Genomic DNA, 55360 nt, shown 5'->3' on the forward strand with positions numbered 1-55360 from the left:
TATTTTAGCCAAGAGCAATATGACTTAGCAATTCGTCAGTACAAAGAAGCTCTCAAATCTAAACCAGACTACGTGACAGGGTTAAATAATCTCGGTCATGCTTACGAGAAAAAAAAATTAACTACTCAGGCGTTAGAAAGTTACGAAGAAGCACTAAAACTTGCTCCAAATAACGCTATTGCTAAACGCCGTGCTGAATCTTTACGCCGTTTGGTTTCTGCGTAAGTGAGGGCATGGAGCATTGCAAATAAACCTCCCTTGTGGCTAGTACACCAATTTAGTAATTCTGGAAGAACCTCTCCCTCTTCCCTTGTAGCGAAGGCGGCTGGGGGGCTAGGTTTTTGATTAGTGAATCGATGCTCTAATCTCGAACTATTAACAAATTAATTTGGCTTTAACCTCTTAATTTATCGGTTTTCAATCTTAGGCTTGGAAATAGATAACTATAAGTCTTTTGTAAAAATGTAAAAGATGACTAAGCGGTTAAAGCGTTTTTTGCGGCTAGCTATTCCCATCATTGTTGTCATTTCTATCTCACTGGGACTAATGGAAATATTGACGGCTCAACAGCTTTCGATTTCCCATCCTCTCACTTCGCTAACTGAGGCAGAAATTAGTACAGCTGTTTCGGTGATCAAAAGAGAAAAAACTTTGAGCGAAATGGCTGTTTTTCCACTGATCACTTTACAAGAACCAGATAAAGAAGAAGTTCTAAAGTTTACACTTGCTAAAGTCTTGCAGCGAAAAGCTTTTTTAGTAATCTCTGAGCGATCGCTAAATAAAACCTTTGAGGGAATTGTTGATCTGACAAGCAAAACCTTAAGTTCTTGGAAAGAAATACCGTCTGTCCAACCTGCGATCGTTAATTCCGAATATGAACTAGCAACTCAGATAGTCAAAGTCGATTCCCGATGGCAAAAAGCGATGCAAAGGCGGGGAATTACTGATTTCGATCAAGTCAAAATCAGTTCGTGGGCACCAGGAATCCTGAGTCAACAGGAAGAAGCAACAGGTAATCGTCTTTGTCGGAGCTTATCTTACTACAAGGGTAAAGGCTGGAACTATTACGGTAGTCCGATTGAAGGAGTCGTAGCAACAGTCAATTTGAACACAGGTAAAATCGCCAGTTTTGTTGACAGAGGAAACGTACCTTTCTCTAAGGAAAACTGGAACTACGATATCAAATCTTTGGGCAAATTACTTTCACCACTTAAAGTATTAAAGATTCTCCAACCAAATGGTGCAAGTTTCCAGATCAAAGACAATGAAATTAGCTGGCAAGGTTGGAAGTTTCGTTATTTAATGCATCCTCGTAATGGATTAATGCTGTACCAAGTGACGCACCAGGACGGGGAAAATATTCGACCAGTTTTATATCGCGCTAGCCTATCAGAAATGGTAGTACCTTATGGCGATCCTGAGCCTACTTGGTCTTTCAGAAATGCCTTTGATGTTGGAGAATATAACCTTGGTTTGTTAGCAAATACGATGGAGTTAGGTAAGGAAATTCCCGAAAACGGCCTGTTGCTAAATGCTGTATTTGCTAATGAGCAGGGAGAACCTTATGTAATGCCAGGGGTTATGGGTATCTACGAGCGCGATAACGGAATCCTGTGGAAGCACTATGAGTATAATACTCAGCGTAATGATGTCCGTCGCAGTCGAGAATTAGTCATGACGATGACGGTGGCAGTTGACAACTATGATTACAGCATCAATTGGATCTTTCACCAGGATGGGACTTTGGAAGTCCAAAATGAATTAACGGGTATCGTACTGGCGCAGGGAACGGCTGATGAAAAGCAATCTGACGATGATTCTTATGGTCGGTTAATTGCTAAGAATATCTTCGGAGTAAATCACCAGCATTTTTTCAATTATCGCCTAGATTTCGATATTGATGGTCAAGCTAATTCCGTGATGGAAATGGATGTCAAAGCTTTGCCGATAGATGAGAAAAATCCATTAGGAAATGCGATCACACTTGCAGAAACCCCACTAACAAAAGAAACGGATGCTGTCCGCGATTTGGATATGAAACACAGTCGGGAATGGATGATTGTTAGTGCAGACAAAAAGAATGCTCTAGGCGCTGCACCTGGATATATGCTGATGCCGGGAGGAAACTCCATATTTTTCCCTGTGGAAGGCTCAAAAATCCGTCAACGGGCAGAATTTGCGACTCATCACGTCTGGGTAACAAAATATAAACCTGCTGAACTTTATGCTGGCGGCGATTATCCCAACCAAACTCAACCTGGACAAGGTTTACCAAAATATATTGCAGACGATGAGTCCTTGATGGGTGAAGATATCGTGCTGTGGTACACAATGGGCATAACTCATATTCCGCGATCGGAAGATTGGCCTGTGATGCCTGTTCACCGAGTTGGCTTTAAGCTAGTCCCTAGAGGATTCTTTAGCCGTAATCCAGCGATAAATTTGCCAGAGTGAAATATTCCTTTGCTCAAGTTTCCTTCGTTCAGTTTTTTGTAATTACTAAAGCAAGCAACTTGAATGCTGATAAACTTATCATAGGTCAAATACTGGCACTTGTTAAAATAGGATATCTGATGAACTTTCCAGAAATTAATATTCCCGGTAATGGCACGCTGCACGCTCGTTTAACTACTTCCTTGGGTGAAATTGTAGTTCGTTTGGAGGAAGAGCGAACCCCTAACACGGTCAAAAATTTTGTAGGTTTAGCAACTGGAACAATCGACTGGAAAGACCCTAAAACTGGTGAATCTAGTAAGGGGACTCCAGCCTACGATGGGATTCGCTTTCACCGGGTCATCCCTGATTTTATGATTCAGTGTGGCGATCCCCTGAGTCGTTATCTGGATACGGCCAGCCGATGGGGTACTGGTGGACCAGGATATCAATTTGAGGATGAGTTTCATCCTAAATTGAGACACACTGGTGCAGGTATCCTGTCGATGGCTAATGCCGGACGCGGTACAAATGGTTCACAATGGTTCATTACAGAAGCAGCAACGCCTCACCTTGACAACAAACACAGTGTTTTTGGTGAAGTTGTCCAAGGTCTAGATATAGTCAACCAGATCGCCAATGTGCCTACGACTAGAGATCGTCCGAATCAAGAGGTGGTGTTACAAAAAGTAGAAATTTTTCGGCAGTAATTAACATCCCTGTAGATTAATTTATACTCTCTCGATTGAGCAAATTGCGCTAAGATATTCCCCTCTTATTTAAGGGGGGTTAGCACCCCGCCCCAAATTAAAAAAAAATTTGCCGAAAAATTAAGATTTATTTAAATAAAATAACAGCCGTGTTGTTCAAGTCAGAAGCTAGATCCCAATCATTAATTAGGTTTGGGTGATGCTACGCTTACACACCGCAGAGAAAACCCTTACAACTCTTCACTCTTTAGGGCTACAAGTTTTGAGACAATCAGAAACGATTTAATAATAATCAAGCACTTATAGTCCACTCTTATCGGACTCCGTGTTATTTCTGTTGAAAAGGGAGAACACAAACATGAAATTAGCTTACTGGATGTATGCAGGTCCAGCCCACATTGGCACTCTGCGAATCGCTAGTTCTTTTAAAAATGTTCATGCAATCATGCACGCCCCCATTGGCGATGACTACTTTAACGTCATGCGCTCCATGCTATCGCGGGAGAGGGATTTTACTCCGGTGACAACCAGTGTCGTCGATCGCAACGTTTTGGCACGCGGTTCTCAAGAGAAGGTGGTAGATAACATCATCCGCAAGGATGCCGAGGAACACCCAGATTTGATTGTGTTAACTCCCACCTGCACCTCCAGCATTTTACAAGAAGACCTGCACAACTTTGTCGAGCGATCGCAGTTGGAAGCGAAAGGAGACGTAATGCTGGCGGATGTGAACCACTACCGCTACAACGAACTACAAGCCGCCGATCGCACTCTGGATCAAATCGTTCAATACTACATTGAAAAAGCCCGGAAGCGGGGCGAATTAGCAGAGGGCAAAACAGCAAAGCCCTCAGTTAACATTATCGGTACTACTACCCTTGGTTTCCACAATAATCACGACTGCACCGAACTCAAACGGCTAATGGCTGACTTGGGAATTGAGGTAAATACCTTAATTCCCGAAGGTGCTTCGGTGAACGACTTAAAGAAGATGCCCCAAGCCTGGTTTAACCTGGTTCCTTACCGTGAACTCGGTTTAACCACAGCTCGTTACCTGGAAGAACAATTTGGCACACCTTATGTAGACATTACTCCAATGGGTGTAGTGGAAACAGCCCGTTGTATTCGCAAAATTCAGCAGGTAATTAACGCTCATAGTTCGACTTCGCTCACAGAAGTTGACTACGAAAACTTCATTAATGAGCAAACCCTGTATGTATCTCAGGCTGCTTGGTTCTCCCGTTCAATTGACTGTCAAAACTTGACTGGCAAAAAAGCTGTGGTCTTTGGTGACAACACCCACGCCGCCGCCATTACCAAGATTCTGGCGCGAGAAATGGGGATTCATGTTGTTTGGGCTGGAACCTACTGTAAATATGATGCAGACTGGTTCCGCCAAGAGGTTAGCGAGTATTGCGATGAAGTGCTAATTTCTGAAGATCATGGTGAAATTGGGGATGCGATCGCTCGTGTCGAACCTTCTGCCATTTTCGGCACCCAAATGGAACGCCACGTTGGTAAACGTTTGGATATTCCCTGCGGCGTAATTGCTGCACCAATCCACGTCCAAAACTTCCCCATTGGTTACAAACCATTTATGGGTTACGAAGGCACGAATCAGATTACAGATTTGATCTACAATTCCTTCACTTTGGGAATGGAAGATCACCTGTTAGAAATCTTCGGTGGTCACGATACCAAAGAAGTTATTACTAGGGGAATTTCTGCTGATTCTGATTTGAATTGGACAAAGGATGGTCAAGCAGAATTGAATAAGATTCCGGGATTTGTGCGCGGGAAAGTGAAGCGTAATACTGAAAAATTTGCCCGCGATCGCGGTTTCAAGGAAATCAACGCTGAGGTGTTGTACGCTGCGAAGGAGGCTGTTGGGGCGTAGATTTGAAGGTTGATTGAGAAGATTAAGGGGTAAGGATTTGTTGAGGATCTTTACCCCTCAATTTTATTAACTAAAAGGCTTGACAAGCAGCTTGAATCTGAGATATTATTAAATTTATTATATAAATTATTATTTAAAATAACTAAATTAAATATGAATCAAGACACAGCGGCATTACTTGCGGCGCTTCTTGATGCTGGCATTAAACACAGTCCTGAGAAAATTGTGCGGATTGCCAAGCAAACTGATGGCAAAATCATATTTTTAGAAGAGGGAAATGCTGAAGCAGGACTGCAACATATATTGGAAGAACATTCTTTAGAGTTTGCTGATCAGGGAATCGAGCCAAAGCAGATACCAGATGCAATTATCACCGCAGTAACCCAAGGTAAAATAATTGGTTATCAAGGAAGAAAAAAACTCGCCCTATTTATGAAATTAATTTTAATGGCAAAACCCAATACATCTGTGTGACTGTAAGCGATAATGGATATATAGTGGGCGCTAATCCCAGAACTTCCTCATAATTCGCTGAAGTGACTATGGCAGAAAAAATCAAACTCATGGCTGATTATGGATGCTACCCCCTATGGTGGGCTAGTTCCGATAAAGTTGGAGATATTGATCCTCTTATAATGCCATTAAGTCAAGAAACTATTAGCCGTTTGGAAAATTGGGCTGAAGTTTATGATGCAAAGTTGAACTGGGAAGATCCTAATTCATCAGGTTTTCCCAGTTTAGAGGCTAAAACAGTTTTTGAAGCAGAAGGAATTAGCTTGTGGAAGCGACTGCAAAAAGAACTTGCACCCAACTATGAAGTTTTCTATTTCAGTGAAACATTACGTAAAGTTGTAACTGATACTAATGAATTAGACTCTTTGCGTACTATCTATGCTTAACTGATAGTCCACGAAAAAATTAAGCAATGACAACAGCTAGCTTATTTCAGTGGGTAGAACTGAAGCAGGATGTTCCTAGCAGTCCTGTAAAAGCTGGTAATAGGGGGGTTGTAGCTGCTTGTGCTACTATCCGTTAGTCTACAAACAAATTTACATTCGTTGTTTGATAATCATCTTGCAAAAGAGTATGCCACTTTACTGCAAGACCAGTTAGAAAACCATTGGAAATATGTTTTCTCCCAACACTTTGGTAAGAGCGATCGCAACTTCCTGAAAAGTATATTCTCTTCATGCCGAAAACCTGAAAGTTTAATTGCAGGAGGTAGTTATTTTGATTTTTGTATTCATGGTTTAAACTACCACCAATTTAAAAACAAAGTAGTAATTTTAGAAGAATTTGTCAAAAATTGCGGCTGGACTTTCTTTTTTCAAAATATCGCAATTATATCCAAGCATTCGACCACAATCAGTATTGATAGCAACAACCACCTCCACGCCGAAGATACACCTGCTATAGCGTTTGTAGATGGATATAGCCTGTATGCACAGCATGGTAAAACAAAGCTGGAACCCACGCGGCAGCCAATCGATGATATCGGCTGGGCACGCTTATTGGAAGAAATTAACGCGATCGAAATTGACTCCTGGGAAGAATACAGATTATTACGTATCGTCAGGGAGCGAATTAATGTCCAGACTATGCAGTTTCTCAAGGCAACAAATCCCAATACAGGGGAAGTGCGCGTTTCTAGAGTGCCTCTACGGATCGCGTCTGCGATTGAGGCGGTACGCTGGGTAAACCAACCGACAAAGCCAAAATAAACCTAGACTTTGAAGCATATCTGTTGTAGGTAAAGGCACAGTAATGCTGCGCCATAGCCTAAAGTTACCAGGGCGTGAGCTTCTCCCAAGCGATCGCATTCCTTAACCAATAAATTTACTGATAAATAAAAATTAATAGCGAACAAATATCACAATACAAAATTATTACTTCGGGGATCTAATAGGCAGAATAACCCACTAGAGTCTTAACCGATGTGTCTCTTTTAGCGAAGTAAAAAAGCATCATTAAAGCCTCGCAATATCTCTTATAGAAAAAAAGCAGATGCGTGTTAATGTTTTAATCTCATTGACTTTCCCTTAGCGTCTTTCCCTATGCATCTGCACTATTTACACCCCCAACACCTTGAAGAATTAGTCAAGAGCAGTGGTATAGACTTACACTTAGTGCAACTCAATTTTAGGTCACTCCAAGGCGTAACAGCTTATGAATACCTATTGATTTCTGAGCTACTCCCCCGCACCAATGCCGGAATGGTGAAAAGTAGTTGGTTGCAGCGTTATGCTCATATCACTGAAGGTGGTTGGTGGTGTTCGGGGTTAGACCCTTTGAATAATTGGCAAATGATGGAATGGGGATGCTTTAAGCCAAACCAACCCCGACAGAATCACAATGGTAAGTCCATCAAATACGAGCATCCCCCCAGCACGCCAACGCGAGTATTTTGTTTGCGGGTAACGCTGCAAGTGTGGCAGCAAGTCGCTGGACGTTACAATCTGGTCATGCCTGAGAATATCACCATTACTTCTGATGGTGAAGCTGAAGGCTTTTGGCAATGGGTGATGCAACAGAACATTCCCCTCATTATCTGCGAGGGTGTGAAGAAAGCAGCCACACTGTTGACCCAAGGATATGTAGCTATTGCCATTCCCGGAATTACCAGTGGTTATCGAGTTGTTAAAGATGAATTTGGCAAAGTTACTCGTCGTCAGCTAATTCCCGATTTAGGCGCGTTTGCAATTACAAAACGCAGCTTTTACATTTGCTTTGATTTTGAAACTCAACCCAAGACAATTGCTGCTGTAAATAATGCCATTTCACAGCTTGGTTGTTTATTCCAGCAAAAAAGTTGCACTGTTAAAGTCATTGAACTTCCAGGAGTAGAAAAAGGAGTTGATGAGTTTATCGCTGCGAAAGGTGTAAGTAGTTTCGATAAAGTTTATCGTCAAAGTGTTGATTTAGAAATTTATCTTGCTCAAACCAAACCCCACACCGAGTTAAGTATTCCTGCTGCACTCACCTTCAACCGTCCTTATATAGGTGAAATACCTTTCCCCACCTCTGGATTAGTAGGAGTAAAATCAGCAAAAGGAACGGGTAAAACTACAGCACTGCAAACCGTTGTTCAACAAGTAAAAAGCAGAAATCAACCTGTTTTGTTAATTACTCACAGAATTTTACTAGGACGATTTTTGTGTGAAAAAATTGGTATTCAATGGGGAACACATAAAGAAGATGGGGAGAAAAGGATTGATAAAACACTTACCCCGCCTCCTCCCATCCTCCGCTCTATCTTTCCTCAGCACTCCCTCGGCTTGTGTGTTGATTCGATTTGGAAACTTAACCCGGAAAATTGGCGCGGGGCAATAGTAATTTTAGATGAAGTAGAGCAATCTTTATGGCATCTATTAAACAGTAATACTTGTAAACACAAGCGTGTAAAAATATTAAAATTATTCCAGCAATTAATTTCCACAGTTTTAACAACTGGGGGGTTAGTAATTGCCCAAGATGCTGATTTATCAGATGTATCACTTGAATATTTACAGGGATTGGCAGGAATTAAATTAACACCTTGGGTAGTTCTCAACCAGTGGAAACCTCAGCATGGTTGGGACGTAACTTTTTATGATTCGCCGAACCCAACACCGCTAATTCACCAACTGGAATTGGATTTACTTGCTGGACGTAAATGTTATGTTACTACCGATAGTCGCGCTGGGCGTTACAGTTGTGAAACCATTGAACGTTATCTAAAAGAGCGGTTACAAAAATTACGACGGCAATTTCCTAAAACCTTGGTAGTTAGTAGCCACACTATAAACACACCTGGCCACGAAGCCGTTGATTTTATCGCAGCTATCAATCAAAAAATTTCTGAATATGACGGCGTTTTTGTTACCCCTAGTCTTGGTACAGGAATTAGTATTGATGTCCAGCATTTCGACCGAGTTTATGGCATTTTTCAAGGGGTAATTCCTGACTCAGAAGCAAGACAAGCATTAGCGAGAGTGCGGGATGATGTTCCGCGTGTTGTCTGGTGCGCTAAACGAGGTATTGGCTTAATTGGTAGTGGTAGTACAAATTATCGCTTGCTATCTGATTGGTATCAAGAAAATCAAAAAGAAAACTTAGCTTTGCTTAGTCCACTACATAAAATAGATGTGGATTTACCTTTAGTTCATGACCCGATTCATTTGCGAACTTGGGCTAAGTTATCTGCACGGGTAAATGCTTCTATCCGCCTCTACCGTCAATCGATGCAAGATGGTTTGATTGCTGATGGGCATCAAATTCAGCTGCGGAGTAATGCTGTCCACAATAATATTATTCGAGATTTACGCCTGGCCTTTTTGGCAACTGACGCTGATGATTTAGCTACCCGCAGAAGATTAATTTTAGAAATTGTCAAAGTTCAAAAAGATTGGGCGCAAAGCCGTCAAAAAGCTAAAGAAATTAAACGCAAAATTAAAGATATTAAGCAGCAAAATCAACTATCGCTAGCAACTGCTATCGCTAATGCTAAAGATATTGATTATGTCGAATATGAGCAGCTATTAGTGAAGCATTCCCTGACTGATGGAGAACGCAACCAAATCAATAAATATGTTCTCAGACAAAGGTATGGTGTAGAAGTTACTCCTTGGCTGAAATTACAGGATGACCACGGATATTATTCTCAACTGTTAATTCATTATTATTTAACTCACGAAAGCGAGTATTTTCACGTCAGAGACCAGCAAGAATGGCATCAGCAATTATCTTGGGGTGAAGGAAAAGTTTTTCTACCAGATTTAAAAACTTATACGCTGAAAGTCGAGGCGATGAGAGCTTTGGGAATGCTTCAGTTCCTCGAAGCCGAACGAGAATTTACCGAGAGTGATACAGATTTGATATTACTTAAAAATATTGTTTTTCAACATAGTAGGCATATTAAAAGAGCGCTTGGTATTAACTTAGTCGGAGAGAAAGAGCAGGTTTCGGCAATCAAAATACTCAGCCGACTGTTAAATTTATTGGGCTTGAAACTAAAGCGAGTAAATGAGGTTTATCAAATCGATTTAGAAACCCTTTATGATGGCAGGGAGAGAATATTTGCAGTTTGGCATCAACGGGATGAGTTGATGTTGACTCATGTTAGGAGTGTTGGCTATGAGTTGCCTGATTATTCTTCAGACTGGAAGCTTGAAATTATCCAAACCAAGCCTTATGCCGCAGTGGTCAATATTCTACCCTAATATCTAGTGATGATGCTGTCATACTTCTAAAATGCAGCATTTAGATCATTCATTTTCAAAAATACAGCACTTCCGATGCCTGCGGTGGTCACTGAGCCAAGTCGTTCGCGCAGCGCGATGCCCTGAGCTTGCCGTTCGCGCAGCGTCTCGTAGAGAAGGGTCTCGTAGAGAAGTGCGGGCTACGCCGGAGCACCTGCGAAATGCAATACAGTTCAGTTAAGCATTTATTTCTTCTCTCTATGTCCTCTGTGTCTTGGCGATCGCCTACCGATCATCGCGCCGCGCCTATGCGTTTAAATTTCAACCTTCAATTCGCCACGATTTTACGCAAAGCTGTACTTAGACTAGGCAGCTAACAACGTGAATTAAATTTGCTGATTTTCTCTTTTACCACTCAAAACTACACATCCTACCCCATTGCCATCATAAAATAATTTTATTTCGGGGAGAATAATTAAATTAAAATAAAATTTGTTCAGTATTTTTACCTTTCATTGCGGAAACCAGAAAGCTTAAACTGTAGCAGAAGTATTAGCCAAAACTATTGAAGCTAAGAGAAAATGAGCGAAATTAGCCCCAGACGAATTGTAATTGGGGATGTGCATGGTCACTATGAAGGTTTAATGACATTGTTGGAGGCGATTGCCCCCACCTCAGAAGATCAAGTCTATTTTCTGGGAGACTTAATTGATCGCGGTCCTCATAGTTCACAAGTAGTTAATTTTGTCAAGCGAAATAACTACCCATGTTTGCTAGGAAATCATGAGCAGATGTTATTAAACATTCTCACCAATGAAAAAACCTCCTCCCCAACGATGCAAGCATGGCTGTATAGTGGAGGACAAGCTACCGTAGCCAGTTACCACCAGTCCACAATCCCTGACGACCATCTGGATTGGTTCAAGAGTTTGCCTACATATCTTGACTTGGGGGATATTTGGTTAACTCATGCTGGTGTTGACCCTTCCAAGTCAGTGACAGAACAAACTGCCGATGAACTGTGTTGGATACGAGAGGAATTTCATAGTATTGAAAAACCCTACTTCCCAGATAAGCAAATTATCATCGGTCACACCATTACCTTTACTCTGCCGGGTGTTTCTCCTGGTAAACTGGCACAAGGACAGGGATGGCTAGACATAGATACTGGTGCTTATCATCCCAAGAGTGGGTGGTTAACTGGACTCGATGTCACGAATAACTTAGTTTATCAAGTTAACATTTTTAAGGATTATCTCCGTGTCCTGCCCTTAAAAGATGTAGTGATCAGAGTTGATCCAGCCAAAATCAAAGTTGATCGCCGCAATATGAATTGAGCAATATTTGAGATGAGGGGGAGTGGGGAGTGGGGAGACAAGGGAGACCAGGGGAATAACCAACGCCCAATACGCTCAAGACCTCGCTAATGGTCGAATATTAGCTTTATAACTAGGATTATCCAAGCCATAATTTCCATTACTAGGTTGAGAGTCAATTGCAAGTCTGAGGGCATTAATGCGATCGCTGGTTCCAGGGTGCGTACTCAAAAATATCGGCGCAGAACCACCCTTTTTTAGGAGCTTTTGCATAAATGAAACCATTGCAGACTGAGCATAACCAGTACGTGTCAAAGTTCTTAATCCTCTTTGATCAGCCTCAAATTCATTTTTACGACTGCGTGGCAAGTCTCGCGCTAACTGTACACCAATTTGCACCGCCGTACTCCGGTCTAAGCCAGCAGCTGTTAATAGACCACTTTCGAGCGCTTTTTGCTGCATCTGTTTGACTACGTGTTTCCCGCCAATGTGACCAATTTCATGAGCGAGTACACTTGCTAATTGCGCTTCATTGTCTGCGGTTTTCAGCAAACCCGTGTGGACATATACATAGCCGCCCAAGGTAGCAAAAGCATTAATAGTATCATCTTCAACTACTTGGAAGGTATAGGGGAGATCGGGGCGATCGCTATTAACTGCTAAACGCCGACCAACTTGTTGCACATAGCGATTAACTTCGGGATTGCGGTTAAGCCGGACTTGACTACTGACTAATTCCTGATTAATCTGCTTACCAAGATCAACTTCTTGGTTAGGAGATATATTAGAAAGTTGAAATGCCTGAAATCCTTGAAGTAGAAGAGGCAAGAAGTCTAAAGTTCTTCCAGGGAAGGGTGTACTCAGACACAGACTCAGGGCGACTACCACCGAAATTAAAGGATAAAACCAGCGACGCTGCCACGCACGGTAATTTGCAACAAAACCTTTCCAATTCAACATAATCTGCACTGAAGATAATTTTGGGAGAACATAAAATGATGAGGCAAATTATGAGACGGTTTTAGATCATTCTAAGTTGCATTCTCAACTCCAGACCAAAGGGATTGTTATACAACCAATGTTTACGCAAATCTACCGAATTTTGGGGACTAGTGATTCCCTCTAGCGATCGGCTTAAACACTAGATTTTACCTTCTGGGTGCGTCGGTCTTAAGAGCCAAAAGTTTGAGAGTCATCTGCCCCCCTCCGAACTTACGAACTCGTGATAAACTGTCGCATAACCGCAACGCCCAGCCGCTTTGAGTTATTACCAAATAGGGAAAATTGCTATTCTCATCGAAAACCTTTTTGCTACAATCAATTACTTCGCTATTACCTCGGAAAACTTTTTATGGCTATTTTAGATTCAAAAGGTCGTTTATTCGGCAAAATCAATCTCCTAGATTTAGGTGCTGCGCTGGTAACTCTGCTAGTTATATTTGTGATGTTGTCTACCATCTTGTCTACCTTGGGTCTTGCTCAAGTCGGTGAGAAAATAGTACCCATAGAAGTAGACTTAGTAGTTCGTGGTTTGAATGTACGTGATCCTGAGCAATTATTTAACAATGGCTTAAAAAAAGGCGGGAAAACTGATGTAATTATCCGCAATCAACCCTATGGAGAGATTGGAATTAAATCTATTCAACAGCTACCTAGAACAGTCAATGTTTCCCAACCTGATGGCACTGTTAAAGAATTACCAGATCCCAAGATCAACAATTTTAGTACAGATATGATTTTGACTTTAGAAGGTAAAGCCAAACGTACTGAAAGTGGACTAGTTCTAGGTAGCAGTAAAGTGAAAATTGGTATGCCATTTGAGTTAGAAGGCTTTAACTACAACTTCAATGCAACGGTTATTGATATCAGATTCGAGAAATAGCCTTGACATTTTCTTTGATCTATTACCCCGTCTCTGATAGGAGAAGCAACAAAGAGGCTGATAAACTCAACCCCTCTCCGTGAGTTCGGAGAGGGGAGAGAAACCACAACTTTATCGGGGTGAGGTTAAGCTTAACCTCATTCTTATTAGGAAACGCTAGATCAGATTACTCAATTGAGGTTATAACTACTTAGGAACGTGGATTAAATAAAATACAAAACTTCATCCTGTCTCTAGCTTCCCTCTTCTTTATCAGGAGAGGGATTGAGGGTGAAGTAAGCCAGGGACATAAATTGTATCTTATTTAATTCTTATTCCTTAGCAGCTTTCGCTTCAAACATTAAATACGTTCCTCCTAATCCTTCTACAATTGTGCGTGTATTGGCAATCATCATTTTCTGATAAGTGTCCGCCTCGCTTCCTGGTTCACCAAGTCCCTTAGCATACAACTTCCTCTCAGAAATTTTTACATTAGCAACTCTTGCTACAGATTGAAGCAAATTAGGCTTAATTGCCGCCTCAGTAAAAATTGTTGAGACTTTAGCCTGTTTAATATTTGCCACCAAATTTTTCACTCGTGTAGCCGTCAGATTTTTGTCGGTACTAATACCTTGCAATCCCCCTGCTAATGAAAGACCGTATGCTTTAGCGTAATAACTCAGTGCATCAGAGGTTGTAACTAACTTGCGTTCTTTGGCAGGAATACTGACAATTCTTGACTTAATCCAGCTATCTAGTTGAGTCAGTTCATTTGTGATTTTTTTGGTATTGCTGCTATAAGCCTCGGCATCACTAGATTCTAATTTTATCAGGTTACTATTAATTACCTTCACCATTCTGATCGTATTTTTGGTATTGTGCCAAAGATGAGGATCAGTTACATTTTTAGCGCCTGCCTGAAATTTTTGTGGCTTAGGCACTGCCAGTTGACCAACGGCTATTTTCGGTGCAGGGTTTTTAGTCGCTTTAATTAATTTGATCAGATTTGGTTCAAAATTGTAACCAGTATAAAGAATAAGATTAGCTTGCTCAATGGCTTTACGATCTTCCGGTTTTGGTTTATAAAATTGGGGGTCGGCTGTAGGGGAAATTAAGCAGGTAAGGTTAACTGTATTCCCCGCAACCTGTCTGGTTAAGTCACACAGTACGCTTGTAGTCGCTACGACTTGGGGAAGATTCTCATTTCCCTGAGTGGTAGTCTGAGTGAATGCGGTTCTTGCAGCTTGATTTCCACACCCAACAAATCCAATCGTCAAGGCAAGAATAATAGCTCGAAAGGAATTAGTTGATGGTAATTTTTTTGACATCATCAACTCCTACTGGATGTATTGAAAAAATAATCATTATCAGTAACGGATTAGTGAAATACCAGGGGTAAGCCTTCATCTGGGTAAATAAGTTTGTAGTAAGGACTTTAGTCCTTGTGTTAAGCACGCTTTGTACTTACTACGTACCGGGCTTTCGTTAGCTTGGTGAACCACTCACTACTGAGGTTTTTGCAGGCAAAATGTTAGTTAACTTCACGCGACAGACTAGAAAAGTGGTAGAGGTAGAAGCACAATAATAAAGGCGATGCTGGCGAGCCTCCGGTAAGGAGTGTAGTGTAGTTCTCTCATCGTCTGTTGAAGGGGCTATGCCATTGTGCTTAGATGCCACAAAGGTTGCAAATTGACTAGGATTATCAGGTTAAGAAGTGGAACGTAGTAATGCTGGGGCTTATTGAGCATACGGGTTGATGGGAGCAAACCTAGTCGTGAATCTAAGGCAATTGTAGCTGTGGTTTTGCGAGGTGTGGGCAGATGGTTGTGACAAAATTGGCGAATTGGCGATTTTTTAGCCATCAGCCTTTGTTACACTAATTTTCACCTAGTAAAGCCTTTCAATAGCGCTCAGAGGATCATTTAACTGCTCTTTATTGCCATAATCCCGGCTGTACTTTGTGCCCTAATTTTTATCCTTTAGTTTCTTCATCATTAAATAAGAGCCAAGTCAAGTATATAGAACAATTCCTCAAAGCTGATATTGGTGAAGATAGACAATGGTAATTTTAGTTATCCTCGTTAACACCCTGATTTCGCTGATACTACTCTATGTGGCTTGGCGGGTATGGCAACTCAAGCAGCAGCTAGCATACATAGCAGATAGGTTAACCGTCTATGAAAGTTGTACCCATGCAGCACTGAATAAAGCACCCGAAAATATTTATCTCAGCCAGGATAATATTTACAACTTACGGCAGAAAAATCAAGCGTTACAAATGCAAATCCAACAAGTACGGCAAATTATCAGTCTACTTTTGCTAGGACGGCAAATCTGGCAGCGTTATTTTCGGAGGCTAGAGTTAACATCTGGGAAAAGAACTTTTTCAAAATGATTTATGTCAGGTTCATGAATATTTATAATTAGGGCTGATGCGAGGACACCGGGACGTGGTGACACAAACAGAAGTCTAAGGGCTGATTTGGGACTTAGCAGCCCACCAGAAGGCTTACCAAAGGCATAAAAACTTTGGGATATCCGGAGAGTTTTGAATTATAAGTAATTAATGGTTTTGATATTTAATGAATAAAAGCAACATTTATGGGTGATATTTTGTCACGATAGATTAACTGAATAAAATCGGTGGAGTCTTACAAGGAGAGAAAACCACCTAAAATGGGTGTAAGGAGAAAAACAACAAGATGTCTAATAACCGTTCTGGAGTATTTATTGGCGGTTTTATCCTAGGAGCTACCATCGGTGCTTTGACCGGTTTGCTCGTGGCTCCACGCACAGGGCGCGAAACACGTAAAATTTTAAAAAAATCTGCCAATGCTATCCCAGAATTGGCAGAAGATTTATCTACGAGTGTGCAAATCCAGGCAGATCGTCTCTCTGTGATCGCACTGCGAAACTGGGATGAGACTTTAGATAGATTACGGGAGGCGATCGCAGCAGGTGTAGATGCCAGTCAGCGAGAAAGCCAAGTCTTAAACCGGCCAACATCTGTTGAAGACTCAGATTCTCTTCCCCAGCAATTAGAACGCTTATAAATGACATAACCGTGATTGATCCCCTGTTTTGGTTGGGATTTTCCTTACTCTTAGTTGCCACAAGCTTGACTGCGGTTTTAGTAGCGGCAATACCGGCTTTGCAAGAGTTAGCACGCGCGGCTCGCAGTGCAGAAAAGCTATTTGATACACTCTCACGCGAGTTACCAGCCACTCTAGAAGCTATCCGCGTGACTGGTTTGGAAATCGCTGACTTAACTGATGATGTCGGTGAAGGTGTAAAAAGTGCCAGTCAAGTCGCCAAACAAGTTGATCAAAGCCTTGATAGTGCGAGAAAACAGGCTCAAAATCTGCAAGTACGTACACGCAGCGTCTTTGTTGGCGCAAAAGCCGCTTGGAGAAACTTCACACGCCAAAAACCCACAAGGCGAACAGGCGATCGCACCCCAAGCAATGAAAAACCACCACTCACGTTGCGAGAACGAGAAGTGCTCAGGCAAGAAAATCACCGGATCAAAGCAGAAGTATACCGCGCTAATGACGGTTACAACGATGCCGCTAACTGGGAAACCAACTTCGATGACGAAGATTGAATTAGTTTTGAATTTTGAATTGATTTCTCTCCACTCCTCAAAAAGGCTTTGCGTTGATCCTTTAGATTAGAGTAAAGTAAACAAGTGTAAAGAACTATCACTTTTCCAGTACTCTTTTAAAACAACTTGTTTACTTCTACCGTTGATATTTGTATAAAAACGTCCATGCAATCTTGTTTTTGGCGACGAATTCTGTTATCTATTGCAGTATTTTTTCTGGCTGGGTCAATTTGGGTCATGCATTCTCCTTCAGCACTGGCTTATGACAATCCTGACTTACTCCCTGCCACCTTTACCCCAGTTGTAGACTTAGCAAAATCTCTTCCTGTGCTGCAAGAAGAAAAGCTTGTCAAAGAATTAGAGCAGTTTGAAGTCGATACGGGCTGGAAACTGCGAGTATTGACCCAGTATGACCGCACCCCAGGTCGGGCAGTCATCAAATATTGGGGTTTGGATGACAAAAGCATTCTACTAGTTGCCGATTCTCGTGGCGGTAACATCCTCAGTTTTAGCATCGGCGATGCTGTTTATGAACTTTTACCCCGGACGTTCTGGATAGAATTGCAAACCCGCTTCGGTAATTTGTTCTTTGTCCGCGAACAAGGTGAAGACCAAGCCATTCTGCAAGCCTTAGAATCGGTTAAAGGCTGTTTACTCAAGGGTGGTTGCAATGTTGTCCCCGGATTGCCACGAGAGCAATGGATTCTCACCTTGATTAGCTCAATTATTGGTGGGGTGATTTGTGGATTTGCAGCTCAACCCCGCGATAAAGGACAAGTTTTTGCTTGGCAATGGGCTTTAATTTTCTCACCTTTGTGGGGAATCTTGTTTATTGCCTTTGGTATTGGGCCAGTGGTGACACGCACAAGCGACTGGTTACCTCTAGTTCGTAATATCTCTGGGTTTCTCATCGGCGTCTTGGTTGCCTACCTATCTCCTGTTTTCAGTCGGCCTTCATCCAGTAATGAGTTATGAGTATCGAAGATTTGAGTTGCCCAAGCCGCCTCTCAAACTTATCGCTGAGTTAGGAGTTATCAGTTAATTAAAAACTTATAAGTAAGTAGGTGAGAATAAATCAAAGTAGATTAAGTAATGTAAAAAATATTGAGATATGTTTGTAGTGAGGGCTAACCTGCGGGAACGCTTCGCGAACAGCCCTCAAATTAGGACTAAAGTCCTTACTACAAACCTTGAATTATTCACGCCGCTCTACTTAACTCCTAACTGCTAACTCTCTGAAGCTGATAAGCTGAAAGCTAATATTTGAAAAGCTCAACAAAAATGGAATGGCACGTAACTGATGCTCAAAGTTTAGCAATTATTGATAGCGAAATTGATAATCATGCCTTTTCACCCGCAGAGTATGAGATTGTGCGTCGGGTAATCTACGCCACGGCTGACTTTGAGTATAAGTCTTTGATTCGCTTTTCTGAGCGTGCCTTGCAAGCTGGAGCAGCAGCACTAGCCGCGCGTACTACGATTGTGGTCGATGTGCCGATGGTACAAGTAGGTATTGCCTCCGAGATTCAAAATACCTTTGCCAATCCGGTGTATAGCAGTATGGAAGTTGTGACACGCCCCCAAAAAGAAAAAGCTCGGGCAGCATGGGGAATAGAAACTTTAGCAAAGCGTTATCCAGAGGGCATTTTTGTGGTAGGACAAGCGCAAACAGCACTAACAGTACTGGTGGATTTAATTGAAGCTGAGGAAATTAGACCTGCTTTGATAATTGCGACTCCAGTGGGATTTGTAAATGTTGATGAAGCTAAGGAGCGCTTACGAGATTCTTTAGTGCCTCACATTACAATTGACAGTCGCAAAGGTAATGCAGTTGTAGCAGCTGCGATCGTTGATGGATTGGTAGACTTGGCATGGCAAGCCTATGGGCAAGATAGAAATGGAGGGAGCTAGGAAAGTTAGCTCTACTGTATTCTGTATCCAAAAAAGTATTCAAAATACCTGAAGATCCTGATATTTTTATTGAAAAGTGTCTATAAAGGAGCCTAGTCTTGTGGTAATGAAGGGTTTGAGTATAAGCGCATATATTGCAATTCCCGTGGTACTAACTCTTTTGGTTGAGGGAGGAAGGATAAAAGGATTTTTCGTTGAAAACTTCGGTCAGGTATCCACTAACAAGGAAATGACCCTATCCAGCCGCGAGCTAATCAGCACTGCCGCGACTCGGAAAACATACTATGTTAGTGGTACTGGAAACGACCAAAATAGTGGACTTTCTTCCTCATCTGCCTTTAGGACAATTCAAAAGGCAGCAGATTTGACTAACCCCGGCGATACAGTATTGATTATGAACGGAGTTTACACAAATTTACCCCAAGCTGGGACTGTAGTAAATATTAAACGTTCTGGAACTGCAAAAGCATGGATTAAGTATAAAGCATATCCTGGGCATTTCCCAAAAATTCAGCACAATACATGGAACGGTATCGCGGTTTCAAATGGAGCTTCATATATTGAGATAAATGGGCTGGAGGTGATTGGGAACAATGCCAATATAACCCTTGATTATGCGATGAGTCAGAAGACTAACAAAACAAACCCACTGACAAACGGAAGCTGCATAAATATTGACGGACGAACCAATGGTCATGTTCATCACATCCGTATTCTGAACAACAAAGCGCATGACTGTGGAGCAGGAGGTATCGGAGCAGTGGAGGCTGATTATGTGACAATAGATAATAACGTGGTGTTCAATAATGCCTGGTACAGTATTTATGGTTGCAGTGGTATTGGATTGTTGAACAATTGGAATTTTGACAACAACCAGGGATATAAGATGCTCATTACCAACAACAAGAGCTACAACAATCGGATGTACATCCCTTGGATTGCAGTCGGAAGGATCACAGACGGGAACGGCATTATTATCGATAGTTCAAGCAATTTTAATAAACCCCAATTGGGTGAATATAAAGGGCGTACTTTAGTTAAAAACAATCTGACATTTAATAATGGTGGTTCAGGGATTCATGCCTTTTATAGCGACCATGTTGATATTGTAAATAACACTGCTGTTTTAAATAATCAGAGTCCCGAAATTAAAGGTGGGCAAATATATGCTCATACGTCATCTGATGTCAAAATTTTAAATAACATTCTCTATGCTTTTCCTGGCAAGGATATCAATACTAACACTAAAAATCAAAACGTTATTTATGATTATAATATCTACATGAATAGTTCTAAGATAACTGTTAAGGGTCCTCACGATGTTGTCGCAGACTCCGAGTTTTTAAGTAAGCATCCCACTCTCAAAAAAATATCTGGCGATTGGAAATCGCGGCTAGATAAACAAGACCCGCCAACGCGGACTTATGTAGAGTCTAAGTCAGGAGGTTTTGTTTGTGGTTCAGTGAGTTATCGTTTGCAAGGGAAACTGATCAAAGTGGGATGTTCTCGTTAGCAAGAAGGTAGGAAGTATAGGGTAGGAAAGAGAAGCCCATACGGGAGCATCTCACTTTCTTAAAAAGCCTTGTAAAACCTCACTCCAACCCTCTCCGTGAGTTCGGAGAGGGAGCAAGAATCTTTTTTCTCATCTGGTATATTTGCTTTGATTGAGATGCTCCCAGCCCATACTGATTACATCCTGCTGCCTGCTTCACTTCTGCTTCAATCCTCTAATGTACGACGCCGCCGACGGGGTTTTTGTTGTTGGTCTTCACGCAAGCGGCGACCAATTTCGTTAAAGAAATCCCGCCGCAGATAAGGATAATCGCTGACCCACAGGTTACGATTGGGAAAATATATATCACTGAATTCCTCAATACTGCTCAAATCTGCGCGATTTGACATTACTACCATCTCGGCAATTTGACCGCGAGTAATAACTTTGTGGGCAGAACGTAATGGTGCTACAAATTCAATGCTAAATCCTGTGTCGTCACCCACCTCTAAGTTAATCTGTTTTTCTCGGTTTTCTATAATTACCAATTCGCCTTTGTTGTTGACTGTTTCGGTTTTACCCATCAACTGGTCTGTAATCCACCAATCTAGCACTCGACCACGGAAAAAGCCGCCATACTTATAACGGCGGCATTGCAAATTCCGCATACTTGCTTGAAACACTGGATACCATAGCCAAAAAAAAGCGCTAACTACCCCAAACACAAATACTATTGAAGCAAACTCAAGTTTAAAAACGAATGTTACAAGCAAAATAGCAACTATGGCAACTACAGAAATTAACAGCCGTTGCAAAAAATTTGAGAACTTCCCCCAGTAGTACTTGTACTGCAAACCAGTGGCAATTAAAGGGACAACTTGTTCAAATTTCTGGCGAGTCAGTGGTACTAACATGAGTGCTGAGTGATGAATGCTGAATAGTTGGTTTAAAGTATCTTTTCTAATCCATATACTAACGACTTTAGCGCTAAGACTTTGCGAATTGCTAGTAGCACTCCTGGCATATAGCAGGCGCGATCGCTCGTATCATGTCGTAAAGTATAAATCTGTCCTGCTGCGCCAAAAATAACTTCCTGATGGGCAATCAATCCTGGCAAGCGAATGCTATGAATTCTAATCCCTTCCTCTGCTATACTACCCCTAGCCCCTGGTAATTTCTCTGTTTCTTCTACAATAGCAGCGTTAAAAGTTTTACCCAATTCTCCTAATAACTGCGCTGTTTGAATGGCAGTACCACTGGGAGCATCAGCTTTTTGGTTGTGATGCAGTTCGATAATTTCCAGATGGTCAAAATATTTGGAGGCGATGACTGCGGCTTGTTGCAACAGCACCATGCCAATGGAGAAGTTAGGAATAATTAGACAACCAGTGCTAGCTTTGTCGGCAAAGTCTGCCAACTCTTGAATTTGTTCTGGACTTAAGCCAGTGGTGCCGACTACAGGACGAATCCCGTAGGCGATCGCACTACGAATATTGTCATAAACTGAATCAGGATGCGTAAAGTCTACAATCACCCCTGGAGGAGACTTTCTGTCGCCAGCTACATACCCTAACATCGGTTCTAATTGATTGGTAATTGGCACTTCCAGGGGTTCGCTTAAACCCGCCAATTCTCCAGCATCTTTACCTTGATGTTCGGGACTGTGGTCAATTGCACCCACTAGGTTTAAGTCAGGCGCTTGTGCCACCGCCTTAACCACCTCACGTCCCATTTTACCAGCAGCACCGTTGACAATAACCGGGATAGGAGCTTGATTCGTCATAGGTCGAGAAATACTTTTTGAGTCAACAAGGAAATTGTAAAGACTTTCGTGATCTAGTAGCTAGTTTCTCAAATCTTTGGCTTAATTGCGACTACCCGGATTTATGCAACTACAGCGCTTAGTTTTTCTACTCTCCAAGCAGAGATTCTCATTTTCATGCCATTATCTTAGCCAGTAACCCGGTTTATTTTCCCTGATTCACTTACCACAAAATCTTCCAGTCAGCTTGAGATGACTTTCGCTATTAGCCTTGGAATTCATTCCGAGCCGGGTAGGCGATGTCTACGATAACCTACGCTTAAGCATTTCACACCACTTGCGATACACCAAGGAGTCAGAGAGTATTTGCCGACATTTGGGCATTTATTCCTCGCCATGCAATGCGTTATCCGAAGCGTCCCGGTTGGTGGGAGAATAAAAACGAGAAATGATGCAAGCCTTGTGTTATCTCCAGCCCAAAGGAATCTGTAGAAATGTGGAAACGAATTGTATTAATTTTACTATTAGTGTTGAGCTTCAGCCTGAGCAATTCTGGTATAGCGGCTGCGGCTGGACTCAAAAGCTTTGTAGACAGTAGTGATGGCTATCAGTTTTTATATCCTAACGGCTGGCTGCAAGTGAAAGTTGCCAACGGGCCAGATGTGGTTTTTCACGATTTAATTGAGGTGTCGGAAAATGTTTCGGTTGTGATTAGCCCAGTTCCAGAAGGCAAAACTTTGTCAGAATTGGGAACCCTAACAGAAGTAGGATATAAATTAGGAAAAGCTGCTCTGGCACCTCCTAACTCTGGTCGTTCGGCTGAATTAGTCAATGCCGCACAACGAGAAGTGAACGGTAAAATATATTACCTTTTGGAGTATGAGGTTAAACTCCCCAATCAACAGCAACGACACAACATCGCCAGCGTCGCTGTTAGCCGTGGTAAACTTTTTACCCTCAATGCCTCAATTCCTGAAAAACGCTGGCAGAGAGTTAAACGAATGATTGATGAGGTTGTCAATTCTTTTTCTGTTTATTAATTGGGGAGTGGGATAGGGGATAGAGAAGAAACTTAATCACCAATGCCCCATGCCCAATGCGTAATTACCAAGTTTGTCAGAAACCTCATGAAAATTCCACCTTTTGTACTTGCCTCAGCTTCCCCAGCCCGTCGCCGCTTGCTGCAAACTGTTGGTATTGAAGCGATAGTTAAACCAAGTGATTTTGATGAGTCGCAAATTGAACTAAGTGAACCAGCAGAATTGGTCAAAACTCTTGCCCAGTATAAGGCGGAAACTGTAGCCCCGCAGTTTGAATCGGCTTTGATTATGGGTTGTGATTCAGTTTTGTCCATCAATGGTGAAATTTACGGCAAACCAGCAGACATGGCGGAAGCGATCGCCCGGTGGCAGATAATGCAAGGTAACTTTGGCGACTTGTACACAGGTCATGCCTTAATTGACATACAGCAAAACCGCACTTTAGTCAAGTCACAAGTCACAACAGTTTACTTTGCCCAAATGAGCGATCGCGCCATTCAAGCATACGTTGCCACCGGCGAACCCCTCAAGTGTGCTGGTGCCTTTGCCATTGAGGGTTTTGGTAGTTTCTTTGTGGAAAAAATCGCCGGCTGTCACAGCAATGTAATTGGACTGAGTTTACCTTTGCTGCGGCAGATGCTAGGGGAATTGGGATACGATGTCACTGATTTCTGGCAATAGTCCTTTGTCATAGGCAAGGAGAAAGGTGAATTAATTTTTGCAAGTCGATGTTATGCCATTGCAGGTCGATGTTATGCCATTGCAGGTCAATGTTATGCCATTGCAGGTCGATGTTATGCCATTGCAGGTCGATGTTATGCCATTGCAGGTCGATGTTATGCCATTGCAGGTCGATGTTATGCCATTGCAGGTTACAGTAAGTGTTTGTTTATATTGCAGGGCACGACAGGTTGTAGACTAGCAACTAGATCGCATTTCCAACTATGAATATGTCATTTACTTCTATGCCCTCGCTGCGTGAGCAACAACATCCTCTAATTCGTCAGCTAGCTGATTCTATTGAGGCAGCTTGGCATCAGCATCTGGATCTATCGCCCTACCATTTGCCTGATGAGTTGGGGTATGTGGAAGGTAGACTAGAAGGTGAAAAACTGACAATCGAAAATCGCTGCTATCAAACGCCTCAGTTTCGGAAAATGCACTTGGAACTGGCAAAAATCGGAAATATGTTGGATATTTTGCACTGCGTGATGTTTCCCCGTCCAGAATACAACTTACCGATGTTTGGTTGCGATTTAGTTGGGGGTAGAGGTCAAATTAGTGCAGCGATCGCAGACCTTTCTCCGATCCAATTAGATCGTACCTTACCAGAAGCTTATACTTTTGCACTGACACAGCTAACAGTGCTTAACTTTTCCCAACCGCGTGAATTACCTGAATGGGGAAATATTTTTTCTGATTTTTGTATCTTTGTGCGCCCCAGTTCCCCAGAAGAAGAAACCATGTTTCTTACGCGTGTGCGAGAATTTTTAGACATACATTGCATCCAAGCGATCGCTTCTAGTCCAGTTTCAGGTGAACAAGTTACACAAAATATCGCCGGACAACACAACTATTGCACCAAACAGCAGCAAAACGATAAAACTCGCCGCGTACTAGAAAAAGCCTTTGGCGCTGCTTGGGCAGAAAATTACATGACCACAGTTTTATTCGATCTGCCAAATTAAGCTGCCATATTCTGTGAATACGAATACTGCTGAAACACCATAAATAACACAATCTCTTAATCATTGCCCGTCCCTGATATCTTCCGACGCTGGTTGAGCGACTTCCGACGCTGGTTGAGCGGAGTCGAAACCAGCATTTTTATAATGCGAATCATTCTGACACTCCGCCAAAATATGAAGCCGATCCCATTTACTCTCCATCAGAGCAATTTTTTTCGTTCGACTCCAACCCTGAACCTGCTTTTCACGATAAAAAGCATCCGCTACATAATCAAAATGCTCCGCATAGACCAATTTTACAGGCAGTCGTTTGCTCGTATGGTTTGCCCCCAGCCCATTTTGATGCTGCCACAAACGACGCGGCAAATCCTTTGTACTTCCTGTACAGAACGAGCGATCGGCACATTCAAGAATATACATATAGGGCATTATTATGACCATGTGCAAAAAAACGGACTTCGACTTCGCTCAGTCCTCAAATTTTGTGCTGGTTGAGCGGAGTCGAAACCAGCACTCTTATAACATTCCCCGAATTACCGCCAAAATATCAGCACTCTCTGCATTGAGTGCCGCGATCGCATCCAAAATTCCTGCGGTTCTGGTAACGATGCTTCATCAGCCTTACTTGGATTCTTCACCAACAGATCGAACGACTCGCGATCAATATCAGTAATATCCACCAGCCAAGATTTTTCGGTTTCAGTAAACCTAGCCTGTAACTCCACAAACTCGCGCAAATCCTCATTATTTAGTGGATTGGTCTTACCCATATTCCGCCTCGATCGCTCAACTTGGGTACAACCGTAAGTAGCAGCCACAATTTTGAAATCCTTTTTAAACTCCGCAAGTACTTCAAAATTCAAGTTGGTTATTTCCCCTGGTTCCGGCTTCTCCAAGTTATCTTTTGTTTCATTAATGCTAGGGGGTTCACCTTTGATTGGTTTGCGAGACTCACAGTTCCCCATCTGTAGGCTCTGTTACGTTTTTGCGTAACGGATAAATGTAGAATTCATTCAACGAGAGTTTAATGGAGTCCCAAAACGGCAGCAGAGAGAATAGTAAAGTCTTTGAAGCGAATATTACAAAATTGTTTGTTGTCTTGGTAGGTGCAAGCAAGTAGAGACAGCTAGCTCATTGACCAGAAAGTTAAGGAAACTCTAATGTTAGAAATGCTCAAGTTGACCCTTCGGCTTCGCTCAGGGTCAACAGATATTTTTTAGTTAGTTAATCGTTGATTGACTTAAGGAAGACTAACTTTTGTAGCAAGATTGTATCCAGCAAAGGCAACAGTCTATTTTGATGTTTCTTTTCAATTTTGTAACTGACTGTACCGATAGTGAATGTAGCAGTATAGTACCGCATCATACCAATTTAGGATTTTGTGTAGAGACATCACATTTCACATTTCTACATCTAAATTTATACTGCTTGTGAATTCTGCTAACTCCCATTGCACTCATGTCTTAATAATACTCAGAGTTATTGAATAGCCAGCTACTATAGCGCTTCTGTGTTGAGTTAAATACAGACCTAACCCCCACCCCCTTCCGTACACGGGAAGGGGAGTAAGTAAGCTTCAAAGCCTGTCTCCTAAAAGGAGACAGGAATGGAAGTGAGGTCAGTATATTGCATACAAACGAGAAGCACTATAGAAAATACCATTTTAGAAAGCCATAGTGTTGAGCGTTCATCACACAATGAATTTTTAAGCCATACCCAGCTTTAAACCACTGTTGTTTGTCCTAAGCGGTTGGCTGTTGATTAAAAACCCTTTTATTTTTACTTCCATCAGCACAATTCAGATAAACGGGCAACATACTATGTCAAGGGTGACTGAAAAGCCAAAGCCAAGTGAGCAGCTACTTAATAGTGAACAACCGAAGATTTGGTGGGGTATCGCTGTCGCTGTGCCAGTAGTAATTGCGGCTGGGATATTAGGTACAGCCAAAATCGAGCAACTGAGGAAACTAACTACATCCGTACCCATAATGCCATCTAGCAATAGCATTAGTGCTGTAGGGCGTTTGGAACCGCGAGGCGAAGTTGTTAAATTGTCCGCCCCATCATCAGGATTAGCACCATCGTCACGAATTCAGCAACTTCTGGTGAGAGAAGGTGAACAGGTAAAGCAAGGTCAAATTGTGGCGATTTTAGACAACCGCGATACCCAAATAGCCGGACTACAAGAGGCAAAAGCGAAAGTCCAAGAAGCCAGTGCGAATTTAGCGCAAATCAGAGCCGGATCTCCAAGAGATATTCAAGCCCAAAGAGCAGTTATTGCTCGGCTACAAGCGCAGTTAATTGGAGAAAGGAATGGTCAACAAGCAACGATCGCGCGGATTGCAGCCCAGTTAAGTGGTGATAAACTCGTCCAACAAGCAACCGTGAATCGCCTAGAAGCTGAACTTAGTGGGCAAAGAGATGTCCAAAGAGCGACAGTTGGACGTGTCCAAGCCGAACAGCGCAATGCCGAAGTCGATGCCGGACGCTATGATTATTTATACAGAGAAGGTGCGATTTCTCAGCAAGAGCGGGATAGAAGACGCTTGAGTGCAGTAACTTCTAATCAGCAGGTTGCTGAAAGCCGAGCTACCTTGAAGCAGACATTAGCAACCCTGCGACAGCAAATTGCTGAGGCTAGAGCTAACCAAATGCAAAATTTAGCAACTTTGCAACAGCAGCTAATCGAAGCCAAAGTTAACCGTGACAAAACTGTAGCAACTTTGCAAAGACAAATCGATGAAGAAAAGGCCAAACTGAGCAAAATTTTAGATGTTAGTCCTACCGATGTGCAAGTAGCGCAAGCCCAAGTTAGTAATGCGATCGCAAATGTCAGAAAAGCCGAAGCCGAACTGAGATTGAGCTACGTTCAAGCACCAATCGCTGGAGAGATTTTAAAAGTTTACACCAAGTCAGGCGAAGCGATCGGTGCAAATGGTATTGCTGAAATTGGCCAAACCAGTCAAATGTTTGTAATTGCTGAAGTCCCCGAAGATAGTATTGGTAAAGTGCGTATTGGTCAAAACGCCACTATCACCAGCGATAATGGAGCATTTAGCAGCGAATTAAAGGGAACTGTCACTGAAATTGGCAGAAAAATTGGTAAAAAAGATGTGCTGAATACAGATCCAGCAGCAGATGTAGATGCCAGAGTCGTAGAAGTGAAAATTGCTCTACCTCCAGCAGATAGTCAGAAAGTTTCTGGTTTAACTTACGCTAAAGTTCTTGTCGAAATTAATAACTAATTAAGTGATAGTTGAGCAGTAATCCCAATTTGTAATTTGATATTTTGGATTGTAAATTTTCTTAATTACGAATTACGAATTACATTAGCGTAGCGTTAGCAAGTCCGCGTACTCTTACAGAGAAGCAAGCTACGCTTTTAGCGTCTCGTAGAGAGCGTCATTACGAATTATCTTAACTGTGCTTGGACGCCTAGAAAATGAATCAAAAAATCCCTCTGTCGTGGTTACAACTGACAAGAGAAAAAACTCGCCTAGCCGTGGCTTTGGCAGGAATTGCTTTTGCTGATATTTTAATGTTTATGCAACTCGGCTTCCGGGATGCTCTGTATTATAGTAACGTTCGATTCCATAACAGCTTGCAAGGCGATATTGTTTTAATCAATAGTCAATCTAGCGCTGTTCTGGCGATGAGAAGTTTTTCACAACGGCGATTATATAAAGCTTTAGATTTACCCGCAGTCCAATCAGTACATCCGATATATTTGGACTTTACAATCTGGAAAAACCCTGTAACCGGCCGTCCTCGTAGTATTCTGATCTTTGGCATGAACCCAGAAACTAACATAGTTAACTTACCTGGAGTTCAGGAAAATTTAGATAAACTTAAACTACCTGATGTAGTTTTATTTGACCGTTCTTCAAGGGTGGAGTATGGCCCAATTGCTGCTAATTATGACCAAGGAAAGCCTGTAACCGCAGAAGTACGAAGGCGGCGAATTAAAGTCGGGGGACTATTTACATTAGGTGCATCATTTGGTGCAGATGGCAATTTAATTACCAGTGATCTTAACTTTTTGCGGATATTCAGCAATCGTCAAAAAGGATTAATTGATATTGGGCTGATTAGATTAAAACCGGGAGCAGATGCTAATGTTGTCGCCCAAGAATTACGAAAGTATTTACCTAATGAGGTAAATGTTTTAACCAAGCAAGAATTTATTGATTTTGAGCGGAATTATTGGGCAAATAGTACAGCTATTGGGTTTATTTTCACATTAGGGACTGTGATGGGTTTCATTGTCGGGACTGTAATTGTTTATCAAATCCTTTATACAGAAGTTGCAGATCACTTAGCTGAGTATGCTACTCTCAAGGCAATAGGCTATACACAAAACTATTTATTGACAGTTATTCTTCAAGAGGCTTTGTTATTAGCAGTTTTAGGATATTTTCCGGGAATTGTATTTTCTTTATTTATGTATAAAAGCGCCAGAGACGCGACACTTTTACCAGTTTTTATGAGTTTTGATCGGGCGGTAATGGTGTTGATCTTGACTATGATGATGTGTATTATTTCTGGTGCGATCGCAGTCCGAAAATTACGTTCTGCTGATCCAGCAGATATCTTTTAATTAATTCAAGATTAATTAAAAAATATTCTGGATAATCCTAGTTTAAAATTTAAAATTAAGAAACCTTAATTTTAAACAGCCACTACAGTTGAGTCTCAGAACTACTAACTTATAGCTAACGAATTTATGATGAAACAAGAACCTGTAATTGCCATTAGAAATCTCAATCACTACTATGGTAAAGGCGCGTTGAGAAAACAGATATTATTTGATATAAACCTAGAAATTTATTCAGGTGAAATTGTAATTATGACCGGGCCGTCAGGTTCAGGTAAAACAACATTACTGAGCTTGATTGGTGGTTTGCGGTCTGTACAAGAGGGAAGTTTAAAATTTTTAGGTGAGGAACTCATGGGCGTCAGTCAAAGCAAACTGGTACAGATGCGACGCCAGATTGGTTATATTTTCCAAGCTCACAATTTGCTAGGGTTCTTGACAGCGAAGCAAAATGTGCAAATGGCAGTAGAATTGAATAATCATATTTCTAAAACAGAAGCAGTGGCTAAATCAAAAGCCATGCTGGGGTCAGTTGGTCTAGAAGAACGAGTTGATTACTACCCAGACAATCTTTCTGGTGGACAAAAACAAAGAATTGCGATCGCCCGCGCCTTGGTGAATCGTCCCCCCCTAGTGCTAGCAGACGAACCAACAGCAGCATTAGACAAACAATCAGGACGCGATGTTGTGGAAATAATGCAGAGTCTAGCCAAAAATCAGGGAACTACTATCTTATTGGTGACACATGATAACCGCATTTTAGACATAGCCGATCGCATTGTAGAAATGGAAGATGGTCTTTTAACCCGTAATTCCCCCAATACAGCTATTCAGTCATGATTTGGAACTGAGAAATCACAACTCAATAACTAAGCTGTGACGCAAATAAATACAGCCTATTTACTCATAAGGGTTGTCCTACCTTGCACAAAGCTTCTATGTCATTGGTCATTTGTATCTACAAAGGACAAATGACTAATGACAGCTATAATCATTATTTAGTCGAGCCTGATTTTTTCATTCCAGGTGGATTTGGCTGAGGTGGAGTATTTGCTTGGCGACTAGTACGAAAAGTCACATTCACGCCTTCATTCGATTGCTCCAGCACCAGTAAAGGCGTAGGTTTAGCCTTTTGATCCCAATGCATAGTAGCAATCCGACCTTGAATTATTGGTTGCCAACTATCTTCGTTTTCTATGGGGCTGAGGTAAGTTTCTATACAGTCAATAATTTGACTAATAGTTGCAGAAGTTGCTTGCGTTGGTAACTTGGTTAACCGGACTTGAACACGAAATAGGACTCGCTTGGCAGAGTTCGGCGGAGTCCCAGTCGCATACTCTACATCAAAAATTTCATCTACTTGCCGTCCAACGCTATTAGCAATTCCAAGTAATCCTTGTTGGGCTTGATTTGGACGCAGGGCTTGAGAAATTTTCTCTTTGATCTGAATCTTAATTTGATTAAGAATTGCAAAATGAAACACCTCCTCTGCCATCCGCATTCGCAGATAATCCAGGTTAAAGTCCCGTGAGTTGACCAAATCGGGATTAGTTTCCATTTTGCGAATTGTTTCCAGCGCTAGCTTAAACTTTTTCTCTAGTTCTCGCACGCGGAATTGTTCAAACTTAAGTTTTTTCTCCAGCTTATTCATCTGGAGCTTACCATACACAATTAAAGCAATCACCGCTAAAGCTAGTCCTCCAGAAGTGATCACCAATAATGGTAGTATTTCAGGATTACTTACTGGCACTTCCTGAAATGCCTTTTTAGTCTTTATCCCGGAGGATTGGGCAACAAACATCGAAGTGGGCATGGTTGGGAAACTGAAAAACTTGGCTCCTGATGTTTAGGATGCCCAAATCTTCAGTGTCATCTTGCTGTATCGTGAATATTTTTTACAGTATTTTACAAACTGCATACCAGACACCAGAGCCTCCCTGCCTTGTCTGAGGTTTTATCTACTAGCGTAAGCAATATTTGTCTAATAGCGACAGGAATTTATTCCCTGGCGGAATGGCGGACTGGCGTAAAACTGTATTTAATATTTAGTATTCCCAACTGCGATCGCCTGAAAGAAGTATTGTAATTTTTCTCTGTTTGGATAAAACCACCCTGCATAAAAACTCTAATTTCTCTCTTGTTCATTACTCCCCACCCCAATACCTTTAGCAAAAGAGGAACTTTCGCCAGTAGCTTTTATATTGCACTATAGCGTCGTGTGGCTGCGGTTTTTATTAGTTCACAAAGCCTGATGCAAATTATTTTTCCCCGTTGGCGTTTCCGGGGTGGGGAGTTTGATATCGTTAAACCTCATCTAAGTTTATAAGCGTAGTTTTTGCCCTCACCCTAAATCCCTTTCCCATATCTGGGAGAGGGACTTTGAAATTCTGGCTCCCCTTCTCCCATATCTGGGAGAAGGTGTTGGGGGATGAGGGCAAATCCTTTTGATCACCGAAGAACTACAGGTTTCAAGATAGACGTGGTTTAATTCGGAAGTTTTTCGAGATTTAGCGCTAAAAATCATGTTTCACGGCTACAACTGGATCGTCACGCAATTGACATCACAAAAAAGCGCAAATTAAGCTGGGGTATATTTAACAAGCTTGACATTTTCTAGTGTTTTAAAGAATCATCTTAGAGAAACCAGATAGTTAATTGTGAGGAAACCATGCACATAGTTGTTCTCGTTCTGGTTGAGGTGCTGATTGTTATTGGACTTTCCAGGCTAGTAGGGCTAGGATTCCGTTCCATAAAGCAACCTCTAGTAATTGGTGAGATTGTCGCCGGGATTATGCTCGGTCCATCTTTATTTGGTTTAGTTGCTCCCCATCTAGCAGTTACCTTATTTCCACCAGAAACTTTTCCTTTTCTAAATGTTTTGTCTCAAGTGGGACTAATATTTTTCATGTTTCTGATTGGGCTAGAACTAAATCCAAAATACCTCAGCGGACAATTAGAAGTAGCAGTTTTAACTTCTCACGTAAGTATTTTGGTGCCGTTTTCCTTAGGAACATTGCTAGCGGTGCTACTTTATCCCCTAGTTTCCAATGCAAGTGTATCCTTTACCGCCTTCGCCTTGTTTTTGGGGGCGGCGATGTCGATTACTGCCTTTCCAGTGTTGGCGCGAATCATTACTGAAAACAATTTACAAGGAACGCGTTTAGGAACCTTAGCGTTAACTTGTGCAGCAGTGGATGATGTCACAGCTTGGTGTCTCTTGGCAGTAGCGATCGCAGTTGCTCGGACTGGTGACTTTGCTGGTGCGATACCCACAATTATTGCCAGTATAGTTTACATCGGCTTAATGTTGACAGCAGGTCGTTGGTTCCTCCAACGCCTTACCAAACACTACCTCCGTGCCGGACGACTCAGCCAATTGCTGCTAGCTGGGATTTATATGGGCGTGGTTGCGTCAGCATTAATCACCGAACTAATTGGTATTCACTTAATTTTTGGGGCATTTTTGCTGGGAGCAGCTATGCCCAAAAATGAAGATTTAGTGCGGGAATTGGCAGTAAAAACCGAAGATTTTGTCCTGATTTTCTTGCTGCCAATATTTTTTGCCTACAGTGGATTACGGACGCAGATTGGCTTGCTCAACCGTCCAGAATTGTGGCTTTTGTGTGCGTTGATTTTAGGAGTGGCGATCGCAGGCAAATATGTTGGCACCTATGTAGCAGCCCGTGTGAGCGGAATTAATAAACGGGAAGCTTCGGCACTCGGTTGGTTAATGAATACTCGCGGCTTGACCGAACTGATAGTGCTAAACATTGGTCTAGAGTTAAAGGTAATTTCCCCCTTAATATTTACCATGCTGGTAATTATGGCATTGGTAACTACATTCATGACCTCGCCACTGCTGGAATGGACATATCCGAAGAAGCTGATCAGGTTGGATGTCGTGGAATCAGAGTCGGAAGCAGAAACAGCTAAAAGCGCTACTGCTGGACAAGCTTACCTTCGTCCCTACCGAATTTTGGTACCGGTGGCTAATCCGACTACACAGAAAGGTTTGGTACAGTTGGCAGTAAGCATCGCTCTCAACTTCCGACATCCCGCCATTGTTAACCCTCTTAGCCTGATTGAATTTGAAGAAGATTATGCCTTTGAAAGTACTCCAGTTGAAGCAGACCGATTAATTGCCCAGCGCCGCCAACAGCTAAAAGAACTGATTAATACTCTTGAACCCCTAGAAATACGCTCTCATGTACATCCCATCATTCGCATATCCAGCAATGTTGCACGAGAAACAGCACAGATAGCCGCACTCAAACAAGTTGATTTAATTCTTGTGGGATGGCATCGCCCAGCTTTTAGTAGCAATCGCTTAGGTGGAAGAGTCGGTCAAATGCTCACCACTGCACCAGTGGATGTTGCAGTGTTTGTGGACAGAGGAGGCGATCGCTTAGAAAGCTTGTTGGTGCCTTATTCGGCAAATATTCATGATGATTTGGCACTGATCCTAGCGCTCAGACTGCTAATCAATCATCAAACTTGTATGTTACAGGTTTTACAGGTTGTACCCGAAAATCACCTCAAGGATGAATTGAGCTACGAGTTAAATAAAATAATGGAGCAATTACCGAGTAGTGTACGCGATCGCATAGAAATCAAAACTGTCCAAACTTCAGAAGCAATCCAAGCTGTAATCGAAGCCTCAAAAAGTGTAGACTTGACAATTGCTGGCACCAGCCGCACTTGGGGTATCGAGCGTCAAACCTTGGGAAGATATACAGATCAACTAGCCACCCAATGTTGCTCTTCCCTACTGATTACCCGCCGCTATAGTCAAGTCACCGCTCATCTAGCTTCCGTACTTCCTGAGATTATTAATCAAGAGCCAACATTAAGGAGTTGAGATTATGAATCATTTCAACTTCAAATCTTTAGCTTTTTACGGAGTAGCAATAATTTCAGTGCTACTGTTGTTTAGAACTGTCAGCGTTTATGGGGAAAACAAACTCAAGGCTCCTCCTCCAGTTAACGGCCGGTATCATCTAACGCTAGCGGAGAATTTGCCGAACTGTGAAAAATCAGATACCCTAACCTTAAACATTGAGCAATCAGGTATTTACTTGAATGCCTCTCTATTACCAGCAACAGCCAACGCCGATACTGACGAAAAGCACTCGCTCACAGGCATCTTCAGAAATCAACAGTTAAATTTATCTGGAAAAGTCAGCAGATCAATCCTTTGTAATATTCCTCGCCCCCAAAATGATCCTCTAAACTTAGTCACAATTCAAATGCAACTTGTGGACAAAGGTAATATGACAGGTCAATTAAACATAAATGGCATCCCCCAAACTGTGAAATTTACCGCTGTGCCCCAAAAAGCTCCTTGAATTGGGGGTGGGGAGAGACGCGATTAATCGCGTCTCTACTGGAGAATTGCAAGTGCGAAGTAAACGGCAATGTGAAAGCATTGTACGGGTTTTATGGAGCAAATAAAAAGAATGCATCAGGGACTAAAGACTAGGCAATTTTGCCAATGGCGGAAGCAGCTATTTAGCATCACTATATTCGGCTTTTATGCTGCGATCGCCCTCGAAACTTGCAGCTTTGCCGCTACACCAGTGGCAAAGCTGAATAATTGGCATTTTTCCCCCAAAACACAGGAACTCGAAATCACCCTTTCAGTAGGCACAACCCCCCGTTATTTCTACCTTACCCAACCCCCTCGTCTGGTTGTAGATTTACCGAATACTAAGTTGGGCAAGATTACCACCCAAAAAAATTATTCGGGAGTAATCAAAAGCATTCGCGTTTCTCAACTGAACACAAACGCCGCCCGCATTGTCCTAGATTTAGCAGCAGGGACTGTTTTAAATCCCAAACAGGTACAACTGCAACCGGTTTCCCGAAAAAACTCCACTCGCTGGGTATTACGTCCGGTTATTTCTGGTAAAACTACTGCCGTGAAATCAGGAAATTCCCCACCTTCACCCCAGAAACAACCTCAAACACCGTATAAGTACTCACAGCCGCCTAATAACCTACCTGTAACTCCTACTAATCTACAAGCGCCCTTACTTACAGTTCCGCCTCCATCCAGTGAACTGCCCTCAGCAATTACTACTAACTCAGGGCAGCCTTTTGTCACCGTACCTCCCCTAACTCCGAATACCTCCTCTCAACAACCTGCTTTAATTCTTCCCCCTCCTTCTTTCCCAAATCAACCTAGTAAGTTGAATAGCATTCCCTCTTTCGGAATGTCGGAATTTCCAGTCCCAACAATCCCCAATGTTGCCAATCCCCAGGTGATAGAGTTTGGTCAACCTTTACCCAAAACCAAATTTAAATAGGGCATGGGGCATTGGGGATTGGGCATGGAATAATTGAATCAATGCCCCATCCGCTATGCGCCATGCCCCAATAATACCTACAAAAAGCTCCCCGACTTCTTCAATAAGTCGGGGAGATGAGCCTCTCGGTGGAGAGCAAATCAAATAGGATTGCTATGTGTGTAGCTTAATGAAAGCAAAATGAGATTACTTTCCTCCAACTAACTCCTTCACCTTGTTGATGATGCTCACTGGATCGATACCTTGATATGGGTACTGTTCCCACAAACCACCACAACCTTCTTTATGAGTTCCAAGATGAGCATATTTGGGAGTCAACCCCCGCTCAAGCAACCAGGAACCGAAACGGCTGCCTAAGCCAGTCCGACGGTTGAAGGCTTCTACTACAAGGACAAAGGGAGCATTACCAATTTTGGTGATTATTTCTTCATCAATAACATTTAGGGTTGGTTTGTTAATCAAACCAACGTCTAGCCCTTCTTGCTGAAGACGCTCTACAGCATCAACGGCACGGTAGAGAGCATCGCCAAAGCTGACGATGTAGCCTTGCGTCCCCTCTCGTACAACCTCATCTTTACCAGGAACAAATTTGTAGCCACTCCCAAAGAAGTCATTGCCGTTGCTGTCCTTAATGTTGGGCACTTTGGAACGGGTGGAGAAAATAAACCGCAGTCCCGGCTCAAAGAATATAGTTTCTACACAGGCTGTCATTTGATTGACATCTGCCGGGAAGTACAGCCGGGTTTCATAGCCATCATCCAAGCCATTGTCGGCAAACATATTGTTCAAACCGAAGTGGCAGGTATTATCTGCCATCTCATCCACACCCGCATGGGAAAAGTGGCACAGCACATTAGAATAGTTCAGCCGTGCCATCGTGATTTCTGAGATACACATTTCTAAGAAGGCGCTGAAAGTCGCAAAAATACCTTGCTTGCCCTTCTCCATCCCGAATCCAGCAGCAGCAGAGAAATTACCCCGTTCCATGATCCCAGAAGAAATAAATATTTCCGGGTATGTATCGTGAATTTTCTTTAAACCGCAGGAGCCTTCTAGGTCACTATCAATGACTTTAACTTTTTCTTTACGCTCCGCCTCACTCATCCGACTGAGGACAGCCACCACGGCTTCACCAAACACATTGCGGTTAGCGCCCCATTTGTCACTAGAACCCAGAAATGTATATGTTTGCTTGGGTTTCTCAATACTTTGAAGGTATTCGATCGCCGCAGTTTGTCCACGAGATTCTAGATACTTAACTGCTAAATCTACAGAAATTACATCATGACCGTGAGTCGAGCCTTCTAAACCTTCAACACCAGGACACATCGGGCGTTTGTTGATCAGGGCAATCGCTCCGGGAGTATTCACAGCTTCGCTCATACGACGGTATAAATCGTCTAAGTCTTCCCCATCTCCCTGAAGTACTTTCAACCCGTGACCTTCTAAGGTTTTGGCAACACTGAAACCAGGTAAATATTTAGAAGGATGTCCAGCGATCGTTACATCATTGTCGTCAATGATCAGCTTGACGTTGATATGTTGAGCAACAGCCAAGCGAGCAGCTTCAGCATCGTTACCTTCTTGCTGAGAGCCATCAGAACCGAGACAGAAAACAACCTTGCCTGGATTTGCGATCGCCACACCATTGATGTAAGGCCAAAGATGCCCCAGCCTTCCAGAACTAAATTTCACACCAGGAGTTAGCCCTAGTTCAGGGTGTCCCGGCAAATGAGAATCTGCTTGGCGATAACGTAAAAGTTGCTCGGCAGGTAACTCACCATGCAACGTTGCCATCAGATATTGGGTGGCAACTCGATGTCCTGCCTCATCAAAGAAAATCGGCACAAATTGCTCCGATGCTCCCCGGAAGAAGGCATCAAGGATCATTACCTCTGGCACTGTATCATAAGGTCCACCAGTATGACCACCAACTCCTCTAGCAGCGCCAGTCGCTGTAAAAAAGACGATCGCATCCCGGCAGAGTTGAATATTCGCTTTTAGAGTCTCTCGCTGTTCAGCAGTGAGGCTTGAATTTGCTGGATTCAGTCCTAAAGGTTTGTAAGCACCGAGATCAATTGGAAACTGGGAATTAATAATAGTCATGGCTTATTTATTGAATAAAAAGCAATTTGAACAAACGGGACGCATGAGCGCACTACAAAAAAATTGTTAAAACCCAGATTGGGCAACAATTATCCAACCGTTTCCTAATCTCAAGTCAACCGCTAGGAACCATTGTGGAACCATCTGGCTTCAGTGGACAAAATCAACACATTGAACACTTGATGAATAGACCTCTTGCAAAAGTCCTCTAACACCCCACCCCCAGCCCCTCCCCGCCTCCGGGGAGGGGAGACTTTGACGTAAGTCAAAGGCGGGGTGGGGTTCTTTTTTTGATTCATGCAGTGTTGAATGTGCTTAAATTCAATTGAAGTACGGATTACCGTATAAAGACCTGCATACAAATAAGTATAAACTCACAAACGGGCAACTTCAAGTTCAAAAACGCAATTTCCGGAAAATTAATTATGCTAACTGCTGAACGACGACAATTCATCTTGGAAATTCTTCGTCGTGATAAAAAGGTACTTTCAACAGAACTCAGTGCTGTTCTCAAGGTTTCCGAGGATACGATTCGGCGGGACTTGCGAGAACTGGCAGAAGTTGGACTATTGCAACGCGTTCATGGGGGAGCGCTGCAAAAATCTCCAGCGATCGCCAGTTATAGCGATCGCCAAAAGCAAGCGCCAAAAGAAAAGGAAGCGATCGCTCGTACAGCAGCAAAATTAGTTTGTACAGGACAGGTAGTGATTTTAGATGGAGGTACAACAACTCTCCAGATAACCCGTCATTTGCCCCTAGATTTACGAGCGACAGTCATCACAAATAGTCCGCCAATTGCCATTGCATTAGCAGAACATCCCCACATAGAAGTTGTGATGTTAGGTGGACAACTCTACAAAAAAGCCTTGGTCAACGTAGGTACTGTTACGATTGAAACATTACGGATGATTCGTGCAGATTTGTGCATGTTGGGAGTTTGCAGTTTACATCCAGAAATTGGAATTAGTGTACCTAACCTAGACGAAGCCCACGTCAAACGAGCCATGATTGGTGGATCGGCTGAAGTAGTAGGATTAGTGACAGCAGAAAAATTAGACACGGCTGCTCCTTATGTAGTCGAGTCTATTCGTGCCCTGACTTATTTAGTAACTGCACCTACAGTATCTAATAATATGCTGAGTGCCTACAAAGCTTTAGGTTTGACCATTATACGTGACGAGTACGAATAAGGAGCAGGAAGCAGGAAGCAGGGGAAAGAAAGAATAACTAATGCCCCATGCCCAATACTTCTCTACGAGAGGCTACGCCAACGACTTCGCTCAGTACAAGTGCCCAATGCCCCATGCCCCATGCCCCATGCCCCAAGCCCCATGCCCCAAGCCCCATGCCCAATGCCCAAATCTAAAATCTATCCGTTTGCTGAGGTGTTCCAACTGCTCCTGGTTGAGCCGTAAATAAGTTTTGAGCAGCTTCATTCTGATATATGCATCTAATATCAGGTTTCTCACCGTCCAAATTACCTGTGAAACCAAAGGTGTTCAAGCGATTCTTGCACTCATTTACCTGAGCAGATGTCACCAGCTTACGTTGCTCTAGAATTGCCCAGTCATTTTGTCGGATCACACATCCAGGACGCATACTCGGCTGAGAAACATAGACATTGAAGGGGTTGAGAGTGACGAACAGTCTAGTGTCCATTACCATCGCGCTGGCTCCGTACTGCACACAAATCTCCGGGTTGGGTGCTTTGAGATCAATGAATTCACGAGAAGCCACATTTGATGGGGCTAACGTGGTTGTAGAACTAAAAGCAATACCAATCCCAATACCCAAAATCAACACCCCTCCCATAATTGCGATGGTGAAGAGGTTAAACATCGGGGATTGGAAAATAGAGGGTTTAGAAGTAGTAGCCGATTTACCAGGGGGTTTACGTTTCATTGTTGCTTAATCACCTTCACGCCGACTTGGGAGGGAGTCGTCTAAAGTTTTCTCCCTTTTTTCAGTATGCCTAGTCTTGACTCTAATTGCCTGTGAGTTTTTGGTCAATATTCTTGTTAAATAAGAAAAATAGGAACTTATCTAGATATCTGGACAGAATTTTAACCTTTTTGGTTCTTGTTTCTCTCTGGAAAAAATTGGTAGGTATTTTTATTTTTTTGCTGATTAAAGAATTGTTATTAGTTATTTATTTGTTTTATTTTGCTTGACTTGCTAATCACTTATGGATTGTGTTCTATAATTATACGATATTTTTGATTTTTCTCAGATAGCCTATTTAGCTTTTTGTTTTTAGTTAAGACTTATTACACGCTCTCCGAATTCTTCTCTCCCAGACACTAATAACGCGCAGCGTCTCCTTGGCGCAGACTAAGAACAGAAAGCAGTTTGATAAACTAAGCTTTTTGGCGATTTTTGCGTAAGTACTATAGGTAAGTGGATAAAAACCAATACCTTACTGCAAGGCATTGTTTCTTCTTTTTACTTTTTGTGCTTGAGAGCTTATGCTGATCCGCCCCGCCACAACAACTGACGTACCCGCACTTTTACCAATGGTTGCCAAAATTTGTGCTTTGCATGAATCTTGGGATTCCGCCAAATATGGTTTTCTAAACCATCCAGAACAGCGTTATGAACAATGGTTGATGCGTTTGGCAAATAGCGATCGCAGCGTATTTCTAGTATCCGAAAACGAAGGGCAACTTGTAGGTTTTCTGGTGGCAACAATTGAGCGAGAAATACCAATTTACCGCTTACAGGAATTTGCTTTTATTCATGATATTTGGGTTGAGCCAGAATATCGTCAAAACGGAATTGCGCGGCAGATGGTGATGCTAAGTATTGAACGCTTTCATCAGATGGGCATCAAGCAAATTCGTCTAGATACAGCAGTTGCTAACGAGGCTTCACGCCGATTATTTGCATCTTGTGGTTTTCGACTCAGCATCATTGAAATGCTGATTGAATTAAATCATTAGTCATTAGTTATGAGCAAATGACTAATGACTAATCACTAATGACTAACTAGCTAACAGAGTTTTTTCTAGAGAAGTCCAACGGAAAGCGCGATCGCCACCTCTCTCAATGATTACTCTGACTCGTGGTTCTAGCTGAGGCAAGTTCGCTAAATACTCAAGTTCCTCATTAGAAAGAATATGCCCTTCAATAATCCACAAGACCAGCCCCTTTGACTTTGGTGGTAGCTGTTCTAAGTGATAACCGATAACTGGTGGCATATAGTATACATAGCCTACTGCTGCACCACTACCAGTACTTTTTTTACCAAGGTGAGGAGGTCTGACTCCATGAACTCTTGTGAGATATGTAGCTACATCGCCTAGTCCCTTAGCGGTAATGTGGAGGGTGGTATAGCCAGCTGCGCGTAGTCGGCGCTGATATCGACCTTCATAACCCCCTTCCAGAGGTATATACACTCCAAGAGCGCCAAATTTTTCCAGATCGCGGATTAAACCGTTGCCAGTGGTAATTAGTGCCATAGATTTTCGTCTTATCCCACTTAGATATCTCTATTATTTACCCGGAATCGATAGATTAAGTTAAAGCATTTTGGAAAGAATGCCCATTTCTTTAGTCCTTACTCCCTACTCCCCAAAAATAACTCTATAAATTACTGGACAAAAATAAATAAATAATTTATATTATTAGATTGTGACCAAAGACGCAAATTAGGTGGACTTTTTCCTGTCATTCTGAGGTAGTGTTAGCATCAAAAGCTGAATCTAACTCAGATTGCTCAGAGACTGGTAAACTAAGAAAGCTTTCAGGTCAATATTGGATCTAATGGAAGAATAACCAAAGCTCCAAAGTACATTTACTCCTATGTCTCTGAAAAAGCAGGCAAGATCTTAAACAATAGTTTAAGGTATTTAAGGAAGTAAAAGCTGAGCAGCAATGTTGGTTTCATGGCATGACATCAGTCTCAGTTAACGGATACTGGGCGGTAAGAACCGCTTAAGTCCAACCGCAACAGGGCAGTAGCCAACTTCCGGGAAGTCGGCCTTTGGGCTTATACAAATCGTAAAACCCAGCGACAGCACACTATTGCTGCACACAGCTTTAAGCTGTAGAGCATTGCGTTGATTCCAGAAGTTATTCCTTCCCATTGGCAAGGAACTTTTGGTTGTTCCGGTAACTTAGTGAGCAATTAATTAATCACGTTTGGCTAAAGCGTGAAAGCTTACTGAGGGTTAACCGCTTCCATGCCCCCGATGAAGTAAGAAATAAATCTCTAGACTTGTCTAGTTTTTATATAGCAGTGAAGCTAAACAGATTCACCTAGCAGTAGGGACACGGTTTCTTGTGTCCCAAAGCATTTGGAGGGGTTTATTTTAAGCCATTCCCAAATTCGCAGGCTAACCCAGCCTAAACTGATGCGGACAAAACGCGTCTTCTAGAGTCCAATTCCAAGGTCAGCAAGTATAAAGGAGAACCAGTTACTGTGTCTGTAGGTATTCTCGGCACCAAGCTGGGCATGACCCAAATATTTGACGAAGCAGGAGTAGCCATTCCTGTGACTGTCATTCAAGCAGGTCCATGCACCGTTACACAAGTTAAAACGAAACAAACCGACGGTTACTTTGCCATTCAAGTTGGTTATGGCGAAGTCAAACCAAAAGCACTAAACAGACCACTACTGGGTCATTTGGCGAAATCATCTGCTCCAGCATTGCGTCACCTAAATGAGTATCACACCGATATCTCTAGTGATTATGCTTTAGGTCAACAGATTAAAGCAGATATTTTTAGTGCAGGTCAAATTGTCGATGTAGTCGGCACAAGCATTGGTCGCGGCTTTGCGGGAAACCAGAAGCGCAACAACTTTGCTCGCGGACCGATGTCACACGGTTCCAAAAACCACAGAGCGCCCGGTTCTATTGGTGCTGGTACAACACCAGGTCGTGTCTATCCAGGTAAGCGGATGGCAGGGCGTTTAGGTGGGAAACGCATCACAATCCGCAAGCTGACCATAGTGCGAGTTGACTCCGAACGCAACCTATTGCTAATTAAGGGAGCCATTCCTGGTAAACCCGGTGCTTTAGTAAGTGTTGTGCCTGCAAAAATAGTGGGATAGTCAAAAGTTATTAGTCAAAAGTCATTAGTCAGTAGTCATTGGCTAAAAACAAATGGCAAAAGACCAATAACAAATGACGCCATGTGCTTCACTTGGGAGAAGACCGCAGTGGCTCACAAATGACAAAGGACAGATAACAAAGATGGTTGAAAGCGTAGTTAAAAATTGGCAAGGAGAACAGGTTGGTGAGACGACCTTCGAGTTGCGCGTTGCCAAAGAACAAACAGCGTCTCATATAGTACACCGCGCCTTAGTACGGCAATTGACCAATGCTCGTCAAGGAAATGCCAGTACAAAAACTCGTGCTGAAGTCAGAGGTGGCGGCCGTAAACCTTGGCGACAAAAAGGTACTGGTCGCGCTCGCGCAGGCTCTATTCGTTCACCATTATGGCGTGGTGGTGGTGTGATCTTTGGGCCAAAGCCCAGAGACTTCAACCTCAAGTTGAACCGCAAAGAGCGGCGTTTAGCATTGCGGACAGCATTTGTAGGGCGCATTGACGACTTGATAGTAGTAGAAGAATTTAGCACCGAGCTATCTCGCCCCAAGACTAAAGAATTAGTGGCAGCCCTTGCCCGTTGGGGAGTGGTACCAGAAAGCAAGTCACTGTTAATTTTGTCCGAGATTGCGGATACAGATAACATTTATTTGTCAGCCCGCAACATTGAAAATTTAAAACTAATTGCAGCCGACCAGCTAAATGTTTTTGATTTACTGCACGCTGACAAAATTGTAGTTACGGCATCAGCCCTAGAAAAAATTCAGGAGGTCTACAGTGCCTAGCTTTGACCCCCGCGACCTTGCCGACTTAGTGCGTCGCCCAATTGTCACCGAAAAGGCGACTATCTTGATGGAGCAGAATAAGTATACCTTTGAAGTAATTCCAAAGGCATCTAAGCCAGAAATCAAGGCTGCGATCGAAGACTTGTTTCAGGTCAAGGTTGTAAAAGTCAACACCATCCTACCACCGCGTAAAAAGCGGCGCGTTGGTAAATTTATTGGTTATAAACCCCAATATAAGCGAGCTATTGTCACCGTCGCACCTGGAGATGAAGACAAGATTAGACAAGTCCTATTCCCAGATGTCTAGGAATTTTAGATTTTAGGTTTGAGATTTTAGATTGAAGAGTTTAGTAAATAAGTACCAAAGATGGTCGCAATTATTTAAACACTCATTAAATCCAAAATCAAAAATCCAAAATTAAGTAAATCCAAAATTAAAAATCCAAAATCCAAAATAGATTATGGGTACTCGTTCTTATCGCCCTTATACCCCCAGCACTCGCCAAGTTACAATCTCTGACTTTGCGGAAATTACCAAAACCGAGCCAGAGAAATCCCTAACAACCTCGAAGCATCGCGCCAAAGGTCGGAATCATCACGGACGGATTACTAGTCGTCGCCGGGGTGGCGGACACAAACAGCTTTATCGGATCATCGATTTTAAAAGGGATAAGCTTAATATTCCTGCCAAAGTCGCAGCGATTGAATACGATCCTAACCGCAATGCCCGAATTGCCCTTTTGTATTACCAAGATGGCGAAAAACGGTACATTCTCCACCCCAACGGGTTGAAAGTTGGAACAATAATTATTGCTGGGCCTGAGGCTCCCTTTGAAGATGGTAATGCTTTACCCCTCTGGAAGATTCCCTTGGGTACTAGTGTTCACAACGTAGAACTGACTCCTGGTAAAGGTGGTCAAATGGTGCGTGCTGCTGGTGCTAGCGCCCAAGTTGTGGCAAAAGAAGGTAATTATGTAACTCTGAAGTTGCCTTCAGGAGAAGTCCGCCTGATTCGACGCGAGTCCTACGCCACCATTGGGCAAGTCGGCAACACCGACGCTAGAAACCTCAGTGCAGGTAAAGCCGGACGAAATCGCTGGAAAGGTCGCCGTCCTAAGGTTAGAGGTAGCGTCATGAACCCCGTTGATCACCCACATGGAGGTGGTGAAGGTAGGGCACCTATCGGTAGATCGGGACCTGTAACACCTTGGGGTAAACCTACATTGGGTGCGAAGACACGCAATCGCAAGAAACTTAGCAGCAAATTGATTGTACGTCGTCGCCGTAAATCTTCTAAACGCGGTCGCGGTGGTCGTGAATCATAGAATTTTAGATTTTAGATTTTGGATTTTAGATTGGGGTTTACTTGTAAACATTGAAAATTTGTGAAACTTGATTAAGACACCTAATTATCCAAAATCGAAAATTCTAAATCCTAATTCCTAAATCCTAAATCCAAAATAGAACTATGGGTCGTTCTCTAAAAAAAGGTCCTTTCGTTGCGGACCATCTCCTAAAGAAAATTGAAAAGCTCAACGACAACAATAGAAAAGAAGTTATTAAAACTTGGTCACGAGCTTCGACGATTTTGCCCCTAATGGTAGGTCATACCATAGCTGTTCACAACGGACGCCAACACGTTCCAGTTTTTGTAAATGAACAGATGGTGGGACACAAGTTGGGGGAATTTGCCCCGACACGCACCTACAGGGGTCATGGAAAAAGCGACAAAAAAGCAGGTAGGTAGTCATTAGTCATGAAGTCATTAGTCATTAGCTAAAGACAAGTGACAAATGACCAATGAGAAATGACAAAATTGGAGAAAATTATGGCTAATGATACTACTGAAGTAAAGGCGATCGCTCGTTTTATCCGCATCTCGGCCTACAAGGTTCGTCGCGTACTCGATCAAATCCGGGGGCGATCGTACCGAGAAGCGCTAATCATTCTGGAATTCATGCCCTACCGCGCCACTGAACCCATATTGAAGGTTCTCAGAAGCGCTGCTGCCAATGCCGAACACAACGCTGGGTTAGATCGGACTCAACTGGTAATTACTCAGGCTTATGCCGATCAAGGACCGCCGTTGAAGCGGTTCCAGCCAAGGGCGCAAGGTCGAGCTTACCAAATTCGTAAGCCGACGTGTCATATTACTGTGGCTGTTGGAGCTGCTCCAGTAAAATAAGCTTTTTTTACACGAATAAATCGCGTCAAGTCAGAAATTTTAGAGGAAGCATTCGTGGGACAGAAGATTCATCCAGTTGGTTTTCGCCTGGGTATTACACATGAACATCAATCCCGTTGGTTTGCTGTTCCTGATCGCTATCCAGAACTTCTACAAGAAGACTACAAACTCCGTCAATACATAGAACAAAAGCTGGGTAGACTGGCTCAAAACAACGCCGGAATTTCTGAGGTACGAATTGAGCGGAAAGCCGACCAAATCGACTTAGAAGTACGCACAGCTAGACCAGGTGTAGTAGTTGGACGTGGTGGGCAAGGTATCGAATCCTTACGTACCGGACTCCAAGGACTGTTGGGGAGTAATCGGCAAATTCGCATTAACGTAGTTGAAATCCAACGAGTTGATGCTGATGCTTACCTGATTGCGGAATACATTGCTCAACAATTGGAACGCCGGGTTTCCTTTCGGCGGGTAGTGCGACAATCGATTCAGCGTGCCCAACGCGCTGGTGTTCAAGGTATTAAAATCCAAGTCAGCGGTCGGCTCAACGGTGCAGAAATTGCCCGGACAGAGTGGACTCGTGAAGGGAGAGTGCCTTTACATACCTTGCGGGCTGACATTGACTACTCTTATTGCACAGCAAAAACTGTTTACGGCATTTTGGGTATCAAAGTATGGGTGTTTAAGGGAGAAATTATCCCTGGACAGGAAGAAATTCCGTTACCACCCGCAACTCGTGATCCACGCGATCGCGGTGATCGCGATCGTGAACCCCGTCGTCGTCAACAACAACGTCGTCGCCAGCAATTTGAAGACCGCTCAAATGAAGGATAAATCGTCATTAGTTATTAGTCATTAGTCATTAGTAAATGGCAGATGACAAATGACAAATGATAAATGACAAATGACAAGTGACAAACCATGTTAAGCCCTAGAAGAACTAAATTCCGCAAACAACAGCGCGGACGGATGGAGGGACTAGCCACCCGTGGCAGCACCCTCAACTTCGGTGATTTTGCACTCCAAGCGCAAGAACCTGCTTGGATTACCGCTCGGCAAATCGAAGCTTCGCGTCGGGCAATGACCCGTTATATTCGTCGGGGTGGACAAATCTGGATTCGGATTTTCCCTGATAAACCTGTAACCATGCGTCCTGCTGAAACCCGGATGGGTTCCGGTAAAGGTTCGCCAGAGTACTGGGTAGCTGTAGTCAAGCCAGGGCGAATTTTGTTTGAAATCGGTGGAGTTACTGAAGAAATCGCCCGTGAAGCGATGCGCTTGGCCTCATTTAAGCTGCCCATCAAAACCAAGTTTATTGTGCGCTCTCAACCACAGGAGCAGGAGTAGCTTATGCCTCTTCCCAAAATGTCAGAAGCTAGAGAATTAAGTGACGAGAAACTCTCTGATGAAATTGTCGCCATCAAAAGACAACTATTTCAGTTGCGTTTGCAAAAAGCCACCAGACAACTAGAAAAGCCCCACCAGTTCCGACAAATCCGACACCGATTAGCCCAATTGCTGACGCTAGAAACAGAACGCAAACGGGCTGCAAGTGAATCGGCTAAAGAAGAAAAGTAGGAGATTATGACAGTTAAAGAACGAGTTGGCTTGGTAGTGAGCGATAAAATGCAAAAAACTGTGGTAGTTGCCATAGAAAACCGCGCTCCTCACCCTAAGTACGGCAAGATTGTAGTTAACACTCAACGATATAAAGTTCACGACGAAGAAAATCAGTGTAAAGTAGGCGATCGCGTTCGCATTCAGGAAACTAGACCCCTGAGTAAAACCAAGCGCTGGAAAATCACAGAAGTCCTAAACGTCAAACCTACTTAAACCTCATCGTTGTTAGAAACTAACAACATTACAAGGGAGAATAATTGTGATTCAACCCCAAACTTACCTGAATGTCGCAGATAATAGCGGCGCCCGTAAACTAATGTGCATCCGCATCTTAGGTGGAGGCAACCGCCGTTATGGTTTTATCGGCGATAAAATTATCGCCGTTGTCAAAGATGCTACACCCAACATGGCTGTAAAAAAGTCTGATGTCGTGGAAGCCGTAATTGTCAGAACTCGGAAAGCTGTATCTCGTGACAGTGGCATGAGCATTCGCTTTGATGATAACGCTGCTGTGATCATCAACAAAGACGGTAATCCCAGAGGCACACGGGTTTTTGGCCCAGTTGCACGGGAACTGCGCGATAAAAACTTTACCAAAATTGTTTCTCTGGCTCCGGAGGTGCTTTAATGGCAACCAAACAAGGTACGCCCAAAGTATTCCACAAAATGCACGTCAAAACTGGCGACACTGTACAAGTGATTGCTGGCAAAGACAAAGGAAAAGTTGGCGAAATTACTCAGGCACTTCCCCAACTGAGTAAAGTTATCGTCAAAGGTGTCAATATTAAAACCAAGCACGTAAAACCCCAGCAAGAAGGGGAATCAGGGCGGATTGTCACCCAAGAATTCCCGATTCATAGCTCCAACGTGATGCTTTATTCCACCAAGCAAAACGTTGCCAGTCGTGTCTGTTATACCTTTACCTCAGAAGGGAAAAAAGTCAGGAAACTCAAGAAAACTGGCGAGATTCTGGATAAATAAGAATTAGCCAACTTGAGATTTTAGATTTTAATCCAAAATCTAAAATCCAAAATCTAAAATTAAAGGTTCCCTGACCAAGCCCAGGGATATCAGGACAAAAAAACCATGGCGACAACAAGACTAAAAACCTTATATCAAGAGACAATCGTCCCCAAACTGGTCAATCAGTTTCAATATACCAACGTTCATCAAGTGCCGAAGTTGGTAAAGGTTACGATTAACCGAGGTTTGGGTGAAGCGGCTCAAAATGCGAAGTCACTAGAGGCATCCATTAACGAAATTGCCGTGGTAACAGGTCAAAAGCCAGTGGTGACACGGGCGAAAAAGGCGATCGCTGGCTTTAAGATTCGTCAGGGTATGCCTGTAGGGATCATGGTTACTCTCAGAGCCGAACGGATGTATGCCTTTTTTGACAGACTCGTTAGCCTATCACTGCCCAGAATTCGAGATTTTCGCGGTGTCAGCCCTAAAAGCTTTGACGGACGCGGTAACTACACTCTGGGTGTAAGAGAACAGCTAATTTTTCCAGAAGTCGAATACGACAGCATCGATCAAGTGCGTGGGATGGATATTTCCATCATCACCACAGCAAAAAACGACGAAGAGGGTCGCGCCTTACTTAAAGAATTAGGAATGCCCTTTCGCGATCAATAAGTTCATCAATAGAGGGAACGATGGCGGCTAACGACACAATTGCAGATATGCTGACGCGCATCCGCAATGCCAACCTGGCGCGGCATCAAACTACACAAGTGCCAGCTACAAAAATGACCCGGAGTATTGCCAAAGTACTACGGGAGGAAGGCTTTATTGCTGAAATTGAAGAAGCAGAAGAAGGGGTAAAACACAACCTGGTGATTTCCTTGAAATACAAGGGTAAAAACCGTCAGCCTCTGATCACCGCCTTAAAGCGAGTGAGTAAGCCTGGCTTGCGTGTTTACTCCAATAGAAAAGAATTACCAAGGGTACTAGGCGGCATTGGCATTGCCATTATTTCTACATCCAGTGGAATTATGACTGACCGCGAAGCGCGGCGTCAGAACTTGGGTGGGGAAGTGCTTTGTTACGTTTGGTAGTCATTGGTCATTAGTCATTTGTCATTAGTGAAACACAAAAGGCAAAGGACAAAGGACAAATAACAAAGGACAAAAGTCATGTCTCGTATTGGTAAACGTCCAATTACTATTCCCGCCAAAGTCCAAGTGGCGATCGATGGTGCGAATGTTGTGGTGAAAGGGCCGAAAGGAGAACTTTCTCGCACTCTCACAGCTAATGTCTCAGTCTCTCAAGAGGGAGAAATATTACACGTAACCCGTCGGGATGAAACTCGTACCTCAAAGCAGCTGCACGGCTTGAGCCGGACTTTAGTTGCCAACATGGTCGAGGGAGTTTCCCAAGGTTTTCAACGTCGGTTGGAAATTCAAGGTGTTGGTTATAGGGCACAACTTCAAGGGCGTAACCTAGTTTTAAATATGGGTTACAGCCATCAGGTGCAAATTGTTCCCCCAGATGGAATTCAGTTTGCAGTCGAAGGTACTACTAATGTCATTGTGAGCGGCTATGACAAAGAAATCGTAGGTAATACAGCCGCAAAAATTCGTGCCGTTCGTCCACCAGAACCTTACAAAGGTAAAGGCATTCGCTATGCCGGTGAAGTGGTCAGACGCAAAGCTGGTAAGACTGGTAAGGGTGGTAAGAAGTAGAAATGAAACTTACTCGTAGAGAATCAAAAAACCGTCGTCATCGACGTGTTCGTGGCAAAGTTATTGGCTCCCCAGAACGTCCTCGCCTAGCGGTATTTCGTTCTAATGAGCATATTTATGCTCAGATAATTGATGATACTCAGCATCAAACTATCGTGGCAGCATCGACTGTAGAACCAGAGCTGAAATCTAGTTTAGCGTCATGTGCAAACCGCGATGCGTCGGTGCAAGTTGGTAAGTTGATCGCAGTGCGATCGCTAGAAAAAGGCATCACCAAAGTAGTCTTTGATCGCGGTGGTAATTTATATCATGGTCGTGTCAAAGCCCTAGCTGATGCAGCACGCGAGGCTGGTTTAGATTTCTAAAGTCATTGGTCATTAGTCATTGGTCATTAGTTATTGGACAAATGACAAAAGACAAATGACAAAAGCCCCTCCGGGTGACGCTCGTGCCTCGCTAACGCAAGTTAGTCATGGGGGAAACCCCCAAGACCGCATTGGCTCACAAATGACAACTGACAAATGACGTTCACCAGAGCATAAATTATGGCAACAGAGCGTAAAAGTAGAACAAAGCGTGCCAAAAAAGAAGAAACCACTTGGCAAGAACGGGTTATTCAAATCCGACGCGTGAGTAAAGTGGTCAAAGGTGGTAAAAAACTTAGCTTCCGAGCGATCGTGGTCGTCGGTAACGAACGCGGTCAAGTTGGTGTCGGAGTAGGCAAAGCCTCAGATGTAATTGGCGCCGTCAAAAAAGGTGTAGCCGACGGCAAAAAACACCTGATTGATATCCCAATCACCAAATCCAACTCCATCCCCCATCCAATTGATGGTGTCGGTGGCGGTGCAAAGGTGATTATGCGTCCAGCCTCACCTGGTACTGGGGTAATTGCGGGTGGTGCTGTACGAACTGTGTTGGAATTGGCAGGAGTTCGTAACGTCTTAGCCAAGCAACTTGGCTCTAACAATCCGCTCAATAATGCTAGAGCGGCAGTCAATGCCTTATCTACACTGCGTACCCTTTCTGAGGTCGCTGAAGATCGCGGTATTCCTATTCAAAATCTCTACATCTAATTTAGTCATTGGTCATTGGTCATTAGTGAATAACAAAGGACAAATGACAAATGACAAAGCCCAAAGTCTGAGCGGAACTTTGTAAGAGACGACAAATGACGCCACCTGCTTCACTTGGGGAGACCCCTTGGCGCTAGCCTCTCCCTTTGGGAGAAGACCGCAGTGGCTCACAAACGACAAATGAGAACTTGATAACTTATGAGACTCCATGATATTAAGCCGCAAAAAGGCTCAAAGAAACGTAAGAAGCGTGTAGGTAGAGGTATTTCTGCCGGTCAAGGTGCTAGTGCTGGTCTAGGTATGCGAGGTCAAAAAGCTCGCTCTGGTAGTGGTACCCGACCAGGTTTTGAAGGTGGTCAACAGCCATTGTACCGCCGCTTGCCTAAGCTGAAGGGCTTTCCGATTGTGAATCAGAAGATTTACACTACGATTAATGTAGAGAAGCTAGCCTCCCTTCCCGCTAATACGGAAGTAACTTTGATTTCCTTGAAAGCCGCAGGTATTCTGACTGCTGTCAAGGGTCCATTGAAAATTTTAGGTAACGGGGAATTGAGCACTCCGCTCAAAGTACAAGCGGCAGCTTTCACAGGTACAGCTCGTAGCAAAATTGAGGCAGCTGGGGGGAGTTGTGAAGTCTTATGAGTGAGCCGGAACAGCGCACTTAAATGCAACCAACTCGCTGTCAGCGCCGAGTTCACTATAAAGGTAGCACTCTATGATCAGTCGAGATAAAGCCCCAACGGCTCAAGAAACTTTTATGCAGATGGCACAAGCAGCCGGGCTTAGAGGTAGGCTGCTTGTCACCGTCGGTATTTTAATTTTGGTTCGCTTGGGCATCTTTTTGCCCATACCAGGAATTAATCGAGAACGGTTTCATGAAGCCATATCGGGAAATAATTCCGTATTCGGTTTATTGGATATATTTTCAGGACGCGGACTTTCAACTTTGGGCGTTTTTGCTTTAGGGATTTTGCCCTTCATTAATGCCTCTATTATTATCCAATTGCTCACCGCCGCGATTCCATCTTTAGAAAATTTACAGAAAAATGAAGGCGAAGCGGGTCGGCGAAAAATATCGCAAATTACCCGCTATGTAACTGTATGTTGGGCAATTATTCAAAGTACAGCTTTCTCGGCATTATTCCTCCAGCAATTTGCCTTAAACCCAGGACCAATCTTCGTAGCTGAAACTGCGATCGCTCTGACAGCTGGTTCGATGTTCGTAATGTGGGCATCAGAACTAATTACAGAACGTGGGATTGGAAATGGAGCATCATTGTTGATTTTTGTCAACATTGTCGCCTCATTACCAAAAGCTTTAGGCGATACTATCGACTTGGTGCAAGTCGGCGGTCGGGAAACAGTGGGTCGGGTGATCGTATTGATCTTAGTTTTCCTGGCAACCATTGTTGGGATTGTGGTTGTGCAAGAAGGAATGCGCCGCATCCCGATTATTTCGGCTCGTCGCCAAGTCGGTCGTCGAGTTTTGGCAGAGCAACGTAGCTTTTTACCCTTGCGGCTAAATCAAGGCGGCGTAATGCCAATTATTTTTGCCGCAGCCATCCTCAGTTTGCCACTGCTGATAGCGAATTTTACTAAAAATACCGAATTGGCGAATATAGTTAACACTTATCTCAGTCCAAGCGGTTCTAGTTCCTGGGTTTATGCCTTGGTCTACATGATTTCGATCATTTTCTTCAGCTACTTCTATTCTTCGTTGATTCTCAACCCGGTAGATGTGGCGCAGAACTTGAAAAAAATGGGTTCTAGTATTCCTGGCATTCGTCCGGGTAAGGCGACTAGTGAGTACATCGAGCGCGTGTCGAACCGACTCACCTTTTTGGGGGCGATGTTTTTAGGCTTGGTTGCGATTATCCCAACCGGTGTAGAAAGTGCTTTAGGAGTACCCACTTTTAAGGGACTGGGTGCTACCTCTTTGTTAATTCTAGTTGGTGTGGCGATTGATACGGCAAGACAAATCCAAACTTACGTGATATCTCAGCGCTATGAAGGAATGGTGAAACAATAGTGACGCGACTAATCTTCTTGGGACCACCTGGAGCTGGTAAAGGAACACAAGCTCAAACCTTGGCTGAACACTTGAATATTCCCCATATTTCTACTGGTGAAATATTAAGACAAGCCATGAAAGAGCAAACTCTTTTGGGAATCAAAGCTCAAAACTATGTAAATAGCGGTGAGTTAGTACCCGATCAGCTAGTGCAGGACTTGGTACAGGAGCGCCTCAGCCAACCAGATGCAGAAAATGGTTGGATTCTTGATGGTTTTCCCCGCAAAGTGACGCAAGCGGCTTTTTTAGAAGAATTGCTGGAAACAATACATCAGAGTGGCGAAAAGGTAGTCAATCTAGATGCACCTGATGAAGTTGTGATCGCACGTTTGCTAGCTAGAGGACGAAAAGATGATGCCGAAGAGGTAATTCGTCGTCGGTTAGAAGTGTACCGCGCTGAAACTGCACCTTTAATTGATTATTACGGCGATCGCCAAAAACTTTTAACAGTAAATGGCAATCAGTCCCAAGAAGATGTCACTGGTGAACTCCAAAAGGTAATCGCTTCGTGAAAGGGAAGTGGGAAGTAGGGGAGGAGCTAGAGTAAGTTTAGTTTTTTCACAATGCGCAATACTTCTCTACGAGAGGCTGCGCCAACGACGCCACGCCGCTCAGTACAAATCAGTACAAGTGCCCCATGCCCCATGGCCCTCGCAAGAAAAAGATCAATTTTAGCTAAGATATATTAATAAACTGTTGATATTTTTCTTAAAATGTGTTTCTTTGCAGATGAAGTGCTGCAACTGAACAGGAGATTGTTGAGTTGAGGAAAAAACAAATTGTCTAAACAAGATTTGATTGAAATGGAAGGCACGGTTACAGAGTCCTTGCCTAATGCGATGTTTCGCGTTGACTTGGATAATGGCTTTAACGTGCTGGCACACATTTCCGGTAAGATTCGCCGAAATTATATCAAGATTTTGCCCGGCGATCGCGTCAAGGTGGAGTTAACTCCTTACGACTTGACAAAAGGCAGAATTACCTATCGCTTGCGTAAGAAGTAACTATATGTAGAGAATTTTACCATAAAAACATCTTTTTGACTGTTTCCTAGTCAATTAAGTTGATTAATTTCCCTAGAAATGCTATAATTTTATATTTGGAGTCAAAAAATAAAAGGCATGAAAGTTAGAGCCTCAGTCAAGAAAATCTGTGAAAAGTGCAACGTGATCAAACGTCGTGGTCGCGTCATGGTGATCTGCGTGAACCCTAAGCACAAGCAACGTCAAGGATAACGCTCTTACCAACAGAGCAAGTTGTAACACGTATGTGATCATTAAAACGAAAAGACGCGATTAATCACGTTTTTCCAACCAACAGTAATTGCGAGAACAATAGGGAGAGTTCATTGTGGCACGTATTGCCGGAGTAGACCTTCCACGCGATAAGCGCGTAGAGATCGGTCTGACTTACATCTACGGAATTGGGTTATCACGCTCTCAAGAAATTATAGCGGCTACTGGTGTGAACCCAGACACCCGCGTTAAGGACTTAAGTGATGCCGATGTGACAGCCCTGCGAGGGCAAATAGAAAGCAACTATCAAGTTGAAGGCGACTTGCGGCGCTTGGAGTCTTTGAACATCAAGCGCTTAGTTGACATTGGTACCTACAGAGGGCGTCGTCATCGTATGGGCTTACCAGTCAGAGGCCAAAGAACTCGCACAAATGCCAGAACCCGTCGAGGGAGAAGGCAGACAGTGGCTGGGAAGAAGAAGGCTCCAGGGAAATAATTTTGCAACGCTTGCTAATCCGAGCAAGTTTTACCTTAAATCAACTAAACAAGTATGGCGAGACAACCAACTAAAAAATCCGGGAGCAAGAAGCAGAAACGGAATGTACCCAGCGGGATGGCCTACATCCAGTCTACTTTCAACAATAGCATTGTCACCATTACCGATCAAAATGGAGATGTCATCTCCTGGGCTAGTGCTGGTTCTAGCGGTTTTAAGGGAGCAAAAAAGGGAACTCCCTTTGCAGCGCAAACTGCTGCTGAAAG

The 55360-nt window shown here is 43.1% G+C and carries 66 protein-coding genes (1 of these 66 cut by a window edge); 54 read left to right on the forward strand and 12 right to left on the reverse strand.

The genetic code is table 11. From position 1 onward, the window contains the following. The 10 genes from ACYTXL_RS03345 to ACYTXL_RS03390 all read left to right on the forward strand — a co-directional run. A partial coding sequence (locus tag ACYTXL_RS03345; RefSeq protein ID WP_461923489.1) for a tetratricopeptide repeat protein occupies positions 1-225 on the forward strand: 225 nt, incomplete at its 5' end. Positions 226-471: 246 nt separating this feature from the next. Further along, positions 472-2454, forward strand: coding sequence for a primary-amine oxidase (locus ACYTXL_RS03350; RefSeq protein ID WP_461923490.1), 1983 nt, complete (start codon positions 472-474; stop codon positions 2452-2454). 119 nt (positions 2455-2573) lie between these two features. After that, positions 2574-3143 (forward strand): peptidylprolyl isomerase, encoded by a 570-nt coding sequence (locus ACYTXL_RS03355; RefSeq protein ID WP_461923491.1) that lies wholly within the window; start codon positions 2574-2576, stop codon positions 3141-3143. A 358-nt stretch (positions 3144-3501) separates the two neighbouring features. After that, positions 3502-5040 (forward strand): ferredoxin:protochlorophyllide reductase (ATP-dependent) subunit B, encoded by a 1539-nt coding sequence (gene bchB / locus ACYTXL_RS03360; RefSeq protein WP_461923492.1) that lies wholly within the window; start codon positions 3502-3504, stop codon positions 5038-5040. A 153-nt stretch (positions 5041-5193) separates the two neighbouring features. After that, positions 5194-5514: a hypothetical protein gene (locus tag ACYTXL_RS03365; protein ID WP_461923493.1), complete on the forward strand. Its 321-nt coding sequence runs from the start codon at positions 5194-5196 to the stop codon at positions 5512-5514. A gap of 68 nt (positions 5515-5582) precedes the next feature. Continuing rightward, positions 5583-5939 carry a hypothetical protein gene (locus ACYTXL_RS03370; RefSeq protein WP_461923494.1) on the forward strand — a complete coding sequence of 119 codons (357 nt, stop codon included), beginning with the start codon at positions 5583-5585 and terminating at the stop codon, positions 5937-5939. Between the two features lie 159 nt (positions 5940-6098). Further along, positions 6099-6761 carry a DUF6745 domain-containing protein gene (locus ACYTXL_RS03375; RefSeq protein WP_461923495.1) on the forward strand — a complete coding sequence of 221 codons (663 nt, stop codon included), beginning with the start codon at positions 6099-6101 and terminating at the stop codon, positions 6759-6761. Positions 6762-7094: 333 nt separating this feature from the next. Beyond that, positions 7095-10238: a plasmid replication protein, CyRepA1 family gene (locus ACYTXL_RS03380; protein WP_461923496.1), complete on the forward strand. Its 3144-nt coding sequence runs from the start codon at positions 7095-7097 to the stop codon at positions 10236-10238. A 200-nt stretch (positions 10239-10438) separates the two neighbouring features. Next, the gene (locus tag ACYTXL_RS03385; protein WP_461923497.1) at positions 10439-10594 is read left to right on the forward strand and encodes a hypothetical protein; all 156 of its coding nucleotides are present in this window, start codon (positions 10439-10441) and stop codon (positions 10592-10594) included. A 204-nt stretch (positions 10595-10798) separates the two neighbouring features. Then, entirely contained in the window at positions 10799-11554 is a 756-nt protein-coding gene (locus ACYTXL_RS03390) for a metallophosphoesterase family protein (protein WP_461923498.1), read from the forward strand. A 75-nt stretch (positions 11555-11629) separates the two neighbouring features. Here the strand turns inward: ACYTXL_RS03390 and ACYTXL_RS03395 are convergent, their stop codons facing one another. Beyond that, a complete protein-coding gene (locus ACYTXL_RS03395; RefSeq protein ID WP_461923499.1) occupies positions 11630-12493 on the reverse strand; it encodes a M48 family metallopeptidase in 864 nt (287 codons plus the stop codon). Between the two features lie 391 nt (positions 12494-12884). Here ACYTXL_RS03395 and ACYTXL_RS03400 point away from each other — a divergent pair, with 391 nt between their 5' ends. Continuing rightward, on the forward strand, positions 12885-13415 hold the full coding sequence (locus ACYTXL_RS03400) for a DUF4330 domain-containing protein (RefSeq protein WP_292799237.1): 531 nt from the start codon (positions 12885-12887) through the stop codon (positions 13413-13415). Positions 13416-13726: 311 nt separating this feature from the next. Here the strand turns inward: ACYTXL_RS03400 and ACYTXL_RS03405 are convergent, their stop codons facing one another. Together ACYTXL_RS03405 and ACYTXL_RS03410 are read right to left on the reverse strand one after the other, a co-directional pair. Next, a complete protein-coding gene (locus ACYTXL_RS03405; RefSeq protein WP_461923533.1) occupies positions 13727-14722 on the reverse strand; it encodes a metal ABC transporter solute-binding protein, Zn/Mn family in 996 nt (331 codons plus the stop codon). 324 nt (positions 14723-15046) lie between these two features. After that, a complete protein-coding gene (locus ACYTXL_RS03410; protein WP_461923500.1) occupies positions 15047-15256 on the reverse strand; it encodes a hypothetical protein in 210 nt (69 codons plus the stop codon). A gap of 197 nt (positions 15257-15453) precedes the next feature. Here ACYTXL_RS03410 and ACYTXL_RS03415 point away from each other — a divergent pair, with 197 nt between their 5' ends. From ACYTXL_RS03415 to ACYTXL_RS03440, 6 genes are all read left to right on the forward strand, one after another. Then, on the forward strand, positions 15454-15789 hold the full coding sequence (locus ACYTXL_RS03415; RefSeq protein ID WP_461923501.1) for a hypothetical protein: 336 nt from the start codon (positions 15454-15456) through the stop codon (positions 15787-15789). Between the two features lie 307 nt (positions 15790-16096). Further along, positions 16097-16447: a YtxH domain-containing protein gene (locus ACYTXL_RS03420; protein ID WP_461923502.1), complete on the forward strand. Its 351-nt coding sequence runs from the start codon at positions 16097-16099 to the stop codon at positions 16445-16447. Between the two features lie 11 nt (positions 16448-16458). After that, positions 16459-16998 (forward strand): DUF948 domain-containing protein, encoded by a 540-nt coding sequence (locus ACYTXL_RS03425; protein WP_461923503.1) that lies wholly within the window; start codon positions 16459-16461, stop codon positions 16996-16998. Between the two features lie 165 nt (positions 16999-17163). Further along, positions 17164-17973, forward strand: coding sequence for a TPM domain-containing protein (locus ACYTXL_RS03430; protein ID WP_461923504.1), 810 nt, complete (start codon positions 17164-17166; stop codon positions 17971-17973). A gap of 306 nt (positions 17974-18279) precedes the next feature. After that, the gene (locus ACYTXL_RS03435) at positions 18280-18909 is read left to right on the forward strand and encodes a precorrin-8X methylmutase (protein ID WP_461923505.1); all 630 of its coding nucleotides are present in this window, start codon (positions 18280-18282) and stop codon (positions 18907-18909) included. A gap of 145 nt (positions 18910-19054) precedes the next feature. Next, positions 19055-20422: a right-handed parallel beta-helix repeat-containing protein gene (locus tag ACYTXL_RS03440; protein WP_461923506.1), complete on the forward strand. Its 1368-nt coding sequence runs from the start codon at positions 19055-19057 to the stop codon at positions 20420-20422. A 206-nt stretch (positions 20423-20628) separates the two neighbouring features. Here the strand turns inward: ACYTXL_RS03440 and ACYTXL_RS03445 are convergent, their stop codons facing one another. Further along, a complete protein-coding gene (locus ACYTXL_RS03445) occupies positions 20629-21315 on the reverse strand; it encodes a phosphate ABC transporter permease (RefSeq protein WP_292799257.1) in 687 nt (228 codons plus the stop codon). Positions 21316-21347: 32 nt separating this feature from the next. Further along, positions 21348-22184: a 4-hydroxy-tetrahydrodipicolinate reductase gene (gene dapB / locus ACYTXL_RS03450; protein WP_461923507.1), complete on the reverse strand. Its 837-nt coding sequence runs from the start codon at positions 22182-22184 to the stop codon at positions 21348-21350. Positions 22185-22657: 473 nt separating this feature from the next. On the opposite strand from dapB, the gene psbP reads away from it, so the two are divergent. The 4 genes from psbP to ACYTXL_RS03470 all read left to right on the forward strand — a co-directional run bounded on the left by psbP (position 22658) and on the right by ACYTXL_RS03470 (position 24891). Further along, positions 22658-23203, forward strand: a complete 546-nt coding sequence (gene psbP, locus ACYTXL_RS03455) for a photosystem II reaction center PsbP (protein WP_461923508.1) — start codon at positions 22658-22660, stop codon at positions 23201-23203. An 87-nt stretch (positions 23204-23290) separates the two neighbouring features. Continuing rightward, a complete protein-coding gene (locus ACYTXL_RS03460; protein ID WP_461923534.1) occupies positions 23291-23884 on the forward strand; it encodes a Maf family protein in 594 nt (197 codons plus the stop codon). A gap of 37 nt (positions 23885-23921) precedes the next feature. Further along, complete coding sequence (locus ACYTXL_RS03465) at positions 23922-24125, forward strand: hypothetical protein (protein WP_461923509.1); 204 nt, start codon at positions 23922-23924, stop codon at positions 24123-24125. A 28-nt stretch (positions 24126-24153) separates the two neighbouring features. Next, positions 24154-24891, forward strand: a complete 738-nt coding sequence (locus ACYTXL_RS03470; RefSeq protein ID WP_461923510.1) for a phycocyanobilin:ferredoxin oxidoreductase — start codon at positions 24154-24156, stop codon at positions 24889-24891. Between the two features lie 60 nt (positions 24892-24951). On the opposite strand, the gene ACYTXL_RS03475 is transcribed toward ACYTXL_RS03470, so the two are convergent. Both ACYTXL_RS03475 and ACYTXL_RS03480 read right to left on the reverse strand, forming a co-directional pair. Beyond that, positions 24952-25320, reverse strand: coding sequence for a GIY-YIG nuclease family protein (locus ACYTXL_RS03475; protein ID WP_461923511.1), 369 nt, complete (start codon positions 25318-25320; stop codon positions 24952-24954). 104 nt (positions 25321-25424) lie between these two features. Then, positions 25425-25856 (reverse strand): hypothetical protein, encoded by a 432-nt coding sequence (locus ACYTXL_RS03480; protein WP_461923512.1) that lies wholly within the window; start codon positions 25854-25856, stop codon positions 25425-25427. Between the two features lie 855 nt (positions 25857-26711). On the opposite strand from ACYTXL_RS03480, the gene ACYTXL_RS03485 reads away from it, so the two are divergent. The 3 genes from ACYTXL_RS03485 (at position 26712) to ACYTXL_RS03495 (ending at position 30325) form a co-directional block, all read left to right on the forward strand. Beyond that, positions 26712-28136 carry an HlyD family efflux transporter periplasmic adaptor subunit gene (locus ACYTXL_RS03485; RefSeq protein ID WP_461923513.1) on the forward strand — a complete coding sequence of 475 codons (1425 nt, stop codon included), beginning with the start codon at positions 26712-26714 and terminating at the stop codon, positions 28134-28136. 197 nt (positions 28137-28333) lie between these two features. Beyond that, a complete protein-coding gene (gene devC / locus ACYTXL_RS03490; RefSeq protein ID WP_461923514.1) occupies positions 28334-29488 on the forward strand; it encodes an ABC transporter permease DevC in 1155 nt (384 codons plus the stop codon). Between the two features lie 126 nt (positions 29489-29614). Then, a complete protein-coding gene (locus ACYTXL_RS03495; RefSeq protein WP_461923515.1) occupies positions 29615-30325 on the forward strand; it encodes a DevA family ABC transporter ATP-binding protein in 711 nt (236 codons plus the stop codon). A 154-nt stretch (positions 30326-30479) separates the two neighbouring features. On the opposite strand, the gene ACYTXL_RS03500 is transcribed toward ACYTXL_RS03495, so the two are convergent. Both ACYTXL_RS03500 and ACYTXL_RS03505 read right to left on the reverse strand, forming a co-directional pair. After that, a complete protein-coding gene (locus tag ACYTXL_RS03500) occupies positions 30480-31298 on the reverse strand; it encodes a hypothetical protein (RefSeq protein ID WP_461923516.1) in 819 nt (272 codons plus the stop codon). 185 nt (positions 31299-31483) lie between these two features. Further along, on the reverse strand, positions 31484-31630 hold the full coding sequence (locus ACYTXL_RS03505) for a hypothetical protein (RefSeq protein WP_461923517.1): 147 nt from the start codon (positions 31628-31630) through the stop codon (positions 31484-31486). Positions 31631-32153: 523 nt separating this feature from the next. Between ACYTXL_RS03505 and ACYTXL_RS03510 the strand changes: the two genes are divergently transcribed. The 3 genes from ACYTXL_RS03510 (at position 32154) to ACYTXL_RS03520 (ending at position 35790) form a co-directional block, all read left to right on the forward strand. Further along, positions 32154-34343, forward strand: coding sequence for a cation:proton antiporter (locus ACYTXL_RS03510; RefSeq protein ID WP_461923518.1), 2190 nt, complete (start codon positions 32154-32156; stop codon positions 34341-34343). Positions 34344-34347: 4 nt separating this feature from the next. After that, complete coding sequence (locus ACYTXL_RS03515) at positions 34348-34830, forward strand: hypothetical protein (protein WP_461923519.1); 483 nt, start codon at positions 34348-34350, stop codon at positions 34828-34830. Between the two features lie 111 nt (positions 34831-34941). Further along, positions 34942-35790 carry an AMIN domain-containing protein gene (locus tag ACYTXL_RS03520; RefSeq protein WP_461923520.1) on the forward strand — a complete coding sequence of 283 codons (849 nt, stop codon included), beginning with the start codon at positions 34942-34944 and terminating at the stop codon, positions 35788-35790. Positions 35791-35976: 186 nt separating this feature from the next. Here the strand turns inward: ACYTXL_RS03520 and ACYTXL_RS03525 are convergent, their stop codons facing one another. Beyond that, a complete protein-coding gene (locus ACYTXL_RS03525) occupies positions 35977-37896 on the reverse strand; it encodes a transketolase C-terminal domain-containing protein (RefSeq protein ID WP_461923521.1) in 1920 nt (639 codons plus the stop codon). Between the two features lie 425 nt (positions 37897-38321). Between ACYTXL_RS03525 and ACYTXL_RS03530 the strand changes: the two genes are divergently transcribed. Next, positions 38322-39086 carry a DeoR/GlpR family DNA-binding transcription regulator gene (locus ACYTXL_RS03530; RefSeq protein ID WP_461923522.1) on the forward strand — a complete coding sequence of 255 codons (765 nt, stop codon included), beginning with the start codon at positions 38322-38324 and terminating at the stop codon, positions 39084-39086. 47 nt (positions 39087-39133) lie between these two features. Continuing rightward, positions 39134-39262, forward strand: a complete 129-nt coding sequence (locus tag ACYTXL_RS03535; protein ID WP_461923523.1) for a hypothetical protein — start codon at positions 39134-39136, stop codon at positions 39260-39262. Here the strand turns inward: ACYTXL_RS03535 and ACYTXL_RS03540 are convergent. Continuing rightward, complete coding sequence (locus tag ACYTXL_RS03540; protein ID WP_461923524.1) at positions 39259-39798, reverse strand: DUF3172 domain-containing protein; 540 nt, start codon at positions 39796-39798, stop codon at positions 39259-39261. The two genes, ACYTXL_RS03535 and ACYTXL_RS03540, sit on opposite strands and share 4 nt — an antisense overlap. Positions 39799-40361: 563 nt before the next feature. Here ACYTXL_RS03540 and ACYTXL_RS03545 point away from each other — a divergent pair. After that, positions 40362-40835, forward strand: a complete 474-nt coding sequence (locus ACYTXL_RS03545; protein WP_461923525.1) for a GNAT family N-acetyltransferase — start codon at positions 40362-40364, stop codon at positions 40833-40835. Between the two features lie 42 nt (positions 40836-40877). Here the strand turns inward: ACYTXL_RS03545 and ndhN are convergent, their stop codons facing one another. Next, positions 40878-41354: an NAD(P)H-quinone oxidoreductase subunit N gene (gene ndhN / locus ACYTXL_RS03550; protein WP_461923526.1), complete on the reverse strand. Its 477-nt coding sequence runs from the start codon at positions 41352-41354 to the stop codon at positions 40878-40880. Positions 41355-42316: 962 nt separating this feature from the next. Between ndhN and rplC the strand changes: the two genes are divergently transcribed. From rplC to rpsK, 24 genes are all read left to right on the forward strand, one after another. Further along, positions 42317-42949, forward strand: a complete 633-nt coding sequence (gene rplC / locus ACYTXL_RS03555) for a 50S ribosomal protein L3 (RefSeq protein ID WP_461923527.1) — start codon at positions 42317-42319, stop codon at positions 42947-42949. Between the two features lie 142 nt (positions 42950-43091). After that, positions 43092-43730, forward strand: a complete 639-nt coding sequence (rplD, locus tag ACYTXL_RS03560) for a 50S ribosomal protein L4 (RefSeq protein WP_334905252.1) — start codon at positions 43092-43094, stop codon at positions 43728-43730. Beyond that, entirely contained in the window at positions 43723-44037 is a 315-nt protein-coding gene (locus tag ACYTXL_RS03565) for a 50S ribosomal protein L23 (protein WP_196518341.1), read from the forward strand. Before rplD ends, ACYTXL_RS03565 begins: the two co-directional genes overlap by 8 nt. Positions 44038-44191: 154 nt before the next feature. Then, entirely contained in the window at positions 44192-45055 is an 864-nt protein-coding gene (gene rplB / locus ACYTXL_RS03570; RefSeq protein ID WP_292799301.1) for a 50S ribosomal protein L2, read from the forward strand. A 143-nt stretch (positions 45056-45198) separates the two neighbouring features. Beyond that, complete coding sequence (gene rpsS, locus ACYTXL_RS03575; protein ID WP_012410721.1) at positions 45199-45477, forward strand: 30S ribosomal protein S19; 279 nt, start codon at positions 45199-45201, stop codon at positions 45475-45477. Between the two features lie 81 nt (positions 45478-45558). Next, a complete protein-coding gene (rplV, locus tag ACYTXL_RS03580) occupies positions 45559-45915 on the forward strand; it encodes a 50S ribosomal protein L22 (RefSeq protein ID WP_334789337.1) in 357 nt (118 codons plus the stop codon). A gap of 54 nt (positions 45916-45969) precedes the next feature. Continuing rightward, entirely contained in the window at positions 45970-46749 is a 780-nt protein-coding gene (gene rpsC, locus ACYTXL_RS03585) for a 30S ribosomal protein S3 (protein WP_292799306.1), read from the forward strand. Positions 46750-46836: 87 nt separating this feature from the next. Beyond that, entirely contained in the window at positions 46837-47262 is a 426-nt protein-coding gene (gene rplP / locus ACYTXL_RS03590; RefSeq protein WP_461922207.1) for a 50S ribosomal protein L16, read from the forward strand. A gap of 3 nt (positions 47263-47265) precedes the next feature. Then, positions 47266-47493, forward strand: coding sequence for a 50S ribosomal protein L29 (gene rpmC / locus ACYTXL_RS03595; protein ID WP_292799312.1), 228 nt, complete (start codon positions 47266-47268; stop codon positions 47491-47493). 6 nt (positions 47494-47499) lie between these two features. Then, positions 47500-47748: a 30S ribosomal protein S17 gene (gene rpsQ / locus ACYTXL_RS03600; protein ID WP_292799315.1), complete on the forward strand. Its 249-nt coding sequence runs from the start codon at positions 47500-47502 to the stop codon at positions 47746-47748. 46 nt (positions 47749-47794) lie between these two features. Next, entirely contained in the window at positions 47795-48163 is a 369-nt protein-coding gene (gene rplN, locus ACYTXL_RS03605) for a 50S ribosomal protein L14 (RefSeq protein ID WP_069070772.1), read from the forward strand. Next, complete coding sequence (rplX, locus tag ACYTXL_RS03610; protein ID WP_292799317.1) at positions 48163-48516, forward strand: 50S ribosomal protein L24; 354 nt, start codon at positions 48163-48165, stop codon at positions 48514-48516. Before rplN ends, rplX begins: the two co-directional genes overlap by 1 nt. A 105-nt stretch (positions 48517-48621) precedes the next feature. Next, positions 48622-49170: a 50S ribosomal protein L5 gene (gene rplE / locus ACYTXL_RS03615; RefSeq protein ID WP_292799320.1), complete on the forward strand. Its 549-nt coding sequence runs from the start codon at positions 48622-48624 to the stop codon at positions 49168-49170. Between the two features lie 20 nt (positions 49171-49190). Then, positions 49191-49592 (forward strand): 30S ribosomal protein S8, encoded by a 402-nt coding sequence (gene rpsH / locus ACYTXL_RS03620; protein WP_012410712.1) that lies wholly within the window; start codon positions 49191-49193, stop codon positions 49590-49592. A 78-nt stretch (positions 49593-49670) separates the two neighbouring features. Beyond that, the gene (rplF, locus tag ACYTXL_RS03625; RefSeq protein ID WP_292759691.1) at positions 49671-50219 is read left to right on the forward strand and encodes a 50S ribosomal protein L6; all 549 of its coding nucleotides are present in this window, start codon (positions 49671-49673) and stop codon (positions 50217-50219) included. Positions 50220-50221: 2 nt separating this feature from the next. Beyond that, positions 50222-50584 carry a 50S ribosomal protein L18 gene (gene rplR, locus ACYTXL_RS03630; RefSeq protein ID WP_099101131.1) on the forward strand — a complete coding sequence of 121 codons (363 nt, stop codon included), beginning with the start codon at positions 50222-50224 and terminating at the stop codon, positions 50582-50584. 180 nt (positions 50585-50764) lie between these two features. Further along, entirely contained in the window at positions 50765-51292 is a 528-nt protein-coding gene (gene rpsE, locus ACYTXL_RS03635; RefSeq protein WP_094328453.1) for a 30S ribosomal protein S5, read from the forward strand. Between the two features lie 198 nt (positions 51293-51490). After that, a complete protein-coding gene (gene rplO / locus ACYTXL_RS03640; protein WP_292799326.1) occupies positions 51491-51934 on the forward strand; it encodes a 50S ribosomal protein L15 in 444 nt (147 codons plus the stop codon). A gap of 73 nt (positions 51935-52007) precedes the next feature. Then, on the forward strand, positions 52008-53321 hold the full coding sequence (secY, locus tag ACYTXL_RS03645; RefSeq protein ID WP_292799328.1) for a preprotein translocase subunit SecY: 1314 nt from the start codon (positions 52008-52010) through the stop codon (positions 53319-53321). After that, positions 53321-53875, forward strand: coding sequence for an adenylate kinase (locus tag ACYTXL_RS03650; RefSeq protein WP_292799331.1), 555 nt, complete (start codon positions 53321-53323; stop codon positions 53873-53875). Before secY ends, ACYTXL_RS03650 begins: the two co-directional genes overlap by 1 nt. 267 nt (positions 53876-54142) lie before the next feature. Then, a complete protein-coding gene (infA, locus tag ACYTXL_RS03655; RefSeq protein WP_006276978.1) occupies positions 54143-54367 on the forward strand; it encodes a translation initiation factor IF-1 in 225 nt (74 codons plus the stop codon). 117 nt (positions 54368-54484) lie between these two features. Further along, positions 54485-54598: a 50S ribosomal protein L36 gene (rpmJ, locus tag ACYTXL_RS03660; RefSeq protein WP_015129703.1), complete on the forward strand. Its 114-nt coding sequence runs from the start codon at positions 54485-54487 to the stop codon at positions 54596-54598. 115 nt (positions 54599-54713) lie between these two features. Then, positions 54714-55094 carry a 30S ribosomal protein S13 gene (gene rpsM, locus ACYTXL_RS03665; RefSeq protein ID WP_461923528.1) on the forward strand — a complete coding sequence of 127 codons (381 nt, stop codon included), beginning with the start codon at positions 54714-54716 and terminating at the stop codon, positions 55092-55094. 54 nt (positions 55095-55148) lie between these two features. Beyond that, positions 55149-55360, forward strand: the 5' portion of a protein-coding gene (rpsK, locus tag ACYTXL_RS03670) for a 30S ribosomal protein S11 (RefSeq protein WP_012410703.1). It continues 184 nt past the right edge of the window; only the first 212 of its 396 coding nucleotides appear in the window; the start codon lies at positions 55149-55151; the stop codon falls past the right edge of the window.

This window comes from Nostoc sp. (assembly GCF_054880495.1).

Excerpts from the sequence above, each read along its gene's own strand:
- ACYTXL_RS03350 (WP_461923490.1), top strand. The coding sequence starts at position 472 with ATGACTAAGCGGTTAAAGCGTTTTTTGCGGCTAGCTATTCCCATCATT.
- ACYTXL_RS03355 (WP_461923491.1), top strand. The coding sequence starts at position 2,574 with ATGAACTTTCCAGAAATTAATATTCCCGGTAATGGCACGCTGCACGCT.
- bchB (WP_461923492.1), top strand. The coding sequence starts at position 3,502 with ATGAAATTAGCTTACTGGATGTATGCAGGTCCAGCCCACATTGGCACT.
- ACYTXL_RS03365 (WP_461923493.1), top strand. The coding sequence starts at position 5,194 with ATGAATCAAGACACAGCGGCATTACTTGCGGCGCTTCTTGATGCTGGC.
- ACYTXL_RS03370 (WP_461923494.1), top strand. The coding sequence starts at position 5,583 with ATGGCAGAAAAAATCAAACTCATGGCTGATTATGGATGCTACCCCCTA.
- ACYTXL_RS03380 (WP_461923496.1), top strand. The coding sequence starts at position 7,095 with ATGCATCTGCACTATTTACACCCCCAACACCTTGAAGAATTAGTCAAG.
- ACYTXL_RS03385 (WP_461923497.1), top strand. The coding sequence starts at position 10,439 with ATGCAATACAGTTCAGTTAAGCATTTATTTCTTCTCTCTATGTCCTCT.
- ACYTXL_RS03390 (WP_461923498.1), top strand. The coding sequence starts at position 10,799 with ATGAGCGAAATTAGCCCCAGACGAATTGTAATTGGGGATGTGCATGGT.
- ACYTXL_RS03395 (WP_461923499.1), bottom strand. The coding sequence starts at position 12,493 with ATGTTGAATTGGAAAGGTTTTGTTGCAAATTACCGTGCGTGGCAGCGT.
- ACYTXL_RS03400 (WP_292799237.1), top strand. The coding sequence starts at position 12,885 with ATGGCTATTTTAGATTCAAAAGGTCGTTTATTCGGCAAAATCAATCTC.
- ACYTXL_RS03405 (WP_461923533.1), bottom strand. The coding sequence starts at position 14,722 with ATGTCAAAAAAATTACCATCAACTAATTCCTTTCGAGCTATTATTCTT.
- ACYTXL_RS03410 (WP_461923500.1), bottom strand. The coding sequence starts at position 15,256 with ATGGCTAAAAAATCGCCAATTCGCCAATTTTGTCACAACCATCTGCCC.
- ACYTXL_RS03415 (WP_461923501.1), top strand. The coding sequence starts at position 15,454 with ATGGTAATTTTAGTTATCCTCGTTAACACCCTGATTTCGCTGATACTA.
- ACYTXL_RS03420 (WP_461923502.1), top strand. The coding sequence starts at position 16,097 with ATGTCTAATAACCGTTCTGGAGTATTTATTGGCGGTTTTATCCTAGGA.
- ACYTXL_RS03430 (WP_461923504.1), top strand. The coding sequence starts at position 17,164 with ATGCAATCTTGTTTTTGGCGACGAATTCTGTTATCTATTGCAGTATTT.
- ACYTXL_RS03435 (WP_461923505.1), top strand. The coding sequence starts at position 18,280 with ATGGAATGGCACGTAACTGATGCTCAAAGTTTAGCAATTATTGATAGC.
- ACYTXL_RS03445 (WP_292799257.1), bottom strand. The coding sequence starts at position 21,315 with ATGTTAGTACCACTGACTCGCCAGAAATTTGAACAAGTTGTCCCTTTA.
- dapB (WP_461923507.1), bottom strand. The coding sequence starts at position 22,184 with ATGACGAATCAAGCTCCTATCCCGGTTATTGTCAACGGTGCTGCTGGT.
- psbP (WP_461923508.1), top strand. The coding sequence starts at position 22,658 with ATGTGGAAACGAATTGTATTAATTTTACTATTAGTGTTGAGCTTCAGC.
- ACYTXL_RS03460 (WP_461923534.1), top strand. The coding sequence starts at position 23,291 with ATGAAAATTCCACCTTTTGTACTTGCCTCAGCTTCCCCAGCCCGTCGC.
- ACYTXL_RS03470 (WP_461923510.1), top strand. The coding sequence starts at position 24,154 with ATGTCATTTACTTCTATGCCCTCGCTGCGTGAGCAACAACATCCTCTA.
- ACYTXL_RS03475 (WP_461923511.1), bottom strand. The coding sequence starts at position 25,320 with ATGCCCTATATGTATATTCTTGAATGTGCCGATCGCTCGTTCTGTACA.
- ACYTXL_RS03480 (WP_461923512.1), bottom strand. The coding sequence starts at position 25,856 with ATGGGGAACTGTGAGTCTCGCAAACCAATCAAAGGTGAACCCCCTAGC.
- ACYTXL_RS03485 (WP_461923513.1), top strand. The coding sequence starts at position 26,712 with ATGTCAAGGGTGACTGAAAAGCCAAAGCCAAGTGAGCAGCTACTTAAT.
- devC (WP_461923514.1), top strand. The coding sequence starts at position 28,334 with ATGAATCAAAAAATCCCTCTGTCGTGGTTACAACTGACAAGAGAAAAA.
- ACYTXL_RS03495 (WP_461923515.1), top strand. The coding sequence starts at position 29,615 with ATGATGAAACAAGAACCTGTAATTGCCATTAGAAATCTCAATCACTAC.
- ACYTXL_RS03500 (WP_461923516.1), bottom strand. The coding sequence starts at position 31,298 with ATGCCCACTTCGATGTTTGTTGCCCAATCCTCCGGGATAAAGACTAAA.
- ACYTXL_RS03505 (WP_461923517.1), bottom strand. The coding sequence starts at position 31,630 with ATGAACAAGAGAGAAATTAGAGTTTTTATGCAGGGTGGTTTTATCCAA.
- ACYTXL_RS03510 (WP_461923518.1), top strand. The coding sequence starts at position 32,154 with ATGCACATAGTTGTTCTCGTTCTGGTTGAGGTGCTGATTGTTATTGGA.
- ACYTXL_RS03515 (WP_461923519.1), top strand. The coding sequence starts at position 34,348 with ATGAATCATTTCAACTTCAAATCTTTAGCTTTTTACGGAGTAGCAATA.
- ACYTXL_RS03520 (WP_461923520.1), top strand. The coding sequence starts at position 34,942 with ATGCATCAGGGACTAAAGACTAGGCAATTTTGCCAATGGCGGAAGCAG.
- ACYTXL_RS03525 (WP_461923521.1), bottom strand. The coding sequence starts at position 37,896 with ATGACTATTATTAATTCCCAGTTTCCAATTGATCTCGGTGCTTACAAA.
- ACYTXL_RS03530 (WP_461923522.1), top strand. The coding sequence starts at position 38,322 with ATGCTAACTGCTGAACGACGACAATTCATCTTGGAAATTCTTCGTCGT.
- ACYTXL_RS03535 (WP_461923523.1), top strand. The coding sequence starts at position 39,134 with ATGCCCAATACTTCTCTACGAGAGGCTACGCCAACGACTTCGCTCAGT.
- ACYTXL_RS03540 (WP_461923524.1), bottom strand. The coding sequence starts at position 39,798 with ATGAAACGTAAACCCCCTGGTAAATCGGCTACTACTTCTAAACCCTCT.
- ACYTXL_RS03545 (WP_461923525.1), top strand. The coding sequence starts at position 40,362 with ATGCTGATCCGCCCCGCCACAACAACTGACGTACCCGCACTTTTACCA.
- ndhN (WP_461923526.1), bottom strand. The coding sequence starts at position 41,354 with ATGGCACTAATTACCACTGGCAACGGTTTAATCCGCGATCTGGAAAAA.
- rplD (WP_334905252.1), top strand. The coding sequence starts at position 43,092 with ATGGTTGAAAGCGTAGTTAAAAATTGGCAAGGAGAACAGGTTGGTGAG.
- rplB (WP_292799301.1), top strand. The coding sequence starts at position 44,192 with ATGGGTACTCGTTCTTATCGCCCTTATACCCCCAGCACTCGCCAAGTT.
- rpsS (WP_012410721.1), top strand. The coding sequence starts at position 45,199 with ATGGGTCGTTCTCTAAAAAAAGGTCCTTTCGTTGCGGACCATCTCCTA.
- rplV (WP_334789337.1), top strand. The coding sequence starts at position 45,559 with ATGGCTAATGATACTACTGAAGTAAAGGCGATCGCTCGTTTTATCCGC.
- rplP (WP_461922207.1), top strand. The coding sequence starts at position 46,837 with ATGTTAAGCCCTAGAAGAACTAAATTCCGCAAACAACAGCGCGGACGG.
- rpmC (WP_292799312.1), top strand. The coding sequence starts at position 47,266 with ATGCCTCTTCCCAAAATGTCAGAAGCTAGAGAATTAAGTGACGAGAAA.
- rpsQ (WP_292799315.1), top strand. The coding sequence starts at position 47,500 with ATGACAGTTAAAGAACGAGTTGGCTTGGTAGTGAGCGATAAAATGCAA.
- rplX (WP_292799317.1), top strand. The coding sequence starts at position 48,163 with ATGGCAACCAAACAAGGTACGCCCAAAGTATTCCACAAAATGCACGTC.
- rplE (WP_292799320.1), top strand. The coding sequence starts at position 48,622 with ATGGCGACAACAAGACTAAAAACCTTATATCAAGAGACAATCGTCCCC.
- rpsH (WP_012410712.1), top strand. The coding sequence starts at position 49,191 with ATGGCGGCTAACGACACAATTGCAGATATGCTGACGCGCATCCGCAAT.
- rplF (WP_292759691.1), top strand. The coding sequence starts at position 49,671 with ATGTCTCGTATTGGTAAACGTCCAATTACTATTCCCGCCAAAGTCCAA.
- rplR (WP_099101131.1), top strand. The coding sequence starts at position 50,222 with ATGAAACTTACTCGTAGAGAATCAAAAAACCGTCGTCATCGACGTGTT.
- rpsE (WP_094328453.1), top strand. The coding sequence starts at position 50,765 with ATGGCAACAGAGCGTAAAAGTAGAACAAAGCGTGCCAAAAAAGAAGAA.
- rplO (WP_292799326.1), top strand. The coding sequence starts at position 51,491 with ATGAGACTCCATGATATTAAGCCGCAAAAAGGCTCAAAGAAACGTAAG.
- secY (WP_292799328.1), top strand. The coding sequence starts at position 52,008 with ATGATCAGTCGAGATAAAGCCCCAACGGCTCAAGAAACTTTTATGCAG.
- rpmJ (WP_015129703.1), top strand. The coding sequence starts at position 54,485 with ATGAAAGTTAGAGCCTCAGTCAAGAAAATCTGTGAAAAGTGCAACGTG.